This is a genomic window from Maribellus maritimus, from assembly GCF_022267315.1.
Taxonomy (GTDB): domain Bacteria; phylum Bacteroidota; class Bacteroidia; order Bacteroidales; family Prolixibacteraceae; genus Draconibacterium; species Draconibacterium maritimum.
The window spans coordinates 115343-173013 of record NZ_JAIKLE010000011.1; the positions used below are offsets into that span (position 1 = coordinate 115343).

General features: G+C 37.7%; 46 protein-coding genes and 1 pseudogene (2 of these 47 running past the window's edge). 32 read left to right on the forward strand and 15 right to left on the reverse strand.

Annotated features, from left to right (window positions below):
• The 5 genes in view from K5G00_RS11745 to K5G00_RS11765 are tightly spaced (at most 40 nt apart) and all read left to right on the forward strand, a layout consistent with a single transcriptional unit that may run on beyond the window.
• Window positions 1-1660 carry the 3' portion of a peptidylprolyl isomerase gene (locus K5G00_RS11745; RefSeq protein WP_238766355.1) on the forward strand. The gene continues 230 nt to the left of window position 1, outside the view, so only the last 1660 of its 1890 coding nucleotides appear in the window; its start codon lies off the left edge, out of view; it ends in the stop codon at window positions 1658-1660.
• Window positions 1653-2519 (forward strand): hypothetical protein, encoded by an 867-nt coding sequence (locus K5G00_RS11750; protein ID WP_238766356.1) that lies wholly within the window; start codon window positions 1653-1655, stop codon window positions 2517-2519. Before K5G00_RS11745 ends, K5G00_RS11750 begins: the two co-directional genes overlap by 8 nt.
• Before the next feature lie 11 nt (window positions 2520-2530).
• Window positions 2531-3874: a peptidylprolyl isomerase gene (locus K5G00_RS11755; protein ID WP_238766357.1), complete on the forward strand. Its 1344-nt coding sequence runs from the start codon at window positions 2531-2533 to the stop codon at window positions 3872-3874.
• A 40-nt stretch (window positions 3875-3914) separates the two neighbouring features.
• On the forward strand, window positions 3915-4877 hold the full coding sequence (locus K5G00_RS11760; RefSeq protein ID WP_238766358.1) for an AAA family ATPase: 963 nt from the start codon (window positions 3915-3917) through the stop codon (window positions 4875-4877).
• Window positions 4849-6474: an OstA-like protein gene (locus K5G00_RS11765; protein ID WP_238766359.1), complete on the forward strand. Its 1626-nt coding sequence runs from the start codon at window positions 4849-4851 to the stop codon at window positions 6472-6474. The genes K5G00_RS11760 and K5G00_RS11765 overlap by 29 nt, the downstream gene beginning before the upstream one ends.
• Here the strand turns inward: K5G00_RS11765 and K5G00_RS11770 are convergent.
• Both K5G00_RS11770 and K5G00_RS11775 read right to left on the reverse strand, forming a co-directional pair.
• Window positions 6459-8147: an FAD-binding oxidoreductase gene (locus K5G00_RS11770; protein WP_238766360.1), complete on the reverse strand. Its 1689-nt coding sequence runs from the start codon at window positions 8145-8147 to the stop codon at window positions 6459-6461. The genes K5G00_RS11765 and K5G00_RS11770 overlap by 16 nt on opposite strands.
• A 3-nt stretch (window positions 8148-8150) precedes the next feature.
• Window positions 8151-9794 (reverse strand): glycerol-3-phosphate dehydrogenase/oxidase, encoded by a 1644-nt coding sequence (locus K5G00_RS11775; RefSeq protein ID WP_238766361.1) that lies wholly within the window; start codon window positions 9792-9794, stop codon window positions 8151-8153.
• Between the two features lie 411 nt (window positions 9795-10205).
• On the opposite strand from K5G00_RS11775, the gene K5G00_RS11780 reads away from it, so the two are divergent.
• The 6 genes from K5G00_RS11780 (at window position 10206) to leuB (ending at window position 16933) form a co-directional block, all read left to right on the forward strand.
• Entirely contained in the window at window positions 10206-11723 is a 1518-nt protein-coding gene (locus K5G00_RS11780; RefSeq protein ID WP_238766362.1) for a 2-isopropylmalate synthase, read from the forward strand.
• A gap of 42 nt (window positions 11724-11765) precedes the next feature.
• Window positions 11766-13166: a 3-isopropylmalate dehydratase large subunit gene (gene leuC / locus K5G00_RS11785; RefSeq protein WP_238766363.1), complete on the forward strand. Its 1401-nt coding sequence runs from the start codon at window positions 11766-11768 to the stop codon at window positions 13164-13166.
• 26 nt (window positions 13167-13192) lie between these two features.
• Window positions 13193-13405: a four helix bundle protein gene (locus K5G00_RS30175; protein WP_394800861.1), complete on the forward strand. Its 213-nt coding sequence runs from the start codon at window positions 13193-13195 to the stop codon at window positions 13403-13405.
• A gap of 171 nt (window positions 13406-13576) precedes the next feature.
• Window positions 13577-14167 (forward strand): 3-isopropylmalate dehydratase small subunit, encoded by a 591-nt coding sequence (leuD, locus tag K5G00_RS11790; RefSeq protein WP_238766364.1) that lies wholly within the window; start codon window positions 13577-13579, stop codon window positions 14165-14167.
• Window positions 14168-14197: 30 nt separating this feature from the next.
• The gene (locus tag K5G00_RS11795; RefSeq protein ID WP_238766365.1) at window positions 14198-15781 is read left to right on the forward strand and encodes an alpha-isopropylmalate synthase regulatory domain-containing protein; all 1584 of its coding nucleotides are present in this window, start codon (window positions 14198-14200) and stop codon (window positions 15779-15781) included.
• An 87-nt stretch (window positions 15782-15868) separates the two neighbouring features.
• On the forward strand, window positions 15869-16933 hold the full coding sequence (leuB, locus tag K5G00_RS11800) for a 3-isopropylmalate dehydrogenase (RefSeq protein ID WP_238766366.1): 1065 nt from the start codon (window positions 15869-15871) through the stop codon (window positions 16931-16933).
• Between the two features lie 150 nt (window positions 16934-17083).
• Here the strand turns inward: leuB and K5G00_RS11805 are convergent, their stop codons facing one another.
• From K5G00_RS11805 to K5G00_RS11815, 3 genes are all read right to left on the reverse strand, one after another.
• Entirely contained in the window at window positions 17084-17590 is a 507-nt protein-coding gene (locus K5G00_RS11805) for a DUF4252 domain-containing protein (protein ID WP_238766367.1), read from the reverse strand.
• A 190-nt stretch (window positions 17591-17780) separates the two neighbouring features.
• A complete protein-coding gene (locus K5G00_RS11810) occupies window positions 17781-19103 on the reverse strand; it encodes a M20 metallopeptidase family protein (RefSeq protein WP_238766368.1) in 1323 nt (440 codons plus the stop codon).
• 147 nt (window positions 19104-19250) lie between these two features.
• Entirely contained in the window at window positions 19251-20258 is a 1008-nt protein-coding gene (locus tag K5G00_RS11815) for a 3-keto-disaccharide hydrolase (protein ID WP_238766369.1), read from the reverse strand.
• Window positions 20259-20557: 299 nt separating this feature from the next.
• Between K5G00_RS11815 and K5G00_RS11820 the strand changes: the two are divergent.
• From K5G00_RS11820 to K5G00_RS11830, 3 genes and pseudogenes are all read left to right on the forward strand, one after another.
• Window positions 20558-21181, forward strand: a pseudogene (locus tag K5G00_RS11820) (tyrosine-type recombinase/integrase).
• Window positions 21182-21477: 296 nt separating this feature from the next.
• Entirely contained in the window at window positions 21478-21951 is a 474-nt protein-coding gene (locus K5G00_RS11825; protein WP_238766371.1) for a hypothetical protein, read from the forward strand.
• 229 nt (window positions 21952-22180) lie between these two features.
• On the forward strand, window positions 22181-22372 hold the full coding sequence (locus tag K5G00_RS11830) for a hypothetical protein (RefSeq protein ID WP_238766372.1): 192 nt from the start codon (window positions 22181-22183) through the stop codon (window positions 22370-22372).
• A 622-nt stretch (window positions 22373-22994) separates the two neighbouring features.
• On the opposite strand, the gene K5G00_RS11835 is transcribed toward K5G00_RS11830, so the two are convergent.
• On the reverse strand, window positions 22995-23540 hold the full coding sequence (locus K5G00_RS11835) for an RNA polymerase sigma-70 factor (RefSeq protein ID WP_238766373.1): 546 nt from the start codon (window positions 23538-23540) through the stop codon (window positions 22995-22997).
• 142 nt (window positions 23541-23682) lie between these two features.
• Between K5G00_RS11835 and K5G00_RS11840 the strand changes: the two genes are divergently transcribed.
• The 6 genes from K5G00_RS11840 (at window position 23683) to K5G00_RS11865 (ending at window position 31890) form a co-directional block, all read left to right on the forward strand.
• Window positions 23683-24381 (forward strand): hypothetical protein, encoded by a 699-nt coding sequence (locus tag K5G00_RS11840; RefSeq protein WP_238766374.1) that lies wholly within the window; start codon window positions 23683-23685, stop codon window positions 24379-24381.
• An 11-nt stretch (window positions 24382-24392) separates the two neighbouring features.
• Window positions 24393-25382 carry a FecR family protein gene (locus K5G00_RS11845; protein ID WP_238766375.1) on the forward strand — a complete coding sequence of 330 codons (990 nt, stop codon included), beginning with the start codon at window positions 24393-24395 and terminating at the stop codon, window positions 25380-25382.
• A 132-nt stretch (window positions 25383-25514) separates the two neighbouring features.
• On the forward strand, window positions 25515-28115 hold the full coding sequence (locus tag K5G00_RS11850; RefSeq protein ID WP_238766376.1) for a secretin and TonB N-terminal domain-containing protein: 2601 nt from the start codon (window positions 25515-25517) through the stop codon (window positions 28113-28115).
• An 890-nt stretch (window positions 28116-29005) separates the two neighbouring features.
• Window positions 29006-29986 carry an aldo/keto reductase gene (locus tag K5G00_RS11855; RefSeq protein ID WP_238766377.1) on the forward strand — a complete coding sequence of 327 codons (981 nt, stop codon included), beginning with the start codon at window positions 29006-29008 and terminating at the stop codon, window positions 29984-29986.
• Between the two features lie 125 nt (window positions 29987-30111).
• Window positions 30112-30903 carry a LytTR family DNA-binding domain-containing protein gene (locus K5G00_RS11860; protein WP_238766378.1) on the forward strand — a complete coding sequence of 264 codons (792 nt, stop codon included), beginning with the start codon at window positions 30112-30114 and terminating at the stop codon, window positions 30901-30903.
• Window positions 30904-31107: 204 nt separating this feature from the next.
• Window positions 31108-31890 (forward strand): CPBP family intramembrane glutamic endopeptidase, encoded by a 783-nt coding sequence (locus K5G00_RS11865; protein WP_238766379.1) that lies wholly within the window; start codon window positions 31108-31110, stop codon window positions 31888-31890.
• Between the two features lie 12 nt (window positions 31891-31902).
• Here K5G00_RS11865 and dat read toward each other — a convergent pair whose 3' ends face one another.
• Together dat and nfo are read right to left on the reverse strand one after the other, a co-directional pair.
• Window positions 31903-32739: a D-amino-acid transaminase gene (gene dat / locus K5G00_RS11870; RefSeq protein ID WP_238766380.1), complete on the reverse strand. Its 837-nt coding sequence runs from the start codon at window positions 32737-32739 to the stop codon at window positions 31903-31905.
• The gene (gene nfo, locus K5G00_RS11875) at window positions 32736-33581 is read right to left on the reverse strand and encodes a deoxyribonuclease IV (RefSeq protein WP_238766381.1); all 846 of its coding nucleotides are present in this window, start codon (window positions 33579-33581) and stop codon (window positions 32736-32738) included. The genes dat and nfo overlap by 4 nt, the downstream gene beginning before the upstream one ends.
• 327 nt (window positions 33582-33908) lie before the next feature.
• On the opposite strand from nfo, the gene K5G00_RS11880 reads away from it, so the two are divergent.
• The gene (locus tag K5G00_RS11880) at window positions 33909-34280 is read left to right on the forward strand and encodes a hypothetical protein (RefSeq protein ID WP_238766382.1); all 372 of its coding nucleotides are present in this window, start codon (window positions 33909-33911) and stop codon (window positions 34278-34280) included.
• Window positions 34281-34632: 352 nt separating this feature from the next.
• Here K5G00_RS11880 and K5G00_RS11885 read toward each other — a convergent pair whose 3' ends face one another.
• Both K5G00_RS11885 and tsaD read right to left on the reverse strand, forming a co-directional pair.
• A complete protein-coding gene (locus K5G00_RS11885; protein ID WP_238766383.1) occupies window positions 34633-35862 on the reverse strand; it encodes a Gfo/Idh/MocA family protein in 1230 nt (409 codons plus the stop codon).
• A 379-nt stretch (window positions 35863-36241) separates the two neighbouring features.
• A complete protein-coding gene (gene tsaD / locus K5G00_RS11890) occupies window positions 36242-37315 on the reverse strand; it encodes a tRNA (adenosine(37)-N6)-threonylcarbamoyltransferase complex transferase subunit TsaD (RefSeq protein ID WP_238766384.1) in 1074 nt (357 codons plus the stop codon).
• Window positions 37316-37449: 134 nt separating this feature from the next.
• On the opposite strand from tsaD, the gene K5G00_RS11895 reads away from it, so the two are divergent.
• The 7 genes from K5G00_RS11895 (at window position 37450) to K5G00_RS11925 (ending at window position 49200) form a co-directional block, all read left to right on the forward strand.
• Entirely contained in the window at window positions 37450-41841 is a 4392-nt protein-coding gene (locus K5G00_RS11895; protein ID WP_449566825.1) for a translocation/assembly module TamB domain-containing protein, read from the forward strand.
• Between the two features lie 223 nt (window positions 41842-42064).
• Window positions 42065-43444 carry a sodium:proton antiporter NhaD gene (nhaD, locus tag K5G00_RS11900; RefSeq protein ID WP_238766386.1) on the forward strand — a complete coding sequence of 460 codons (1380 nt, stop codon included), beginning with the start codon at window positions 42065-42067 and terminating at the stop codon, window positions 43442-43444.
• Window positions 43445-43596: 152 nt separating this feature from the next.
• The gene (locus tag K5G00_RS11905) at window positions 43597-44289 is read left to right on the forward strand and encodes a MotA/TolQ/ExbB proton channel family protein (RefSeq protein WP_158872186.1); all 693 of its coding nucleotides are present in this window, start codon (window positions 43597-43599) and stop codon (window positions 44287-44289) included.
• 11 nt (window positions 44290-44300) lie between these two features.
• On the forward strand, window positions 44301-44711 hold the full coding sequence (locus K5G00_RS11910) for an ExbD/TolR family protein (RefSeq protein ID WP_158872188.1): 411 nt from the start codon (window positions 44301-44303) through the stop codon (window positions 44709-44711).
• Window position 44712: 1 nt separating this feature from the next.
• The gene (locus tag K5G00_RS11915; RefSeq protein WP_238766387.1) at window positions 44713-45735 is read left to right on the forward strand and encodes a cell envelope integrity protein TolA; all 1023 of its coding nucleotides are present in this window, start codon (window positions 44713-44715) and stop codon (window positions 45733-45735) included.
• A gap of 89 nt (window positions 45736-45824) precedes the next feature.
• Complete coding sequence (locus tag K5G00_RS11920) at window positions 45825-46748, forward strand: YitT family protein (RefSeq protein ID WP_238766388.1); 924 nt, start codon at window positions 45825-45827, stop codon at window positions 46746-46748.
• 157 nt (window positions 46749-46905) lie between these two features.
• The gene (locus tag K5G00_RS11925) at window positions 46906-49200 is read left to right on the forward strand and encodes a patatin-like phospholipase family protein (RefSeq protein ID WP_238766389.1); all 2295 of its coding nucleotides are present in this window, start codon (window positions 46906-46908) and stop codon (window positions 49198-49200) included.
• An 11-nt stretch (window positions 49201-49211) separates the two neighbouring features.
• Here the strand turns inward: K5G00_RS11925 and K5G00_RS11930 are convergent, their stop codons facing one another.
• Both K5G00_RS11930 and K5G00_RS11935 read right to left on the reverse strand, forming a co-directional pair.
• Entirely contained in the window at window positions 49212-49544 is a 333-nt protein-coding gene (locus tag K5G00_RS11930; protein WP_238766390.1) for a PAS domain S-box protein, read from the reverse strand.
• Between the two features lie 8 nt (window positions 49545-49552).
• Complete coding sequence (locus K5G00_RS11935) at window positions 49553-50977, reverse strand: LamG domain-containing protein (RefSeq protein WP_238766391.1); 1425 nt, start codon at window positions 50975-50977, stop codon at window positions 49553-49555.
• A gap of 243 nt (window positions 50978-51220) precedes the next feature.
• On the opposite strand from K5G00_RS11935, the gene K5G00_RS11940 reads away from it, so the two are divergent.
• Window positions 51221-52090, forward strand: a complete 870-nt coding sequence (locus K5G00_RS11940) for a nucleoside phosphorylase (protein ID WP_238766392.1) — start codon at window positions 51221-51223, stop codon at window positions 52088-52090.
• A 6-nt stretch (window positions 52091-52096) separates the two neighbouring features.
• Window positions 52097-52963 carry a transglutaminase-like domain-containing protein gene (locus K5G00_RS11945; protein ID WP_238766393.1) on the forward strand — a complete coding sequence of 289 codons (867 nt, stop codon included), beginning with the start codon at window positions 52097-52099 and terminating at the stop codon, window positions 52961-52963.
• Window positions 52964-53021: 58 nt separating this feature from the next.
• On the opposite strand, the gene rny is transcribed toward K5G00_RS11945, so the two are convergent.
• The 3 genes from rny to K5G00_RS11960 all read right to left on the reverse strand — a co-directional run bounded on the left by rny (window position 53022) and on the right by K5G00_RS11960 (window position 55283).
• On the reverse strand, window positions 53022-54584 hold the full coding sequence (gene rny / locus K5G00_RS11950) for a ribonuclease Y (RefSeq protein WP_238766394.1): 1563 nt from the start codon (window positions 54582-54584) through the stop codon (window positions 53022-53024).
• A gap of 96 nt (window positions 54585-54680) precedes the next feature.
• Window positions 54681-54983 carry a cell division protein ZapA gene (locus K5G00_RS11955; protein ID WP_158872206.1) on the reverse strand — a complete coding sequence of 101 codons (303 nt, stop codon included), beginning with the start codon at window positions 54981-54983 and terminating at the stop codon, window positions 54681-54683.
• A gap of 6 nt (window positions 54984-54989) precedes the next feature.
• The gene (locus tag K5G00_RS11960; RefSeq protein WP_238766395.1) at window positions 54990-55283 is read right to left on the reverse strand and encodes a hypothetical protein; all 294 of its coding nucleotides are present in this window, start codon (window positions 55281-55283) and stop codon (window positions 54990-54992) included.
• Window positions 55284-55545: 262 nt separating this feature from the next.
• Between K5G00_RS11960 and K5G00_RS11965 the strand changes: the two genes are divergently transcribed.
• Both K5G00_RS11965 and K5G00_RS11970 read left to right on the forward strand, forming a co-directional pair.
• Window positions 55546-57249, forward strand: coding sequence for a M23 family metallopeptidase (locus K5G00_RS11965; protein WP_238766396.1), 1704 nt, complete (start codon window positions 55546-55548; stop codon window positions 57247-57249).
• A gap of 144 nt (window positions 57250-57393) precedes the next feature.
• Window positions 57394-57671, forward strand: the start of a protein-coding gene (locus K5G00_RS11970) for an aminotransferase class I/II-fold pyridoxal phosphate-dependent enzyme (RefSeq protein WP_238766397.1). 904 nt of this gene lie beyond the right edge of the window; only the first 278 of its 1182 coding nucleotides appear in the window; it begins with the start codon at window positions 57394-57396; its stop codon lies off the right edge, out of view.

Sequence of the window (57671 nt, forward strand, 5' to 3'; positions counted from 1 at the left end):
AAGCCTGAAAATGGATACCAGTGCTTCCTTTATAAATGAGCTTTCCAGTTACAGGAAAGAACTTGCAGCACCCTATTTAACCGATATTAATTTTGAACAGGAATTGGACAGAAAAATGTATGACCGCATGTTGCAGGAAGTGAATGCGAGCCATATACTTTTTATGTTAGACAAAAATGCCTCTCCTGAAAAAGAAAAAGAAGTATTACAAAAGGCACTAAAAGTACGACAGGAAATTCTTGACGGAAAAGATTTTAATGAAGCTTCTGTTGAATATTCAGAAGATCCGTCGGCAAAAACAAATAAGGGAAATCTGGGGTATTTTTCTGCTTTTACAATGGTAGCACCTTTTGAAGATGCCGCATATACCACTCCGGTTGGCCAGGTATCAAAACCTGTTCGTAGTTCTTTTGGTTATCACCTAATAAAAGTTCACGAAAAGAGAAAAAACAGGGGGGAAATAAAGGTTGCCCATATTATGAAAATGTTCCCTCGGTCGGGACTAACTGAATCGGTAAAAAAACATTTAAAATCTGAAATAGATTCCATTTATAATCTTCTTGAAAACGGAGCTCAATTTTCAGAGCTTGCGAAAAAGCTTTCCGACGATAAACGCTCCGGTCAACAAGAAGGCGAAATGCCATGGTTTTCGGCTGGAAGAATGCTCCCGGCTTTTTCAGATCCCGCTTTTGCAATACAGAATATTGGCGACTATACCAAACCGGTTGAAACTCCTTACGGGTTTCATATCATAAAAAAACTGGATGAAAAGCCAATTGGTTCATTTGAAGAACTTCAACCTGAAATTGAGGCACGTATAAAAAAAGATCCTCTTCGGAGCACCTCCAGTAAAAAAGCCTTTATCGAAAAGCTAAAAAAAGATTACGGGTATCAGGAAAATTTTGGCCCAATTGGCTCATTAAAAACAGGAACCAAACCGGAAAATACATCCATGGTTTTGTTTACCATCGATGACCGCGAGTTTACTTTTAAATCATTCTTCGATTATCTGGAAGAGAGGAATATTAAAAACAGCAAATATGGTGATTATCTGGAAGAATGGACCGAGTATGAAATTACCAAACTGGAAGATTCAAGACTGGAAGAAAAATACCCTGAATTCAGGTATTTAATGAAAGAATATCACGATGGTATTTTACTTTTTAATATTTCGGAAAAAAAAATATGGAATTTTGCTGCAAAAGATACCACGGGACTAGAGAAATTTTACAGCGACAATCCCAAAAAATACTCTTGGGAGGAACGTTTTAAGGGCTATATTATCCAATGTAACGACCAGGCCACAAGGGAAGAAGCTGAAAAATATTTTGCTGCCGGAATGTCGGACGAAGAAATTTCCGATATGATAAGTGCAGAGGGGAAAAAAATTACAATAACCAAAGGTGCCTGGGAAAAAGGAAACAATCCGGTGGTAGATTATTACGTATGGAATGGCATTGAACCAGAAGACTTTAGTACAGAAACAACTTTCATACGTGGAGACAAAATTCCACCCGAGCCTAAAAAACTTGATGAAGCCAGAGGGTTATATATTTCAGATTATCAGCATTATCTGGAAGAAGAGTGGATAAAGAGTCTAAAAAGGAAGTATAAAATAAAAGTAAACAAAAAACTATTGAAAAAAATACAAGGTGTTTGATTTTATTAAAAAATATGGGCTTGTAATACTTGTCGGCTTATTCATTTTCAGTTGTAATGAGAAGGCTGACAAAGGGAAAAAAGTCATTGCCGAAGTAGGTGATAAAAAACTTTATCAAAGTGATATCGCGTCAGTTGTTCCCGGCGGGATTGAAAAAGAGGATAGTACTGTGATTGCTGACGATTATGTCCGAAAATGGGTAAAAAAAGAACTGTTGATTCAAAAAGCAGAAGAAAACCTGAGCCAGGAACAAAAGAATCTGAACCGCGAAATTGAAGATTACCGAAACTCACTGATAATATACAAATACAAAAATGAGTTGATAAAACAGCGGATGGACACCCTGGTTACTGATATGCAGATTGAGGAATACTACCAAAACCATCAGGAAAATTTCAATCTCAGCCAAAATATTGTAAAAGCTATTTTTATCAAAGTTCCTGCAGAGTTTGCAAATCCGGATCAAATAAAACTACTCTGCAGCAATACTGCGGTTGAAGGATTGAATGAACTTAGAGAATACTGTTTGCAGTATGCCAAGGGGTTTGATATTTTTACAGATAACTGGGTTGATTTTGAAGCAGTATTGAAGAATATCCCTCATGATATTGCTGAACCAGGAGAATTTCTAAAACGAAACACCTTATTTGAATTGACAGATGCGGATTATTATTATCTTGTCAGCATTCTGGATTATAAACTGAGAAATGAAATAGCACCTGTTGATTTTGTATATGAAAATATAAGAAACCTGATTTTGAACCGCAGAAAGATTGATTTTCTGAAACAAATGGAAGAAAACGTGTATACAGAAGGAATACGTAATAATAAATTTAAAATATATAAGGAAAACAGATGAAACTAAAGAATATGACAAAATTTTGGATTGTCCTGATGATCATGGGGGTAACAACCTCAGCATTAGCACAGGATAAAATAGTTGACCAAATAGTTGCAATCGTTGGTGGAAATATAATTTTGAAGTCAGACGTCGAATATATGACCATCCAGCAACAAGCTTCCGGTATAACATCAGAAGGAGACATGAAATGTGAAATTTTAGAAAATCTGCTCATCGATAAATTATTGGTTGCAGAGGCTGAACTCGATACTTTGATTGAAGTAACCCCCAGTCAGGTGAACCAGCAAATGGATGCGCAAATCCAGATGTATATCTCACGTATAGGTTCGGAAAAAGCAGTGGAGGAGCATTTTCAAAAACCCATTGCAATCATCAAGTCTGATATGCAGGAAGGAATCCGTAATCAGTTATTGAGTTCACAGATGCAAAACAAAATTGTTCAGGATGTAACTGTTACACCCTCCGAAGTAAGATATAATTACAGAAATTTGAAACAGGATGAAATTCCATCCATTCCAACAAAATATGAATATGCTCAAATTACCTTAAAACCTCAGATTTCAGTTGAAGAAGAGAACCGGGTAAAAGCACAGCTTAGGGATTATAAAAGAAGAATTGAGGAAGGAACCAGTTTCACGATGCTGGCAGCAATGTACTCTGAAGAACCCGGAGCCAGCAGAAGCGGTGGGGAAATCCCCTATTACGGACGTGGTGAACTTGATCCTTCATATGCAGCGGCTGCATTTAATTTAAAACAAGACAGGGTTTCAAACGTCGTGGAAAGTGAGTTTGGATACCACATTATCCAGCTTATCGATAAGCGTGGAGAAAAAGTAAAAACACGGCATATTCTAATGAAACCAAAACCGTCGGTTGAAGCTAAGGAACTAGCTTATGAAAGATTAGACAGTTTGGCAAATATTCTCAGAAGAGGAGAAATTCCTTTTGATGAAGCCGCAATGATGTTTTCCAACGATAAAAATACCCGCAACAGCGGAGGGGTAGCCATAAACCCAAATACAATGTCATCGAAATTTTCGGTTGAAGAATTAGATAGTGACGTAAGTAAGTTGTTAACAACCATGAATATTAATGAAATTTCAAAACCTTTTGAAACAATAGATCCGGACACTCAACAACCTATCTATAAAATAATCAAATTACTGGATAAAGTTGAAGAACACAAAGCAAATATTCAGGACGACTACAAACAACTGGCCGACATGTATTTAGCAAAAAAGAAAGAAGGGGTTCTTCAGGAATGGATCTCCGAACGTCAGTCGGAAACTTATATCCGGATTGACGATACTTATGCCAACTGTAATTTTAAATTCAATAACTGGATAAAATAATTTATAAAAAGCCGCAAAACAATCTGAAAAAAGAAAACGGATGGATTTTAAAAACGATGTTCAAGCATTGGATGCACTCCAGAAAAAATTTGAAGAACTTAAAACAGAAATATCACGTGTTATATATGGTCAGGATGAAGTAGTAACCCAGGTTTTAGTTACTCTTTTTAGCCGCGGGCATGTATTGCTGATTGGTGTTCCGGGACTGGCAAAAACACTGCTTGTGACCAGTATTGCAAAAATTCTTGGACTAAAATATAACCGCATCCAGTTTACTCCCGATTTAATGCCATCTGACATTATCGGAACTGAAATTCTTGACAAGGAACGCCAGTTTAAATTTATTCAGGGGCCGCTTTTTGCCAATATTATTTTGGCTGACGAAATAAACCGGACTCCTCCCAAAACACAGTCGGCTCTTTTGGAAGCTATGCAGGAAAGGGCAGTTACTGCCGCTGGGCAAAGATTTGAACTGGAAAAACCCTTCTTCGTTTTGGCTACTCAAAACCCGATTGAGCAGGAAGGAACATACCCACTTCCGGAAGCTCAACTCGACAGGTTTATGTTTTCTGTGTGGCTTGATTATCCCAAATTTGATGATGAAATTACAATCGTAAAAAATACTACTTCAAATTTGAATGTCGAATTAAAACCGGTGATCTCAGGTAACGAAATAATTTATTTCCAGGAATTGATACGTAAAGTTCCGATTAACGACAACGTCTTAAAATACGCTGTCAACCTGGCTGCCAAAACAAGACCAGGAAATGATTTGTCGGCCACTGTTTCAAACCAATATTTGAAATGGGGGGCTGGCCCCCGTGCTTCGCAATATTTGGTGCTTGGCGCAAAAACAAATGCGGCTTTACATGGAAAATATTCCCCCGATATTGAAGATGTAAAAGCTGTTGCACCTTCAATTTTGCGGCATAGGATTATTAAAAATTACAAAGCTGAAGCTGAAAACATTTCCGTTGAGGAAATCATTTCGAAATTGTTTTAATGTATCTGCAAACTTTAGCATTGAATTGAAATACACTATTTTAAAATATAAACTGATTGCTTTTTTTTTACTCTTGATTTTTACTGCAAATGCACAGGAAAAGAAAGAAATCCAGATTTTAAATACTGAATATGGAGAATCAGTTGAAAACAATAAGAATGCACAGCGTTTGGTCGGAAACGTAAAAATTCAACACAAAGATATTTTTATGTGGTGCGATACTGCCTATACTTATTCCGGGACAAACCGGGTTGATGCATTTGGCCATGTTCACATTAATCAGGGCGACACTTTACACCTCTATGCCAGGAAAATATTTTACGACGGCGACATCAGTTTTGCTCAAGCGGTTGATTCGGTAAAATTTGTGAACAAAACAACAACTTTATATTCCGATACGCTTGATTATGATTTGGAAACCAACATTGGCTATTACGACGATTACGGAAAAATTATTGACAGCACAAATGTTTTAACCAGTCTGATAGGAAAATATTTTGTTGACGAAGATATTGTTCATTTTTATAAGGATGTAGAAGGATACAGCGACGATTATACGCTGGCCGGCGATACCTTGTATTATAATACAGTTAACGGCCGAATTACCATAGTAGGGCCGACAACTATTCGTGATTCGGCAAATACCTTATATGCAGAAGGGGGCTGGTATGATACAAATACAGGCGAAGCAGAACTGCAGAAGAATCCGATAGTCTCGAATCAGAAACAGATGTTAAAAGCAGATTACATTGAATACAACGACGAAAATGGTGATGGGAAGGCAAAAGGAACTGTTCAAATTGAAGATTTTGAAAACCAAATTATTGTGACAGGTTTAAAAGCGGATTACAACGAAACAATTGAAATTGCAACCGTTACCGACTCGGCAGTTTTTATGATGTATTCCGACAATGATACTTTATTTATGCATGCCGATACATTAAGAACAATTCCGGATACAATTGAAGGAGAAAAAATTGTCAAGGCATTTTACGGTGTTCGTTTTTACAGAACAGATATACAGGGAATTTGTGACTCTCTTGTTTATTACAGCAGAGACTCACTGGTACAAATGCACAACAATCCGGTAATCTGGTCAGAAATTCATCAGTTAAGTGCAGACATGATTGAAATGCAACAAAAGCAGGATGCACCCGATGAATTGCATCTTACAAATAACAGTTTTATTATCTCAAAGCAGGATTCCAATCGGTTTGATCAGATCAAAGGTAAAAATATGACGGGTTTTGTTATTAACAAAGAACTGAATAACATTATTGTGGATGGGAATGGGCAAACCCTCTACTATGCAAGAGAAAAGGAAGAAGAAATAATTGGATTAAACCGGGCAGAAAGCAGTAATATTGCGATTAAGTTCAGAGAAGGGGAGATTTTTAAAATAATTTTCCTTAAACAACCAGAGGGCCAATTAAAACCTACGGATCAACTGAGTGAAGAAGAAAGACGTCTGAGCGGATTTGACTGGAAAATAAATTTGCGTCCACTTAACCGGTACGATATTTTCCAACGTGAGATTCCCAAAAATGAAGAGGAGACAAAAAACCTTGCTGAAGAAGAAAGTCAAAGCCCTAACTGACCTCCGGGATTCATAATATTATTCGGGTCAAAATGTTTTTTTAAAGCACGTAAAACATTCATTTGGTTTTTGCCAAGATGCTTTTCCATTAAAAATCCGGTCATCTTCCCCACACCATGATGATGTGACAAAGTTCCGCCACTTTTTACAATGGTTTTGATAATTCCTTTTTGAAAATCGTTATATGCCTTTAAATCATTTTCCTTCAAAATAAAAATAAAATACAGGTTGGTTCCCTGCGGATAAAAGTGTGATGCATGTGACAAACAGATTGTTTTTGGCCGCGCTTTGATAAATTGCCTCACTTTTTGGTGCACATCAAACAAGTTATCCCATTTCACACTGGTTTCCAGCGTATCAATCAGAATACCATAATCCATTAAATCTTCTTTCAAGTATGGATCTTTATAACGCCCGGGCTCCCATTTTTTTGCCGGAAATGAAGTCAGGTACATTCCACCGCTTTTGCGTGCGATTTTTTTAACCTGTCGTTTTACATTTTTTGTAAAACTTCGGGAGCCATCAGAAGTGGCAATAAACAGACATCTTTCTTTGGCTTTAAACCCTCGAAACGACATCAGTTTGTCGAAAACGGTTCCCTCAATTCCATACAATTTCAACCCGTGATGTGTCTCTTCAGCGTCGGAAATTCGAAAAACAGCCGGCATTCCAAATTCACCCTGACTAATTTCACGACTGGCCTCCACAGCCGATTTCCAATTTTTAAAAATAAAACCAAAATATTTTCGGTTTTCAGGCATGTATCTAAGAATTTTCCAGGTAACTTCAACCACTACTCCAAAAATTCCTTCGCTTCCTTTTATCAAATCTAAAATTTTAGGTCCGGTTGCAGTAGCCGGAAAATCAAGTGTTTTTATTGTTCCTGCAGGCGTAACCATTTCAATGGCTAAAACCAAATCAGCAGCATCTCCATAATACGATGATTGCTGACCGCTGCCCAGGGTGACGATCCAACCACCTACACTCGAATATTCAAAAGACTGAGGAAAGTGCCCACAGGTAAAATTATTTTTTGTTTGAAATTTCTCTTTTGAGTTGTTAAGTGCATTTTCAAGTTGTGGCCCCAAAATTCCGGCTTCAACCCGAACCGTTTGGTTGGTTTCATTCAGTTCAATAATTTTGTTCATGTGTGTAGACAAAACCAAAGTTACCCCTCCAATCGCGGGATACAAACCAAAATTTACGGACGAACCACCGCCATAAACAATTATCGGAATTTTCTCATTATTACAATATTTAATAATTTTCTCAACCTCACTTTTATCTCGCGGATGGACAACCAAATCACAAATCTTCTCCACTATTTTTCGGCGCAGTTTCATGTGCTCTACCAATGTTTGCCCGGTTGAATATTTTAATCTTTCATATTCATCTGCCGAAACATTCGCTTTTCCGGAAATATTTTGAAAAATACCGACCTGTTCAGCTGAAAGTTGTAATGGAATTTTAAAATCAACAATTTCATCTCCCGTGCTTTCCTTTTTTGTAAAATCAATATCTGATAACCCAAAGGTATTTTTCAACTCTTCAACCAGCCTTTTGTTGGGATGTTTAAATCCTTCCGGGTCGCCGTATTTAAAGATCGAACGAAACGAATTTGCCTTAGGAGCAGTATTTCTCCATTTGGGTTGAAATGTATTTTTATTTGTCATTTTTTAATTTTCAGGAATTTTAAAAATCTCTTCAACTTCCTTTAATTCGGTTTCTTTTCTTTTTTCATCCCAGTTCAACAACGTAGCAGCAATATTTAGAACTTTCGCCAGTGTTTCTTCTCCCGGATGACCAAGCGTTCCGATTCCGGTTCTTCTGAATAAAATATCACTCAATTTTATTGACATCTCATTTTGAATGGCGTAAACAACCTGAGCTTCAATTTCGCCATCAGCATTTAACCTTGCGGAAAGTCCTTTTTCTTTCGCCAAAAGCAAGAGGGAATCAATCTCGGTTCCATACATCTTGCAGAGAAAATCAATTTGTTCTCCTTCAAATTCAGGATTCTCTTCTGTTTTCTCATCAGCAAAACGTTGAAAATTTTCAATATCACTTCCTCTTAAAAATTTTGAAGTTGAAATTGACACAATAGGTTTCTTTCCTTCCTTTTTAAAAAGATAGTTAACTACATTTTCCGCCAGGCTGCGGCTCGTGGTATATTTTCCCCCTTCAACGGTAATAACACCGGGGATTCCGTCTTTTTCGTGATCAACAATTTCATATTTCCGCGATGATTCGTATACATCTTTTGTTTGATCTTCTACAAGCGGTCGTAACCCCCCGTATACAAACTGAACATCGGAATATTGTAATTTTTCTTTCTCTCCAAACACTTGATTTACCTCTTCAAGAAAATCGTTGACGGTACTTTTTGCTACTTTATATTCATCGGGTTTTCCAATAAATTCCTTGTCGGTTGTACCTATTAATGTGCGATTTCGCCAGGGAACAATAAAACAATGACGCCCGTTACGGGTAGTTGCAGTTACGATATAATTGTTCACCAGTTTTTTGGTTATAAAATGAATTCCCTCGGAACGACGCAACACTTTTATTGAGTCCTTTTGTAAAGCTTTATTTACAATAACATCTGCCCACGGCCCGGAACAGTTGATCACATACCTTCCTAAAACATTATATTCATTGTTTGCAACTTTGTCGAAAACTTTACATCCATAAACCTTTTTTTTATGTGACTTCTTTTCGAACAGGAAATCTTTCACTTCCGCATAATTTAGCACTTTTGCTCCTGCTTCAACCGCCGATTTAATAAATGCAAGTGTTAATCTTTCCGGGCTAAAGCTGATACAGTCGTAATATATTTGTGAGTATGATAATCCATCAGAGATTAAACCGGGTTCCAGATTCAAAGCATTGTTTCTCGATATTGTTTTGTGCTTTGGCATTCTTTTACTTTTATCGCGCAACCAATTTTTATCAAACGAAAGTAAATCGTACAGGATCATTGCTGCTTTCAGCATCCATCCCGGAGTTTTGCCATTTTTATACCCCGTTAAAAGATAGGGTGCAGGATGTACAAAATTTGGTGCAATATTGGTTAAAATCCTTCTCTCACGAAGTGATTCCCGAACCAGCTTCAATTCCATTTTTGCCAGATAACGTAGTCCGCCGTGGATCATTTTGGAAGTCGCCGCTGATGTTGCTCCACCAAAATCATCTTTCTCAAATAATGCCACCGAAAAACCCCTGGTTACAGCTTCATAGGCAATTGCGGCGCCCGTGATTCCGCCTCCAATAATCAAAACATCAAAATGATTGTCTTTTATAAAACTTGTTGTTCTTTTCACAGACTATTGTTTGCCTAAATTTAGTTTTTATTCAAATGATAAAAAACTATTCGCCATAATGATTGTTAAATAGACAAATGAAATTAAAAACGATAAAATAGCAGAGTATCTCATCTTATTTTTAAAGTTTCATAAATAAAATCGTTTATTTGTTTTCATTTTAAAAAAATATTTTCATATTTGCAGCAAATCGTAAGCAAAACGAATGAAAAACACGATTAACATATCAATTCTTAGCCTAATTCTAGGTATTATTCTTCTAATTAAGAAGAAATGAGAATGGTGTGTTATTAAAAGATATTTGGAAAAAGTGAAGCCATTCTCATCATAAGAGGGTGGCTTTTTTCATGTGAAGCATTTGACAGAGAAATTAAAGAAAAATAAATTTCAAATAATAAATTACAGATTACCATGAGTGACAGACTTTACATTTTCGACACAACTTTGAGGGACGGAGAACAGGTTCCGGGTTGCCAGTTGAACACAGTGGAAAAGATTGAAGTCGCCAAAGCATTGCAGGAGTTGGGAGTCGACATTATTGAAGCAGGATTCCCCATCTCAAGCCCTGGTGATTTCGAATCGGTAGTTGAGATTTCAAAAGCGGTTACATGGCCAACAATTTGTGCCCTGACCCGCGCAGTAAAAAAAGATATTGATGTTGCTGCTGAATCACTAAAATACGCAAAAAAAGGACGTATTCACACAGGGATTGGAACATCAGATTTTCACATCTACCACAAACTAAACTCGAATCCGGAACAAATAATTGAACGGGGAGTTGAAGCTGTAAAATATGCAAAAAAGTTCGTTGAAGATGTTGAGTTTTATGCTGAAGATGCAGGCCGAACAGAAAACGAATACCTGGCCCGTGTTATTGAAGCAGTAATTAATGCGGGTGCTACCGTAGTAAATATCCCTGACACAACAGGATATACACTTCCGCACGAATTTGGCGCTAAAATCAAATATTTAATGGAACATGTTTCCAATATCCATAAGGCAACCATTTCAACACACTGCCACAACGATTTGGGTATGGCAACAGCAAACACGGTTTCCGGTATTTTAAACGGGGCCCGACAGGCTGAGGTAACCATTAACGGAATTGGTGAGCGCGCCGGAAATACGTCTCTGGAAGAAGTTGTAATGACTTTAAAAACGCATTACAAAAGTTTGCAGATTGAAACCGGCGTAAATACGCAAAAAATATATGGAACCAGTCGTCTTGTTTCAACCTTAATGAACATGCCGGTTCAGCCCAACAAGGCGGTAGTCGGAAGAAATGCATTCGCACATTCATCAGGAATTCATCAGGATGGTGTTTTGAAAAATCGCGAAAACTATGAAATTATGGATCCTGCGGAAGTAGGAATCAACGAATCGTCGATTTTACTTACTGCACGAAGCGGACGCGCTGCATTAAAACACCGGCTTGAAATTCTTGGTTTTGAACTGACAAAAGAAAAACTGGATGAAGTTTACGAAGAATTTTTAAAACTGGCGGACAAGAAAAAAGACATCCGTGACGATGATATTGCATTACTGGTAGGTGATGCAACCCGTCAGGAGCGCAGAATAAAACTGGACTTTTTACAGGTTGTTACCGGCAAAAATATGATGCCGATGGCGACCGTTCGGTTGGACATTGCAGGTGAAAAATTTGATGCGACTTCGGCAGGAAACGGTCCCGTTGACGCTGCCATCAAAGCGGTAAAACAAATCATTCACCGGCAGGTGGTTATCGAAGAATTTTTGGTACAGGCAATTACACGGGGAAGTGACGATATTGGCAAGGTACACATGCAGGTAGAATACGAAGAAGGGATTTTCCACGGTTTTGGTGCCAATACCGACATAATTACAGCTGCAGTGGAAGCATTCCTCGACGCCATTAATAAAATTCCGGTGGGACAGCCCGCAACGGTTTAAATTGAAAGTAAAACATAATTAGATATTTCGCTAAAATAAAAAATGGAAGCAAAAACATTATTTGATAAAATCTGGGACGCCCACGCAGTAAAACAAATTAAAGACGGTCCCAGTGTTCTGTACATCGACCGTCATTTGATTCATGAAGTAACCAGTCCGGTAGCATTTCTGGGACTTAAAAAACGCGGATTAAAAGTTTTCCGTCCCGATAAAACGACAGCAACACCAGACCATAACGTTCCTACTGAAAATCAGCATCTTTCCATTATTGATGAACTTTCACGGCACCAGGTGGAAATGTTGAAGAAAAACTGTGCTGAACATGGAATTGTATATCACGATTTACAGTCAGAAGGGCATGGAATTGTCCATATTATAGGGCCTGAACTAGGTCTTACACAGCCAGGGATGACCATCGTTTGTGGCGACAGCCACACTTCAACTCACGGCGCTTTTGGTGCCATAGCATTTGGAATTGGAACAAGCGAAGTTGAAATGGTTTTGGCCAGCCAATGTATTATGCAGCCCAAACCGAAAAAAATGCGAATTACGGTAAACGGCGTTCTAAATGAAGGGGTAACAGCAAAAGATATAGCGCTTTACATCATATCACAAATCTCAACCAGCGGTGGAACAGGCCATTTTATTGAATATGCAGGTACAGCTATTGCCAGTTTGAGTATGGAAGGCAGGATGACGCTTTGTAACCTTAGTATAGAAAGTGGTGCCCGCGGGGGAATGATTGCTCCTGACGATATTACCATAAACTATGTAAAAGGTAGGAAATATGCGCCAGAAGGAGAAGACTGGAATAAAGCGGTAGAGGCCTGGAAAGAATTAAAATCTGACGAAGGTGCTGTTTTCGACACCGAATATACTTTTGATGCTGCGGAAATTGAACCCATGATTACATACGGAACCAACCCGGGAATGGGAATCGGGATTTCAAAAACAATTCCTACAACAGATGGTATGACCGGAAGTGACAAAGCCACTTTTGAAAAATCGTTGCAATACATGGGATATAAAGCAGGTGAGTCCATGAAAGGAAAAACAGTTGATTACGTTTTCCTGGGCAGTTGCACCAATGGAAGAATCGAAGATTTCAGGGCATTTACCGAATTTGTAAAAAACAGGAAAAAAGCACCAAATGTAATAGCCTGGCTGGTTCCGGGCTCTAAACATGTTGAATATCAGATTCGTGAAGAAGGCTTGGTTCAGATTCTGGAAGCAGCTGGTTTTGAATTGCGTCAGCCGGGATGTTCAGCATGTCTGGCAATGAACGACGACAAAATTCCGGAAGGCAAATATGCGGTTTCTTCTTCGAACCGAAATTTTGAAGGTCGCCAGGGACCGGGGGCCCGAACCCTGCTTGCAAGTCCGCTTACTGTTGCAGCTGCAGCATTAACCGGGAAAGTTACCGATCCCAGAGAATTAATGTAAGATTGAATATTGATTATTGATTAATTATGGATAGATATGAATTAAAGAATAGAACTAAAATTTTTGTACATCAATGTGTAAAAATTGCTTCTTCTCTCCCAAAAACAAAATTGGGATCTCATATTAAAGGTAAGTTAATCAGGTGCGCCACATCGGTTGCTGTAAACTACAGAGCAGTCCTTTTAGCGCAATCTGATGCTGCTTTTGCAGCAAAATTATCAATAGTCATTAAGAAGTAGACGAATGTGATTTTTGGATTGAATTTGCATCGGATGAAGAAATTGTATCATTAGAAGTAGTCGCTTCTTTTATAAAAGAAGCTAAAGAACTAACCGCAATTTTCATCGCCAGCAGAAAAAAAATTCAGTCTAAAAAAAATAGAAAATAATCAACAATAAATAATCAATAAAATGGCATACGACAAATTTTCAATTATAACATCACCTGCGGTTCCGCTTCCCATTGAAAATGTGGACACCGACCAGATTATTCCCGCACGATTCTTAAAAGCCGTAGAACGCAAAGGTTTTGGTGATAATCTTTTCCGCGACTGGCGTTACAATAAAGACGGAAGTCCGAAAGCTGATTTCCCTTTAAATGACCCAAATTTCTCCGGTAAAATTTTAGTTGGAGGAAAAAACTTTGGAAGTGGCTCAAGCCGCGAACATGCAGCATGGGCAATATACGATTATGGCTTCCGTGTTGTGGTTTCCAGCTTTTTTGCTGATATCTTTAAAGGAAATGCATTGAACAACGGCTTGTTACCAGTTGTTGTTTCTCCTGGGTTCCTTCAAAAAATATTCGACGCTACAGAAAATGATCCGAATACAACTTTTGAAGTGAATCTGGAAAAACAGACTTTTACGATTTCTGCTACAGGTGAATCAACAGATTTTGAAATCAATCCGTACAAAAAACATTGTTTACAAAACGGACTTGATGACATCGACTACCTTGTGGAAATGAAAGATGAAATAGAAGCATTTGAAGCAGAAAGGTAAGCTTTCTGCTCAGCTGCAAACAGATAAAAAATGACAGGCAGAACAGTTGAAATAACAGGTAAACACCTGACGATAATGGACACTACCCTTCGCGACGGCGAACAAACTTCAGGAGTTTCGTTTAGTGAAGGGGAAAAACTAAGTGTAGCAAAAGTTTTACTCGAAGATGTAAAAGTTGATCGCATTGAGATTGCTTCGGCACGAGTTTCAGAGGGTGAATTCAAAGGGACAAAACGGGTTATGCAGTGGGCTGCAGAGAAAGGACACCTGCATCAAATTGAAGTGCTGGGATTTGTTGACGACAAAACCTCACTTCAGTGGATTGCTGATGCCGGGGGTAAGGTAATCAACCTCCTTTGTAAGGGTTCATTAAAACACGTTTCCGAGCAATTGCGAAAGACACCGGAACAGCATTTGGCTGATATAAAAAAGGTAATTTCAAATGCTGCTGAAATGGGAATCCGGGTAAACATCTACCTCGAAGACTGGTCAAACGGGATGCGTAGTTCAAAAGAATATGTTCACCTTATGATCAAAAATCTTAAAGATGAAAAAGTTGATCGGATTATGTTACCTGACACACTTGGTATTTTGGACCCGGATGAAACCTATGATTTCTGTAGCGAAATGATAGAAGCTTTCCCTGAAGTAAACTTTGATTTTCATGCTCACAATGATTATGACTTAGCGATTGCCAACGTCTTTCACGCGATAAAAGCCGGGATTCGTTGTGTACACACTACGGTGAACGGCTTGGGAGAACGCGCTGGAAATGCGCCTCTATCAAGTGTAATAGCAACAGTCAAAGACCATCTGAAAATGAAAACCAATGTGAACGAAACGCATCTGAATAAAGTTTCGCGTTTGGTTGAATCATTTTCCGGAATCCGAATCCCTACCAACAAACCATTGATTGGCGAATTTGTATTTACACAATGCAGTGGTATTCATGCAGATGGCGACAATAAAAACAATCTTTATTTCAATGAACTTTTACCGGAACGTTTTGGAAGAATCCGCCAGTATGCGCTTGGGAAAACTTCAGGTAAGGCAAACATTAAAAAGAATCTGGAAGATCTGGGAATTGAGCTTGACGCCGAATCATTAAAAAAGGTTACACAGCGTATTATCGAACTGGGTGATAAAAAAGAAACGGTTACAAACGATGATTTGCCCTATATTGTTTCCGATGTTTTGAACAACGACATTATGGAACAAAAAATCAGGGTAATAAACTTCTCTGTAACACATACCATGGGATTGCGACCGGTAGCCAATGTATCGCTAGAAATTGAAGGAAGAAAATACGAAGAATTTTGCGACGGTGACGGGCAATATGATGCTTTTGTAAAAGCCCTTCGGAAAATTTATAAACGTTTAGGGAAGTCATTTCCAAAACTGATTGATTATGTGGTTACCATTCCCCCCGGAGGAAAAACGGATGCATTGGTTGAAACAGTTATTACCTGGAAAAACAGCCGTGAATTCAAAACAAAAGGATTAGATCCCGATCAAAATGCAGCTGCTATAAAAGCAACAATCAGAATGCTAAACATTATTGAAAATGATTTTAAGCCCGGAATTCTGGATAAAATTTTGAACAGTATTTCCTGAATCTCCGGTAAAAAAATTAAAATATCTCGGAATTCTATCTCATACCTGTTTTGGCATGTAGAAGGTATCCGATAAAAAAAACTATAAATGAAACTAAACATTGCAGTACTTCCCGGCGACGGAATCGGGCCGGAAATTGTTGAACAGGCCATGAAAGTTGTAAAGGCCGTCACCAAAAAATTTAACCACGAACTGTCATATGAATATGGTTTAACCGGCGCAATTGCCATCGACGAGGTAGGAGATCCCTACCCTGAAAATACGCACGAACTGTGTATGAAATCGGATGCAGTTTTATTTGGAGCCATCGGCGATCCCAAATTCGACAACAATCCCAAAGCTCCTGTTCGTCCGGAACAGGGATTGTTGGCTATGCGCAAAAAACTGGGGTTATATGCCAATATTCGTCCGGTTGAAACATTTGAATCGTTGTTGCATAAATCTCCTCTCCGCCGCGAATTGGTTGAGGGAGCTGATTTTGTTTGTATCCGCGAATTAACCGGTGGAATTTATTTTGGTGAAAAAGGGAGAAAAGATGGTGGTAACACTGCTTTTGATACCAACACTTATACCCGCGAAGAAATTGAACGTATTCTGAAACTGGGTTACGAATTTGCAGGAAAACGTAACAAAAAACTAACAGTGGTTGACAAAGCCAATGTTTTGGAAAGTTCACGTTTATGGCGCGAAGTAGCACAGGAAATGGCCCCAAATTATCCTGATATCAAAACAGAATACATGTTTGTGGATAATGCTGCAATGCAGATTATTCAGTGGCCTAAAAACTTCGATGTGATGGTTACCGAAAACATGTTTGGCGATATTCTTACCGATGAAGCCAGCGTTATTACAGGTTCACTTGGATTGCTTCCTTCTGCTTCCATGGGAATACACACTTCGGTTTTTGAACCCATCCACGGTTCTTACCCGCAAGCTGCAGGAAAAGACATTGCCAATCCAATTGCAACCATTCTTTCCGCTGCCATGATGTTTGAATATGCTTTTAACCTCATGGAAGAAGGAAAAATCATCCGCGATGCTGTTACCGCATCAATGACCGAAGGTTACGTAACAGTTGATATTGCCGAAGGTGAGTCATTCAAAACCTCGCAGGTTGGCGACTGGATTGCTAACTGGGTAGAAAGAAAATAAAATGACGATACGAATTCCCATTCACATTTCATCAATACTACAGTTCTGGAAATTACGAATAAGAAAGAGGCTGTCCAATTTTACCTTTGGAACAGCCTCTTTATGCCTACACCCGGAAAATACCGGGAAAAATTATGAGAATTGTATAATCTAAAAATCGAGTGAAAGAAATTTATCAGGATGTGACAAATCTATTTTATCATTCAGTAATTCAGGTTTTATTTCTCCCTTTAAATAGACCAGCACATTATCGTCGCCGCCAACCAGAATTACCATTTCCTTTATCACGTTGTCATTCATTTTTCCAAAAATAGTTACGTCTTCGTTGTTTTCATGAATAACAAGAAGCTCCTCATAATCGCGTTTGCGGTTAATACCGTTATAAAATTCTTCATGCAGATTTATTCGTGCATTTAAATCTTCATTTTCTACGGTAAGCACCCGAACTTTATCAATACTTTGCAAGATTTCGCGTTCCTCTTTATCGAGGTCGCCAAAACGTGAAGCCATACGAATTACCCAGCCGGGAACTGTAATAGTGGTAACTCCTTCCTTCAATCGGTATTTCATAAATGCTTCAGAAACTCCGGGGTCGTAGCCACTACATGAAGTTAAAATCAGCAGGGCTGCAAATATGAACAATACATTCCGTTTCATAACTTTGATTTTAGTAACTTAACCTTATGACGTTTAAGCTAAGATTTCGTTACCTCAAAGTTGAAGAAAAACGATTTTTTATGCGATTTTTTTCGATGAGTCAAGAGCAATTAACGACAAACGGGTTAAGAAGCTCCTCCGAAGTAGTTGACTGAAATTGTAAAACGCCTCGGTTCACCGAATCACTCATCTATTTTGTACTCAACAAGCCAATCATGTTGCCTGTCATAACTTTTATACCTGTTTCAATGGTTTTTTCGTAGTCAGGATGAAGGAGAGGCGAATGGAGCGGAGCCGGTTTTTCACCTTTGGTTTCAAGTTCCTGCATTAGTTCCGGGCTTGTACTTCCCAGCCATATCAAACAAATGGGTATATTTTTGGGCGTGCGGCCATATTTACCAAAATCTTCCCCCACCATAGCCGGAGAAACTTCGACAATATTCTTACCGGTAACAATTTCGGAAGCAAAACTGTGAATCTTTCTACTTAAATCAGGGTTATTCAGTACCGGAGGCGTATCGGCCGGAGAAACCTCAACCAATGGCAGTTTATCTTCCGGCATTCCAGCTGTTAATGCTGCTGATTTACTTATTCTGTTAATTGCTGCAATTACTTTTTCAATGGCTTCATCGGAATAATAACGCAGGGTAAGTTCCATTTTTACCTCATCGGGAATGATGTTGGGGCGTGTTCCCCCATGAATGGAACCAACGGTAACCACAACCGGTTCAAGCGGGCTGATTTCACGGCTTACAATGGTTTGTAAATCAAGAACAATCCGGGAAGCAATTACAATCGGGTCAATGCATTTTTCAGGGTACGCCCCATGGCCACCTTTTCCGTGAACGGTAATTTCAACGGTTTTTACACCGGCAAACACCGGTCCGCCCACAAGCCCGATAGTTCCCGATTCCAATTCGGGATTGATATGATAGGCCATTGCGTAGTCGGGGGTCGGAAATTTCTGAAATAAGCCGGTTTCAATGGCCAGTCCTGCTCCACCGCTAAATTCCTCAGCCTGCTGGGCAATTACAAGTAGGGTTCCTTTCCACTGTTTTTTTAATGCTGCCAGGGTATGTATGGTTCCGGCCCATACTGACATGTGAATATCGTGGCCACAGGCATGCATCACCGGAACTTCTTCACCGTTGGTATTTTTTGAAGTCTGTGTGCTGGCAAATTCAAAACCGGTTTTCTCCTCCACTGGCAGTGCATCCATATCGGTGCGCAGCATCACAACAGGACCATCTCCGTTTTTTAGGACACCCACCACATTGTTACCCCCAAAATTACGGGTAACTTCAAAGCCTGCTTTTTCCAATTCGGCAGCCATCTTTTTTGCAGTTTCAAATTCCTGAAACGACAATTCCGGATTCCGGTGCAAATCGTAACAAAGCTCCAGCATCGATGCGGTTTGTTTTCCCGCTTCCTTATTTATTTTTTCAACTACCTGAGCAAATACGTCCGAATGGACAAGTATCAATATAAAAAAAGTAAATAGTTTTGAATTCATTATCTTTTTATTTTAACACACCGAATGTAAAGAAAGTTTTCAAAACGAAAAGCCGTTAACAGTGTAAATCCTGCTAACGGCTTCTTTTTGTTAAAACATAGTTTCACTTTAAAGTTAAACTATGTCAGCATAAAAAATAATTTTTAGTTATTTTACAATTGGTGTTAAAACAATATTCCGATAAGATACTTTTCCGTGGTCGCCCTGCAAATAGATAGGTCCGGGTTTAAACACATCGGCAATAATTGCCCCTCCGGTTGGACCGTAAGCCGGTTGATTATCGATTATAGTTGTACCGTTCAAAACAACGGTAACATGGCGGTCGCACAAAGTTATATCTAAAGTTTGCCATTGCCCCGCTGGTTTTTCTGCATTTACCGAGGGGGTCACCCTGCTGTAAAGTGCTCCCATATTATGCGAATCCAGGGGTTTTCCATAGGAATCAAACACCTGAATTTCATACATTCCACGCAAATAAACGCCACTGTTATTGTGTTCCGGGATATTTACTTCGAGTTTCAGATTAAAATCTTCAAACTCATCTTTGGTACGTAAGTTTCCGTAAGAAATATGTTCACCTTCATTTTGAACAGGATCGTTTACCAAAGCTCCATCGATTACTTTAAAACCATTGGCCTGTTTTGGATTAATCAAACGCCATCCGTCAAGATTTTTCCCGTTAAACAATTCTATCGGCTCGCCATATTTTACTTTTGACAAATCGGGTGTTGGGGGAACAGGCGGTAACTTCCAGGCTTCGAATTTGGTTTTATTTATGCTCATCCTGTCGCGCGATGGAAAAACAGCAACACCTGTGGCTTTATCGCCATTACGTATAAACCGGTAGGTTTGTGTCACTACAAATTTTCTCCCGTCTTCATCGTTGCGATTAACCGGGCGTTCCTGGCTGCGTGTAACAACCAGCGTATTCTCGTCTTCGAAATAGACATTGGCTACCGGGAGCACACTCCCACCCTGCCAAAGCAATTCAGCATCGAGATATCCTTTATCTTCGTTTACATTAAGCCATCCCACCGAACCATTTTCAATGGCCATGGTCCACATTCCGAAAAAACCGTTTTTTGAATTTTGCCCCCACCCTGTTAGTACGGCAAAACAAAGTATGGCTGTAACAAATAGTTTTGATGATTTCATCTGAAAAATTTTATTGGTTTAAGTATTCTTTTCAAAAATACAAAAAGAAGTTGGTTTGTTAAACTCAAGGGTGCATTTGAAGACAAAATTACTTATGTTTTTTAATTCAGAATTTAGCATCTATTCGCTTTTCAGAACAAAACGGCACAATAGACAAGGTTAGACAGAATCATTTGCCTGTGCCCGGCTATTATGCTTACCGAAAACTTATACAACTTCCCAGAGGATACTTGAACTTTTGAAACAAAAAAGATATAGTGGTAGCACCATTAAAACTTACAGCGCCTACTTCAAAGACTATGCATCATTTTACCGACCACGACCTGAAAGACATAAAAACCGAAGAAATAAATGATTATATTTTATTACTCATCCGGTTGAAAACCATATCAGTAAGTGAACAGAACCAAAGGATAGACGCTATAAAATTCTATTATAAAAAAGTTCTGGATAGGGAAAAACAATTTCCAAAAATTGAACGGCCCCGCAAAGAAAAAAATCTACCCGATACGCTCAGTAAAACAGAAATTCAAAACATTTTAAGAAGCATATCAAACATTAAACACAAATGTTTACTGGAATTGATTTACTCAGCCGGTTTAAGAAGAAACGAGGTTTTAAACCTGAAAATTAACGATATTGATTCGGAAAGAATGCTCATTAAAATAAGAAGTGGTAAAGGGAAAAAGGACAGGTATTCTCTTTTATCAGAAAATGTATTGATTCATCTTCAGGAATATTTTATCCGGTGATTGGTTAGTTGAGGGGCTAAATGGCCAGCAGTATTCCAGTGCGAGTATAACAAGAGTGTTGAAAAAATCGGCAAAAAAGCAGAAATAAAAAAGAGAGTGTATTTGCATATGTTGCTTCATTCATTTGCCACTCATTTGCTGGAACAAGAAACAAATTTAACGGTTATTTAGAGTCTATTAGGTCATGAGAATATTCAAACGACAGAAATTTCCACGCATGTTTCAAACCTGGAAATCGGCAAAGTTATTAATCCTATTGAAGAAATAATAAGCAGCAAATAAAATGTTTAACTTACAGACCTGTTTTATTGGAAACTAAACATTTTGTAACACATATAGAAAAAATAACGTGCACAAATGTATCGTTCCTCATACATTAACCAAAATTAAACTGAAACACGAACATTAAAGGTTTTGATATTAGAAAAGAATAAAAAAGTACTGGCTACAACCAATCATATTAAATAATGGACAAAAAAGAATTCCATAGTAATCTTATAAAAGCAATAAATGAAGTTTACCCGTTTACAAAGGAAACGGTTATTAATAAATTGCCGGAACAGTTTAGGTTTATTGTTAAAATAAATTCCACCTTTAGAGAAGGCTTGGAAGACGGAGAAGTCACATTTCCTGAAGATAAAAAATTGAATCAAATATCAAAACCAATAGAAGCAGAGGATGTAGTTAATTTGTTATGGATGGATTATGCAATCCCTGAATGGATAAATATTCAAGTAAAAAATGCAGATAAGAATTTCACTTATTTTTCGTTGGAATGTTGCGGGAAATTTTCAAAACTTAAAGAGTTTTTATATCATAAGAGTGAAGGGTATCCTCCGTTTCATGCATTAAGTCCACCATTACCACCTGATTCTTTAAATGAAGAAAATAAAGTCGTTAAAAGGTTTGACCTTAATTGGAATAAGAATGAAAAATTGTGAGATAAATAAAAAAAACTGGCTATAAAGCATTGTATATGCCAGGCGGAAATTATAGTGGTCTGACAAGTCAGACCGGTGTTTCCTCCTTCTGCATGGGCAATTGAACAATTTTTTGACAAAAAAAAAATTTACAAACTATATAAAAGCCCTTATTTCATATTTGTTGCAAATGATTATTTTCACCAGGCATAGTAATTTTGATTAACTTGATGAAAAAAAAATATATAATATGGAAAATAAAAAGGGACTTTCAATTGTATTATTGATTCCAACAATCATTATAGGTGTTGCCATATTTCAGGAATTTGATTTTGAAAATTTAAAATTTGAGAATCCGGCACTTGCATTTGTTTACTTTATTGGCTTTGCCCTCTCAATTATCTTTCAATTTAAAAATTTCAAAAAACGACACGAGAAATAAAAACAACTACCAGCATTTTGTATAATCAATGGTAAGTAAAATACCAAATATTAGCCTACGCAAACTGCTTAACTATAGTACAATATTTCAAAGCTTTATTGTCAATAAAAAGACCAATAAAGAAACTATTTACTACAATAGTTCTGACCTCAATTCTGTTTGAAAATTATAGACAAACACAAAACAGCTTGGAAGATTCTGTAATTGTTGATTTGATTAACAGTACATTTAAACAGCAACAAACAGAAATGGTTTATAACAGAAAAGGAAAAATTAAAAGCAAGTCAAATCCCCAAAATAGTATTATTAAATAAAACAGAAACATTTTTATTCGACCCGAAAGTTTCTACAAAAAATGTTTAATCATAATGGACTATCACTTCTCGACCACAGAAGCTGAGAAAATTATCATCGAAAATATGGGTACAATTCAATAGTTAAAATCTCAAGACCTGGAATAAATACAAAAGAAATTTAGCATTCTATAGTACTACCTCTGGTGGATCGGACGGAGCAGTATTTTATATCGTTAAAAAAGAGAAAACGGAAAATGAATAGAAAAGGAATATTATCAGTATGGATATCCTAAAAGATTGATAAATGAAAAGATAGAAAAAGTATCTTAAACAAAAACAATCAGATAACTACTGAAAGCACTGCGAACTTCCTTTAAAGCCAAACTAACCTGGCTTTCCACATTTCGTTTGGTGGTGTCTAATTCCTGAGCAATTTCTTCGTTCGTCATGCCTTGTTGCCGAAGCTGATAGACTTTCTTTCGCTGGGCAGGCATCTTTTCAACAATCATTTCAATTAAAAGTTCTTTTTCCAAAGCAATATATTCCTCTTCCGGGCTGTGGGAAAATGTTGAAGGAGCCTGCATTTCAATGATGGTTTTGGTTGCATATTTCCTTTTCAGAAAATTGAGGGCTTTGTTTTTGGCAATGGTGTATAAATACGAATCGAATGATTTTTCGGGGTCGATACTTTTGTGATTTTGCCATAAGCCGACAAAAACTTCTTCTGCCAGTTCTTCTGCATCGGCCATGGTTTTAACATAGCCCAAAATAAAAATCCTGACCTTTATGTAGTAAAAAATGAAGACTTTTTCAAAAGCCGGATGACTACCTTTTTGCAATGCGGATAATATTGACTGGTCGATTTTTGTCATAAAGGGAACGAAGGTAGATTTTCATGTTCAGAGTGCAAAACCGGATTTACTTCCCTCAACCAGAATAAACTTTTTTTAGTAAAATTTAGATTTTTTATTGAGTTTCTGCCAACTTAATTGTATTCCTAATAAAATGACAAATATGCAGCATAAGCATTTATGGATAATTTTTCTGATAATACAGTGTTTCTCTGTATTTCAGGTAAAGGGGCAGGAACTTCAAAAAGATACAATTCCGGTTCCCCGTTCAGTGCAGGATAAAGGGGATTTGCGGCTACAGCCGGTTCAACCTACTCCGCAACTAGCAATGCCGGAATTATGGAACAATGACGAGAGCCTCCACAGAATTTCTATTGACCGGAAAATAGCAAGCTTCAATTTTAATCGGGAATTTAAATATTTAAATTCTCTGAATAGAGACTCGTCTTCCATACTTTTACCAATGTACCCCGGACTGGGCGATTATCAAAATTTTGGCGGGACATTGGGAAGTTTCAACATAACAAACAGGATGGCTTTAGATTATGGCGCTTTTATTAGTGCACAATACGGTTATCTTTTTTCAAGCAAACAAATTGTTTTAGGCAGTAACTTCCTGTTACGTTACCCTATTACAAACAAGCTACAATTTCAAACATGGGGGCAATACGTTACGCCCGGAAACAGTTCTGACCCCACTTTTAACATGCGAACCTTTTTCCCAACAACTAATTTCGGGGCAGGACTGCAATATGATTCCAACGAGAAAACAAAAATAAAAGTGGGTATTGAATATCAATACGACCAAAGTGATAAGACCTGGAAACCGGAATCGGGTGGAAAAGTTCTATTAAAATTTTAAGAATCAACAATATGAAATCGGACAAAAACACAGATGCTACAGAAATGTTACGGCTCTACTTACGTGACCGCTATGCTTTGGAAACGGAAGAAAAGGTACAGCAGTGGCTGGCAAAAAATCCGGTAACAGAAGAGATGGAGCAGGCCTCAAAAGAATATTGGGATTCACTAAGTATAGGAAAAGATGCGACCACGTTTGAGGCTTTAAAACGGGTGAATACAAAAATCGGTATTCAGTTACCAAAGACGAAGACTGTACGCTTAAAATTTTTCTCAAGAGTAGCAGCCATTTTCATTCTACTTGTTGGAATAAGCGGAGTTTGGCTTTACCTGCAACATTATAACCGGGCAACAATGATTGAGATTTCGGCAGCGTACGGAGAAACGAAACAAATAGCATTGCCCGACCAAACAGAAGTCTGGCTCAATGCAGGGAGTTCTTTAAAATACCCGTCAGAATTCAGTCAGAAAGTGCGTTCGGTTCGTTTAACAGGGGAAGCATTTTTTTCGGTAACAAAAAATCAATCAAAGCCTTTTGTGGTTGAAACAAAGAACCTGGCAGTAAAAGTTTTGGGGACAAAATTCAATTTGAAAGCCTACCCAGATGAGCACCAAACGGTAGCTACTTTACAGGAAGGGAAAATAGAAGTTCAAACGGCAAAACTCCAAAAACAACAATTAGTACCGAATGAGCAACTGGTTTACAACAACGAAACTTCAACCTTGAAGATGGCTAAAATCAATCCCGAAGACATCCCGGACTGGAAAAGCGGAAACCTAATATTTTCGGAATCTACATTGGGCGAAATCCTGCAAACACTTGAAAGGTGTTTTAATATTTCTTTCGATACAGATAAATCCATTGACTTATCGTCCGAACATTATACCATAAAATTTGAACGGGAAGAAACCCCGACGCAAATACTTCAGGTTTTAGCAGATATGGCCGGGGACTTTTCTTATTCTGTGAAAAACGAACAAATTATATTGAAAAATAAATAGTTAAACTTCAAATAAAATGCCTATGAAAAAACAGAACCGGTAAAAAGATAGCGCTTTCTACCGGTTCAAAACGAAGATACAAAATCAACTCAGCGAAAAGTAACTTAGTATCAACAATACAAATGTAATAGAATGAACTTAAAAAAATTAACGATAGTATTTCTTACCCTTTCAGTTTTCCTGTCTGCTTTCTCAATGCAGTCGATGGCACAGGAAAAACGCATAACAATTCAAAAAAAGAACATTTCACTAAAAGAGGCCTTTAACGAAGTTGAAAGGCAAACCAACTATAGCATCGCTTACAAAAAATCGGAAACAAACGAGAAGCAAAAAATCAACCTTACATTAAAAGATGTGAGTTTGGAAAAAGCATTGGGCGAAATTCTGAAAGAAACCGGGCTCACTTACAAAATTAGTGGCTACCATATTATTCTGACTCCAAAAAAGGAAAAGCCGGAAACAAAAGACACCGGCCTTACCCAAACCATACGCGGAATGGTTTACGATGCAGAAACAGGACAGCCTGTGGAATTTGCCAATATTTCTTTATTAGAAAATCCTTCGATAGGAACCATCTCAGATAGCCTGGGGCATTTTACCATTCGTGGAGTTCCAGTTGGGTATACCGACATTAAAGTCTCTTTTGTTGGATATCAATCCTACATTTACCGCGAGATATTGCTGACTTCGGCTAGGGAAGCATTGGTTGAAATTCCGTTAAAAGAGAGTTCTCAATCGGTGGGAGAAATAACTGTCCGTCCGCAAATAAATAAGGAACGTGCCGCAAATCCAATGGCTTTGGCGGAGGGGCGCATGTTAAGCGTGGAAGAAGCCAACCGTTTTGCAGGTGCATTCAACGACCCGGCACGTTTGGTAACTTCTTTCGCCGGGGTATCGGGGACAGGTGGAATTTCAAGCAATGCGCTTTCCATAAGGGGCAATGCGCCGCAATACACCCAATGGCGTTTGGAAGGTGTTGAAATTCCGAATCCGACACATTTTGCTGATATGATTTCATTGGGAGGCGGGGTTTACTCAGCTTTAAGCAGCCAGGTGATGGGAAATTCCGACTTTTTTAACGGGCCATTTCCGGCAGAATACAGCAACGCGCTTTCGGGGGCGTTTGATATGCAAATGCGTAATGGAAACAACCAAACGCATCAAAATACGTTTCAGGTAAGTTTGATAGGAATTGATTTTGCTTCGGAAGGGCCATTGAGCAAAAAACACAACAGCTCGTATATTTTTAATTACCGGTATTCTGCAACTGGTCTGGTTGCAGATGCTAACCTGAAATACCAGGACCTTTCATTCAAATTAAACTTGCCAACAAAAAAAACAGGTACATTTTCAATTTGGGGACTTGGTCTGACTGATAATAACAATGTTGGCCCGCTCGATAAAGAAGACTGGGAATCTTATGCTGACCGGCAGGATGTAAAAACAACACTGGAAAAAGCCAGTGGCGGGATTACGCATAAATATAACTTGAACAATGACACCTACATTAAAACAGTACTGGCAGGTACTTACAGCGGAATACTTCAGGATGTTGGACAAGTTGATTCGCTGGATTCACATGTGCAGGTAGTTGATATTAGCAACAAAAACTGGAATATTGTACTGAATTCATTCATTAATAAGAAATTTAGCTCACGCCACGTTAACCGGACGGGGATTACGGCTACCGAAATGATTTATGATTTGAACTATAATGTTACGCCCAACTACGGGCTAAATAGGCCAATGGAAAATGTGGCCAACGGTTCCGGGAACAATTTGCAGGTTTCGGCCTGGTCCCAATCGGTTTTTGAGTTATCTCCGAAATTTTCGTTGAGTGTGGGGCTAAACGCACAGTATTTTAATCTGAACGAAAATTTCAATTTAGAACCTCGGTTAAGTATGAAATGGAATTTCAGAACAGACCAATCCTTCTCTGTGTCTTATGGTTTAAACAGCAGGCGCGAACGACTTGATTTTTATTATGTGGTTGATTCAACAACAAACCAGCCCGGCAATAAAGGGTTGAATTTGGCAAAAGCACATCATTTTAACCTGGCTTACGACTGGCATATTTCCGATGTTCTTCACCTGAAAGTGGAGCCTTACTACCAGTATTTGTTTGATGTTCCGGTGGAGGCCAATACTTCTTTTTCGGTGTTGAATCTTAATGATTATTACCTCGATAAAATTTTGGTCAATGCAGGAAAAGGGAAAAATTACGGGATTGATGTTACTTTGGAACGCTACCTTAAAAAAGGCTCTTATTATTTGCTCACAGGGTCTGTTTTTAAATCGGAGTACATGGGAGGGGATGATATTTGGCGCAGTACCCGTTATGACCGTGGATTTAGTTTTAACGGCGTGTGGGGGAAAGAATGGCTTGCCGGGAAGAGTAAAAATAACCGCTTTGGCCTGAATTTAAGATTATCCTGCCAGGGTGGAGAACGTTACACCCCCATTGATGAAGCACTTTCAGAAACAAGCCACGAAATAAAGCTGGATGATTCAAGAGCCTTTAGTAAACAATACGACCCTTTTATAAGTGGAGACCTCACGGTAAGCTACCGGATAAACCGCAGAAAAGTTTCTCACGAAATTGCATTAAAAGGATTGAACATAGGCCTTTATACTGGTGAATCAGGGTATTTCTACAACGAATCAACCAGTGCCATAGAAAAAGGAAATGTAATGGGAGCTTTATGGGATATTTGTTACAAAATCAATTTTTAACGATAAAAGCAATAAACAACTGAGTTAATATGCAAATCAAAATCATAATCTTTCTTTTTAAAACTATCTGTTTTTAAAGGACTGTTCCAAAAAGAAAATGATTGACAAATAGCAGAATTTTTATAAGGTGGATCATATGGTATTCCAAATTGGACAATTGCAGATACTTGCTTTATTAGTTTATCAAACCTTACAATCAGTGTCAATTTTTCGATTTTCGTTTTTTCCCCGGCGTTGATAAAGCAACTGATACTATTGATTGTAATATTTAGCCCGAAAAATATGCTTAAATTATTGATTAAATAAAAGGCTTCTTATTTACAGAATCGTGAATGACCTTTTATGCTTGTAATGTACGCTTTCTTTAAGGCCGACTTTTTGAAACTAGAGTTTTACAAGCCTGCCAGGACGCATATGGACGAAACAATTTATCATTAAATATTATCTGCTGGTATATTGCATAAAAAGGACTGGTGGAGATTTCTGAAAATAATTGATAGAATGAAAACGATGTGTAAAATAAGGAATGAATGACATAAGGACTTTCTCAAACGAAAAAAGCACTTTATGCACAAAGACTGGAAGTTACAGTTGTTGAAATTGTTTCAGACGACTTATCAATTCGTTTCCGCCAAAGAGGAATCAAAAAGGATAGGAAAATACGTTCTCTATTGGCAAGAACCAAATATAAGACTATTCCAAAATTACAATAAACGTCATGTGGCAGGCAAATGTTTCCGGGTTAAAGAAAGGCCCGGTTCCGTTGCCTCCTGCGGACTTGAAAATCCCTGGTACACTGAAATTTTCCGGGACATCCAAAAACTCCTGAAAATTTGTTATTCAACAAAAAGTACGTAAATTGAGGGAATACTATCAGTAAAATACTTGCTATGAAAAAGAATGATTTAACACGACGTACCTTTATAAAAACCACCGGAGCAGTGTCAGCCGGTGTTATTTTATCGCCAATATCAGCTTGTTCAAGCTCGCCTTTCGATTCCAAGGGGCTACCAACAACTCTTCTGGGGAAAACAGGAGTTCGGATTCCAATTATGATTTTGGGTCTGGGGAGCCGTTTTATGGCAGTTAGCGAAACAAAAGGTTTGGAAATACTGGAAACTGCTTTGGAGAAAGGTTTGTATTACTGGGACACTGCTGCTATCTACAAAAACGACGAACAATACAGCGAAGAGAGAATCGGGAAAATTCTAGCACCCATTCGTGATAAAATTTTTCTGTCAACCAAAGTAAGTGAACGAAATGCCGACGACGCCAAACGAACCGTAGAAACCAGTTTAAAAAAATTAAACACCGACTACATCGATTTATACCAAATTCACAGCATTTTAAATGAAGAGGAAGTGCGCAAGTTTGGTGACAAAGATGGTGTTCTGCCTGTTCTAAAGAAATTTCAGGAAGAAGGAGTAATTCGTCATATTGGATTTACGGGACACACCTCAGCCAGCGCGATGAAACTGGCAGCTGAACTGTATGATTTCGACACGATGCTGATTGCCATGAACCACCAGCAAAACGGAAACCAGCCTTTTGAAGAACAACCGGTTCCGTACGCCGCAGATAAAGGGATGGGCGTACTGGCAATGAAAGTTATTCGCCCACGCGAAACTGTAAACGGGCTTTCACCTGACGATCTGGTAAAATATGCACTGAGTTTAAAAGGTGTTACTGCCGCAGTTATTGGTACCGACAGCGTTGATGTACTCACCAAAAACATTGATACTATCAAAAATTTTGAGCCATTGAGCGAGGAACGAATGAAAGAGTTACACGTGGCTCTCGACCCATTTTATAAAAGCAATAAATTACCATGGATGCAAGCCGGGTATTTTGACGGTATGCACATTGCGTAGTCAAAGCGATCCAGATTTTTCACTCTTCCAGGCTACGGGAAACAGATACATTTTTGTAAAGATGTTATCTTTGCCTTCTTATGGCGATAAAGGAACTTCTTACAAAAAAAATTCCGCTAACTCCGTTGAAAAAACAGCTGAAAGCCGGAGTTATCATAGGGCTTTTTGTATTTCTGATTTTATGGATTTTTCAGCCTTTTGGAACCTACGAATACACCATTGCATTTAAAGCATTATTTCTTTTGGGGTATGGACTAATTAGTGCGTTTTCATACATTTTGTTTTTTTCGGCTGGCTTCTTTTTTTTCAAAAAATGGTTTTCAGAAGACAAATGGAACATTTCCAAAGAAATCATAACGTTTGTCACTGTCTTTTGCTTTTTAGGATTCCTCTCGCTCCTTTATCACCACCAGTTTACAGGAAGCCGCAAAATTAGCTTTTCAGAATACATTTACTTTATGAAATTTGTTTTTCTGGTCGGCATTTTTCCTTTTGCTGTTTTGTACTACCAAAAATGGCTGACGCTAAAACTTGCATTATCAAAAGACGACCGGACTCCGACAGAGGAGAATGTGGAATACATTACGTTTTACAGTAATAACAAAAAGGAAAGCCCGGTTACCTTGCCCGAACAAGCTGTCCTTTTTTTAAAAGCGGAAGGAAATTATGTTGAAATTGTAAGCATCTTAAACAAGCATCAACAAAAATATCTTATTCGAAATACCTTGAATCAAATAAGCGAAGATCTGCCTGATAATTTTTCAAAAGTTCATCGTTCCTATGTTGTCAATAAACAGCGGGCAAAAAATCTCCTTATTGAAGGCTCAAGCTACAAACTTCAATTCGATTTGGATGACATCAAAATTCCGGTATCACGAGCGGCAGTAAAAAAAATAAAAATATGGTTGCAATTGTGAAAAAGAAATAGTTTTCCTCAAAAAATGCACTTGTATTTTATCCCTAAAAATTGTTCATCACCCCTAAAACATGCAAATCAGCACAATTTTCTGCAAGCGGTCACTTTAATTTTTTTGCCCGGAAAAACCGGGGTTCATTTGTATAGAATCCTTTGTTAAATACAGCGATTTTAACAGGAAATAAAAAAATTAAATACCAATACGATGAAAAAAAACAATCTTTTCTCTACATTTCTCCTCATCGCGGGATTTCTGCTCTCCTATTTTATCGATAAAATATTCTATTCCATCACCCCTAACTGGGCAACATGGTTTCCTGAAAACTATTTTATCAGGTATTTGTGTATACTCTTTTTGCGACTGGTTCCCATTGCAGGTGTTTCATTCATTTTGTTACAAAAGAATGTCTTAAAAGGACTCGGATTAACCGCTAATTTTTCAAAAGCCTTCTTTTTTGCCTTTCTGTTTACACTTCCGCTTTTTGTTGGATTTGCATTTTTTGCCAAATTCGATCCGGAAGTCAAACTTTCAAGAATTTTCACCCACTGCATTTCTCCGGGGTTTTATGAAGAATTGCTTATCAGAAGCTTTTTAATTGGCTTATTGTTCCGCTATTTCAAATGGGGATTTATTCCCGCATCTTTACTGGGCGCCCTGTTTTTTGGATCGTGGCATTTGTATCAGGGGCACGATTTAATGAGTTCATTTTTTGCTTTTCTGGTTACAGCAATGGGATCCGTTTGGTTTGCCTGGCTTTATTTCGAATGGCGTTTTAATGCTTGGATTAACATCAGCTTACATGCTTTGATGAATTTCTCGTGGATGCTTTTTAGTATCGATGGAGGCGCAACAGGAAATGCATTATCCAATATCTTTAGGGGAATTACCATTGCACTTTCAATTGTTGTTACAGTTAAAATAATTTCTTTGAAAAGAGGATTTATAATCAATAGAAAAACGTTATGGATTAACCAAACGGAAACATAGCTGCAAAAAACGCTACACCAGCTCAAAAAACTTTTTCTGCATAAACCGGGTAAGCTCGCCCGGTTTACTATTGCCAATAACAACATCGTTTACCTGTATTACAGGGGTAATCTCACTTCCTGTTCCGGCAATAATTATTTCATCCAGTTCAAAAAGCTCACTTTCCAAAATCGCCGTTTCTTGCACCGGGATATTGTTTTTAGTGCATATCTCCAAAACTACTTTTCGCGTTATTCCGGGCAGAACCAAGTTTGAAAGGGGATGTGTAATCACTTTTCCATTTTTTACCCCCAAAACACTGGAATGGGTAGCTTCTGTTACTTTTCCGTCGCGGATTAATATGCTCTCTCCTGCCCCTTTGTTTACAGCCTGGTTAAAAAGCATGCTATTGGGAAGAAGTGAAACCGATTTTATATCGCAACGTAACCAACGAATATCTTCCTGGGTAATTACTTTGATTCCATTTTCAAGGTTTTGGGTAAATGATGGCAATTCAAAAGCAAAAGCATACGCTGTTGGAATAATATCGGTTGGAAAAAAGTGAACACGTTTGTTGACACCGCGGGTAATTTGTAAATAAATGCCTGCATGTTTGTCTTCCAAATTATTTGATATCAATAGCTCTTGAAAGATTTTTTCCAACTCCTCCAGTTTTGTATAATCGATTAAAATCTCAGAAAGACTCCTTTCCAGGCGTTTTAGATGATCAGCATAACGAAACGGTTTTCCGTTGTAGTATTTTATTACTTCGTAAACACCGTCGGCAAATATAAAACCTCTGTCGTTTGGAGAAATTTTAGCTTTATCTTTTGAAATAAACTCACCGTTTAAAAAAACTGTTTCACTCATTTTTGCATGTTTTTTAAAAGCTGAATCTCATCAGCCCAAATCTGATCGTTCGGAGTCTCCAAAATTAATGGAATTCCGTTAAAACGGTCATCATTCATGATATATTCAAAAACTTTTAATCCTATGGTGCCTTTACCCAAACTTTCGTGGCGATCAACTTCAGAGCCTCTTTCTTTTTTAGAATCATTCAGGTGAATTCCTTTTAGATACTCAAAACCAACTACTTCTGAAAATTCATCAAATACTTTTTCGCATCCATCTGTGGTATCAATTTCATAACCCGCCGAAAATGCGTGACAGGTATCAATACAAACACCTACCCGACTTTTATCATCTACCAAATCGATTATTTTTTTCAAATGATAAAATGAATACCCAACATTACTTCCCTGCCCCGCGGTGTTTTCAATAACCGCCGTCACGCCTTTTGTTTTTTCGAGCGTTATATTTATTGATTCAGCAATAATTTTCAGGCACTGTTCTTCTGATATTTTTTTCAAATGACTCCCCGGATGAAAATTCAAACGGTCAAGTCCCAACTGCCCACAGCGCTGCATTTCATCAAAAAAAGCATCGCGTGATTTTTGTAAAGCTGCTTTTTCCGGATGCCCCAAATTGATTAAATAACTGTCATGGGGCAAAATCAACTGAGGAGCAAAATTGTATTTTTTGCAGTTCTTCCTGAAAGCCAGAATACTTTCTTCTGTTAAAGGTTTTGCCCCCCACTGCCGCTGATTCTTTGTAAACAAGGCGAAAGCAGTTGCGCCTATTTCAAACGCATTTTCAGGAGCGTTCTCTACGCCGCCGGAAGCACTTACATGGGCCCCAACTTTTTTCTCCATAAACCGTTAAAGATTAATAACGTAAAATGATTCCGAATAAAATTTGCAGTAATTTTATTTACTGTTAGTTAAAACTAAAAATAGAATTTATTCACCATAAAAAATTGAATACCATGAAAAAATTATTTATCATACTTGTGTTATTGATACCATTTGCATTGGTGAATGCTCAGGAAAATAAAAGCAGGAAGGAAAGAAGAACTAAAACATGCAAAAATTTGCCAAGCGAAGACAAATCCGTATTGATGTAAAAGATGCAGTTATCCTTAGTAATATAAAACACTGACAGAAATTTAATTGGCCAGCTAAATGTAATAACCATGAACAATGTACAATCTGAAACGAATCTTGTTTCTTATAGCGGATTTTACTTGGGCGCCTGTAAAAAGTATACCGCCGGTGAATCCTCTGGATAAAAAGGCGACACTCTCAGGTGTGTTGTGGATTACAAAGTCTGCAAGGTTCGCTCCTTTAATCATGAAAACGACTATTCCACCTGTGGCGACTGCAAAAAAATACGAAACAGTGAAAGAGTATAACATTTTTACCCCGTATATGATTCGCTTTGGACAATTTATTATCAGCACCAGCCACCTAAAAGGCATTGAATCTATAAAAGGAAAAAGCGAAGCAGTCTTTATACAATTTATGCACGACAAAAAACAGGTAACGGTAGAAAAAGGCAAATTGGCCGATTGAATTTCTTGTAAAATGCTTTTGCTTTTTATTGGAAAGGATTCTTCCTTTTAACTGTTTATTAAGAACTAAAAAAGATATTACTCTGGAAAAACATTTTATTCAATTTTACCAGAGATACAGGTATAGATTGGGAACACTAATCCGAATTAGAACTGATGTCTCAATGGAGATACGCAGAGGATATTAATTTCGGGCAGCCTGTTTTTCTTTTTTCCATTTGGAAAGATCTGTAAACAAATTACAGTCGGATTCTTCGCCTCTCTCCATTCTCCAAAAAAAAAATCCCATCTAGCTCACAATTACAAAAAGAATTGTACGCTAGGTGAGAAAAAGAGAATAATTTACAACAAGCCTAAAACGAATACTGCGGGATTTTGAGCCACTCACCATTTTTCATTGCCGACTCATGTGCTACAATACCGCCCACTGTAAGGTTTAATGCAGTGGCTATATCAACAAGCGGTTTACGGTCTTGAAGAATTGCAGACACAAATTCATCTGTCAACCGACCATGTGAACCACCGTGACCTCCCGGTTCCACACCCGGAGGAAGTGGCGGGCGGGTCAGGTCAGGAAGATTTTTTTCCAACCCTTCGTATTTATCGTAATAGGTACCTCTTGTTCCTTTAACCCTTCCTGTTTCCGCACCATAGCCATGTCCCGGAGTGTCAGCGCTCCTGCCCATTCGAGCCATTCCTCCTTCGCTAGTGCGGTAAAGTGAAATTTCAGTTGCAAAAGGATTGTCGTAAGCGTTGTTTCCTTTATGGTACCGTTCCATCTCGCTGGGCATTCCCAGGCAGGAAACCTCGGTAAATGTTCCCCCTGTAACACCTATATAATAAGCATCGGAATGGGTTGGGTACCATTGCGGTGGCATACCGTGACGCCAGTTTTTATATGAGGCAATTCCGTTTTTTGAATAATGCCAATACTCCCCTTCCGTGTAAACAAGTTTGCCAAATCCGCCGGCATTATAAATCTGACGCATGGCGTAAAGGTTCTTCCGGAACATGGAAGTTTCGTACATCATATATTTCAATCCCGACTGTTTTACTGCTTCATATAACTTATCGGCATCCTCAAGCGATCCAAAAACTGCTGGGACGGCCGAGGCAACATGTTTTCCGTGTTTTAACACTTCAATGGCGTGGCGTGCATGATTTGGGGCATCTGTTGCCACAAATACTGCTTCAATGTTATCGTCTTTAACCAGTTTTTCAAGCGAAGGATATGTCTTTTTACACCCTGTTACTTTTGCCAATTCCGCACATCGTTCAGGGATGAGATCACTCACAGCCACAACCTCCACATTAGGATGATCCTGAAAACCAAATGCTGCACTAAATTTACAAACTCCATAGCCAACCAGGCCTACGCGAATTTTTCTGTCAGAGACAGGAATCCATACTTTTGTTGTTTCTTCTTCAGGAGTATCTTCAAATCCGGCTATAGCAGGCCTTTTTTGCTTGCTGTTAGTACATCCGAAATGGTTTAGTGCAAGCATTCCAGCGCCTGCTCCCAACCCGGTCAGTTTTATAAAATTCCGTCGATTAAAAAATGATTCTTTGGATATCCTTTTCATTATTATCGGTATTAGTTGATAAGATTAATTTTCAATCAGGCTAAAATAATGATATTTTGAAAATGTACAACTAATTCTAATAAACAATATTTTATTTATGTTTTACTATACAATAAAGAATGGCCTCTGCAGAGAGCTGCGAGGTGACTGTTCACAGTCGGGATTATTTTGTTGAAACAGCAGTGATGCGTTTTCTGAATCGTACTCAAGTACCAGCAAATACCTCAGCACAATTTTCCAGACAACTTTTCATGGTTCCGGAGTTCGTTCAATGTGCCACCACTTCGGTTCCTTCATCCAATATTACGTCGGTGAGGAATCGTTTGTATCTTTTTATCAGCGTTCCGTGAACCAGCCTTTCATCAAACTTCATAATAAATCAGAGTTGTGTTCGTGCAAACGGCACCACATTCTGTCCTACAAATTCTTTATTCAAAAATTTGAAATAACCCGTAATTGCAATCATTGCAGCATTGTCCATGGTGTATTCAAACTTCGGAATTTGCAAATTCCAATGGTATTTTTCTGCACTCTCCTGAAGTGCATTTCGCAAGCCCGAATTTGCAGAAACGCCGCCAGCCACTGTAATTTCCTTTATTCCGGTTTGTTTGGCAGCCTTTTTTAGTTTTGCCAGCAAAATATCGATGATTGTTTTTTGCAGCGAGGCACACAAATCTTCCTGATTCTTTTCAATAAAATCAGGCTCTTCTTTGAGGTTATCACGCAAAAAATAAAGAAAATTGGTTTTTAAGCCGCTAAAACTGTAATCAAGATTTGGAATACGGGGTTTTGAAAACTCAAAACGATCCGGATTACCCAATTTCGCCAGGCGGTCAACATGTGGCCCCCCGGGGTAAGGCAATCCCATTACTTTTGCACATTTATCAAAAGCTTCACCGGCAGCATCGTCGATGGTCTGTCCAATTACTTCCATATCCAGATAATCGCGCACCAAAATAATTTGCGAATTTCCACCAGAAACCAGCAAACACAAAAACGGAAATTGTGGCGGATTGTATTCTTTATCTTTTTCTTTAATAAACAAGGCCAAAACATGCCCCTGCAAATGATTTACTTCAATAAGCGGAATTCCTGACGCCAGCGAAAAACCTTTGGCAAACGACGTTCCTACCAATAAAGATCCCAACAAACCCGGACCACGTGTAAATGCCACTGCCGAAATGTCTTTTTTTAAAATACCGGCTCTCTTTATGGCCAAATCAACCACCGGAATAATATTTTGCTGATGCGCTCTCGAAGCCAGCTCGGGAACCACTCCGCCATATTCTTCATGTACCTTCTGACTGGCTACAACATTGGACAAAATAGTCCTGTTTTTAATTATCGCTGCTGAAGTATCATCACATGACGACTCGATTCCCAAAATAATTATCTCTTTATTTTTTTCCGTTTTTATACTACTCATTTCTTTTCTGACGTTCTTTTTTTTCAAGGCGTTCAACTTCAGTTAAAAATATCTGCAAATGTTAATTTTTTTTATTAAACTATAACAGTTGAAAAATCGCGTAAAACATTACACAATTATTAACTGAAAAAGTTTAAGTTCGCTCAAAAAAGTACAAAATTATCAAAAAAGGCTGGAAAATAGTATTGATGGTGTTGGCAGTAATTTTTTTATTGCTTTCCGGTGGTTATTTTTCTATTCAGAATAGTCGCGTTCAAACCTATTTAACCCAGTTGTTCGCGAATCAGCTTTCAAAGCAGGTTCATTCAAAAATAACCGTTGGGAAAGTAAAAATTGCATTTTTCAATAAAGTAATTTTAAACGATGTTTTGGTTGAAGATTTAAAAAGCGACACCCTTTTTTTTACTCAAAAACTTTCGGCAAAAATCGACACCTTGAGAATCAAAAAAAAACATGTTACTTTTGATGAACTTTCTTTAATAAACAACAAAATAAATATTGAAAGAGACTCACTCACTCACTTCAACTTTAGCCATATAATTTCTGCTTTCCGAACGCAAAAGGATACCGTAAATTTTTGGGAAATTAATTGCAATAACTTTTCATTCCACCAGTCGGAGATAACTTTTAACGATTTGTATGCCGAGGAAAAAGAAAAGCTATTTTTAAATAATATCAATTTCGACATTTCTGATTTCGAATTACAACCTGACTCTATCTTATTTAGAATAAATGAATTAAATTTAAATGACGGAAAAAATTTGTTTGTAAATAGCCTGTCGGCCAACTTTGCTTTCTTTGGGGATAGTATTCGCGCAGATAGTTTATATATAAAGTCAAACAAATCCGAAATTCAAAACACTTCAGTAAGTATAAATTTCGATAAAAGCCGGGAGCGTTCTATTTCATCGGCCAAACTTGATGTTCGTTTTTCCAATTCAAATATTAGTTTTTTAGAAGTTGCTGAACTTGTTCCTTCACTGAGAGGAATGGATATGAACGTCAATTTATCGGGACAGATATACGGAACATTAAACGATTTAAAAGGAAAGAATCTGGTGATAAGGACTGGTGAAAATACCTCTGCCTTTTTTGATTTTTATATGAACGACGTTACTGATGTGGAAAATATGTATCTGTTTGTCGATTTAAAACTTTCAAAAACCAATTTTGCTGATTTAAGCAAAATAAAATTACCGTCGGCTTCAAAAATCAGGACGCTGAGTTTCCCTGAGCCTTTTTATGAAGCTGGCACCATTACTTACAGGGGAAATTTCTCTGGCTTTTTAAACGATTTTGTAACATTCGGCACCTTCTCAAGTACGATGGGAACCCTGACGACAGATGTCTCCGTGATGCCACAATCGGAAGGCACAATTAAATACAGGGGAAAAATTGATTCAAGAAATTTTGAATTAGGCGAATTATTCAAAATTAAAAATATTGGAAAAGTAACTTTTGACGGAAATGTAGACGGAACATTTAACAAAACCCAAAAAACTTTAAACGGAAAATTTAATGGGTTTATTTCCGAACTGGAAGCCTATGATTATACCTACCAAAATATTGCTCTTGACGGAACACTGGACAAACACATGTTTGACGGACTGCTTGTGGTTAATGATCCCAACCTGGTATTCGATTTTACAGGTCAGGTTAATTTAAATCCGGAAATTCCGGAATTTGACTTTAACCTGCATATGGACAAAGCTCTTCCCGGGAAATTAAATTTAAGTTCTAACTTTCCGGCATCGGAAATTGCTTTTAATATGGCGGCAAATTTCAAAGGCGACAAACTGGACAATCTGGAAGGTTTTATAATGGTTGAAGACGGATTTTATAAAAACCGGAATGGGCAGTTTACCTTAAATGGAATGGAATTAAACTCAGTGCAGACTGACACAACAAATCTTCTGACTTTTAATTCTGATTTTTTTAATATCAAAGTATCTGGCAAATACCACTTTCAGAGCATTCTGGATGCTTTCAAAAAAAATGCAAACCGCTATCTTCCGGCTACCAATTATGAAAAACTGTCTCATGCCAGTGAGAATATTTTTGATTTCCAGATTGAAGCAAATGATTTAGATACATTAACCACCATTTTTACTCCGAAATATAAAGTTGAAACTCCATTCCTGCTTTATGGAAAACTCGATTCAGAAAATACAGCATTTGAATTGGAAGGTAGTATTCCAGGTATTGCAACTAAAAATCTTCTGATAAAAAATATTTTTATCGGAAATAAACCAACAGGCGATGAGTATGCTTCTAAATTCAGATTTGGCGAAGTAGTACTTAGAAACGGCATGGCCTTGTATAATCTGACTTTTGATTCAAAAATTTCCGATGATATAATTGATAATCAAATCACATGGGCAAATTCAGAAGACTCGACGTACAGTGGAACCATTAAAACAAAAACAACTTTTTTGGAAAACGACTCAACAGACCATCCTCTGGTTACCATTGAAGGGGCTCCTACAAAAATATTCATAGGAGATTCAGTTTGGCAAATATCACCGTTCTCTGCAATGGTTGATTCAACAACAATCGAAATCAACAATTTTCGATTTTTTAAACAAGACCAACAGATCACAATCGACGGCAAAATCTCAGAAGATAAATCCAATATTCTTTCAGCAAAATTTGAAAATATTAATCTTGGCTCTTTTGACGAATACTTAAAAAGAGAGTTTGATATTTCAGGAATTTTAGATGGTTCAGCCGGAATTTTTGATTTTTACAATCAGAGAATGATTTTATCTGATGTAGGTATCACCGATTTCAGGTTTAAAAAACAGAAAATTGGTAATATTGTTTTTACAAATTACTGGAATAGCGCGGAATCTGTTTTAAACTCAGAACTTGAAGTCGAAAACAATGGAAAGCAAAGATTATACGCACGAGGGAATTATACTCCGGCTGGGAAAAAGCTGAATTATGATATTACTACAGACAGTTTATCGGTTGTTTTACTGGAGACATTAATCAGAAAAAATCTTTCCGATATTCATGGTTATGCAACCGGTCATTTAAAGTTACACGGCGGGCCGGAAAAATTGCTCATTGATGGTGCTTTACTGGGCTCAAATGCGGGTTTGACAATCGATTATACACAAGTAGAATACACGTTTAACGATTCAGTTTATTTTCGTCAGGACACGATTCTTTTTGACAATATTACAATACTGGATGAAGCAAACAACACCGGAATTTTTGACGGAACTTTAGTTCACACAAATTTTCAGGATATGATTTATAACCTGTCTTTGGGCTCACAAAAAATTCTGGCATTAAATACTCTGTCGAACAATAATGAACAATTTTACGGGAAAGTTTTTGCCAACGGAAGAGTTCAGATAACAGGTTTTCGAAAAGATGTTACCTTAAGCGGATCTGGCACAACACTACCCGGCACCAGTGTAAATATTATGCTGGAAAATGAAAGTGAAATTGAACAATATGACTTTATACAGTTTGTTGCTGATGATAAACCGGAAGAGCCTAAATTCTATTTCACAAACAACAAAGAAGACGAAGGTGATTTTCAAATGAATTTAACAATCAGAGCGACAGCAGATGCACGCGCTCAATTGATTTATAATTCACAAATTGGTGATGTTATAAAAGCACAGGGAGAAGGTATTCTTCTTTTTGGTATGAACAGCGAGGGAGACATCACCCTTTCCGGAGATTACACGGTAGCAAAAGGCGATTATTTGTTTACCCTTCAAAATGTGATAAACAAACGTTTTTCTATCGAACAAGGAGGAACACTGACTTGGTCGGGAGATCCGTACAATGCAGACATTGATCTAAATGCAATATATAAACTAAAGGCCTCGTTGTATGATTTACTAGTTAAGAGTTACAACAATATATACCAAAGTCAGCGGGTGCCGGTTGAATGCAAAATTAAACTTACAGAAGAATTGTCGAATCCGAATATCGATTTCGAAATTGATTTCCCGAGTACCGAAGAGAGAATTATTGCTGAATTGCAACAGTATTTCAGCACCGACGAAGAAATGAACAAACAAATACTATCGCTGTTGGTTTTGGGTAAATTCTACACACCCGAATATTTGAGAGGAACTTTTGCAGCTCAAAATCCTAACGTAATTGGAACAACTGCCAGCGAGCTATTTTCAAACCAGCTCAGTAACTGGCTTTCCCAAATTAGTAGTAATTGGGACATTGGTTTGAATTATCGCCCGGGAGATCAGATTACCAACGATGAAATAGAACTTGGACTGAGTACACAAATGTTTAATGACAGAGTAACAATCAACGGGAATATAGGAAATAATGCCAATCCGAATTCAACGAACAACAGCCAATTGGTTGGTGACTTTGATATTAACGTAAAACTTATCCCAAGTGGTAAAATACAGCTAAAGGCATACAACCGGTCAAACAACAATATATATTATGAAACTGCTCCCTATACGCAGGGGGTAGGCTTTTCCGTCCAGGAGGATTATAATACATTTGAAGATTTACTTCAAAAATTACGTTCATTATTCCGCAAAAAGAAAAGCAATGAATAGCTTAACAGCTAAGCCAAAATAATTGAATCCCTAAAATTGCTTTTGTAAACTTTTCTCCGCACAAAATATACCAGATAAAAATAGATGCAAGATGTTTACAAATTATTAAATTCGTCGAATCATGATTTAACAACATGAAAAATCGTTCAAATTCTTATTATAATTGACATTTATCAACAGAGATAAAGGCTATAATCAAAAACTAATATCAAAAACTAATACTATGTTTATCTTAATGGTTGTTATATTTGTTCTGGGCTATACAGCAATTGCTCTGGAGCATCCCCTTAAAGTCGACAAAGCCGCATCAGCTTTAATCATCGGTTCATTATGTTGGGTTTTATATATTTTAGGAGCAGAGGACATTCTGCACCTGGGATTTAGTCCAGCATGGGAAACATTTCTCGCCTCTCATCCTGATGCTCATGGGTTGCACGCCATGCACGAATTTATTGTTGAATATGAAATAATTCACCATCTTGGTGAAATTGGAGAGATTTTATTTTTCCTGATGGGAGCAATGACCATTGTTGAAGTTGTTGATCAACACGAAGGGTTTAAAATCATTACCGACAAAATAAAAACCACAAACAAAGTAAAACTCCTTTGGATACTAAGCATCCTTACGTTCTTTATGTCGGCACTGCTGGATAACCTGACAACTACAATTGTTTTGGTGGCTCTGCTTCGAAAATTAATAGACGACAAACAAACCCGTTGGTTTTTTGCAAGTATGGTGGTATTGGCAGCAAATGCAGGTGGAGCATGGTCGCCAATTGGAGATGTAACGACCATCATGCTTTGGATTGGAGGGCAGGTTACCACACTTAAAATTATTGAGGGAGTAATTCTCCCCAGTTTGGTTTGTATGATAGTTCCTTTGGCTATTTTATCTTTCACAATGAAGGGAAATGTGACGCGGCCGGAATTGGTTGATGACGACATAGAATATACTACACCCAAAGAAAGAATCTTATTTCTAATTTTAGGAGTAGGCGGTTTACTGTTTGTTCCTGTATTTAAAACCGTAACGCATTTACCTCCTTATATGGGAATGCTACTCTCTTTGGGTATTCTCTGGGTTGTTGGGGAAATAATCCACAAGGATAAACCGGCAGAGATTAAAGATAAGCTAAAAGTGACAGCAGTTCTTCGAAAAATTGATGTTCCGACTGTACTTTTCTTTTTAGGTATTTTATCTGCTGTCGCATCACTTCAATCTGCTGGTCATTTAAATATCCTGGCTAAATTTCTTGACGAAAAATTAGGAAATATTTTCTTAATTGATTTGGCTATTGGTGTATTATCTTCAATTGTAGACAATGTACCGCTTGTTGCCGGAGCCATGGGAATGTATCCGGTGCATGAAGTCGGAGTAACCGGTTACCAGGCATTCTTTGTTCAGGACGGAGCATTTTGGGAATTTCTGGCTTATACAGCCGGTACCGGAGGTAGCATTTTAATAATTGGTTCAGCAGCCGGTGTAGCAGCAATGGGACTCGAAAAAATTGATTTTATCTGGTACCTGAAAAAGATATCCTGGCTGGCAATTATTGGATATCTTGCAGGGGCTGCCGTTTACTATATCGAATTTGGTTTATAACCTATTAAAATCAAATTGTTCATAACTTAAACGACGACGGCATAAATCCACCCGTTGGATTTTAAAATATTGCTTAATTTCGCGAGGTATAATAATATTTAATGTTATACCTCGTTTTGTTTTTAGTTTTAAAAGAATAACTGTAAATACCCATGTTTCAACTTTTAATGATTCAAGCTGACATGGCTACTGAGATGGATTCAATAGCCGCAGGACAAGAAGGAATAACCACCAAATTTATCGACCTCGCTTTTAAAGGCGGGTGGATTATGATACCTATTATATTGCTTTCTTTTATAGCAGTATATATCTTTTTCGACCGATATTTTGCGATAAAAAGGGCCGGAAAATTTGATTCGGGATTACTCGAAAAAATCAAGGTATATATCACAAATGGGAAAATTGATGCTGCCGTGGCACTCTGCAGAAGTAATTCAAATCCGGCATCCAGAATGATTGAAAAAGGTATCTCCAGAATTGGAAGACCACTAAATGATGTAAATGCCGCCATTGAAAATATTGGTAATCTTGAAATTTCGAAGCTGGAAAAAGGGTTACCGGTTTTGGCTTCAGTTGCAGGAGGAGCCCCGATGATAGGATTCCTGGGAACGGTAATGGGAATGATTCAGGCCTTTTATGATATGTCTAATGCCGGCAACAACATTGATGTTACCTTACTTTCAACGGGTATTTATCAGGCAATGGTAACAACAGTTGCGGGATTGATTGTTGGAATTATCGCATATTTTGCGTATAATATCTTGGTTTCGAATGTTGAAAAGGTAGTTTTTAAAATGGAAGCTACCACTTCGGAATTTATGGATTTGTTGAACGAACCTGCCTAAAAATTTTTACAATGGCACTAAAAAAAAGAAATAAAGTAAATGCAGCATTCAGCATGTCATCGATGACAGATATTGTATTTCTGTTGCTCATATTCTTTATGGTTACGTCTACATTGATAGCTCCCAATGCATTAAAACTATTACTGCCGCAAAGCAACAACCAAACAGCGGCGAAACCAATTACTGCAATTTCTATTACTAAAGATATAAAATACTACATCAACGACGATGGAAAACAAACAAGGGTAACCTTTAATGAAATTGAACCTTTTTTAGTAAATAAGTTTGGCACGGGAAATGATGATATCTATATATCTCTTCACACCGACAAATCAGTTCCGGTTGAAGAAGTAGTAAAAATTATGAATATAGCGAGGAGGAACAGTTACAAAATGATATTGGCAACTGCTCCGGAGGGGTAAAATGAGCTTTTACAAAGAACATAAAAAAGGAATAATAGGTACAGTAATTTATCATGTTATAATTCTCCTGTTGTTGATTCTTCTGGGTTTTTTCACTCCACTGCCACTACCTGGGGAAGAAGGTATCCTTGTAAATTTCGGTAATAGTGAAAACGGATTGGGAAATCGAGAACCCAGTCCGCAAAGGAGAAACCCGGAACCATTGCAATCACAACCTGTCCAACAGGAAGAGAGGCAACAACAGACTCCCCCACCCGTTACAACGCCGCCATCAACTCCCGAACCGGAACCTGCAGAGGAAGTAGCTATGACCCAGGACTACGAAAAGACAGCTGCGATTGAAGCTGCAGAAAAGAAGAAAAAAGAAGAAGAGGCTGAAAAACGAAAAAAGCGACTGGAGGAAGAGCGTAAACGTCAGGAACAGCTGGAAAGAGAACGCCAGCGACAGGCTGAACTGGAAAAAGTAAAACAGGAAGAAATAGAACGTCAACGACAGGCTGAGCTTGAGAGAAAAAGACAGGAAGAAGCAGAACGGAAAAGAAAAGAAGAAGAGCGACAAAAAATAAGTGAAATAAACTCGCGGGCGCAAGGTGCTTTTGGTGAAAGCGGTTCCGGATCAGGCGGACAGGGAAACAGTGACGGAAAAAGTCAGGGAGCAACATTCCCGGGAGGAAACCAGGGAGTTCCAACAGGTGACCCCAATGCCGGAGCATATGGACCGGGAGGTAGTGGATCAGGAAACCAAGGGTCCGGACCATCATTCAGTTTGGAAGGTCGATCGGCAAGTTCTCTGCCTCGTCCGCGATATCCGGGAAATGACGAAGGAACTGTAGTCGTAAAAATAACAGTTGATAAGTTTGGGAAAGTTACCGCAGCAGAACCAGGAGTCAGAGGTACCACTATAATGAATCAACAATTTTGGAACGAAGCAAAACAAGCTGCTCTAAAAGCAAAATTCAACGTCGACAACAGCGCCCCCGCTTTTCAGCAAGGAACAATTACCTACAGATTTGTTTTGGATTAATAAACCAATACGTTTGTTCTTCTGTTGAAGGATGATAAAAATCAAAGATTATGTCTGTTATTTTTTTGTGATTTGCACAAAAAAACAACATGGCATTTCTCTCAAAAGATAGAATATTTAGTAGAAAATGGATAATTGATTACCTGCTTATCATAAGTGGTTCACTTATTCTGGCTACCGGATTTGTATATTTTGTAACTCCGCACAGGATAGTTCCCGGTGGCGTTTACGGCATTGCAATTGTTGTTCACTATATGAGCCAGGGAATCTTCTCTTTCTGGCCCGACGGAATTCCAATCGGATTATTCGGGCTTATTCTAAATATTCCCTTAACCATTGCAGGTATAAGAATTCTCGGGCCACGCTTCGGAATTAAAACCATCGTAGGATTTGTCTTAACATCTGTTTTTATTGATGGCATAACATACTTACGCCCGGATGGAAATACTCCTTTGGTTGATGATATTTTACTCTCCTGTGTTTTTGGAGGAGTTTTAATCGGCTTTGGTCTTGGCTTAATTTTTAAATCAAGAGCAACATCAGGAGGCTCAGATATCATAGCCATGATAATTGCAAAATATACGCGTCTTCAATTGGGAAAACTCATGATTTATGTTGATTCAACTATCGTTTTGCTTGGGTTGCTGGCTTTTCGCGATTGGCATATCCCTCTTTATTCCTGGGTAGTAATTTATATTACCGGGCGTGCTATTGACATGACTCTTGAAGGTGCAGACTACAACAAAGCACTTTTGATTATTTCAAAGAAACACATTCAAATTAAAAATAAACTCCTCGTCGACCTTGAACGCGGCGGGACATATTTAAGAGGAGAAGGTATGTTTACAGGTGAAGAAAAACAAATCATTTATACCGTAGTCAGCAGACGCGAAGTCGCTATTTTGGAAGAATATATCAGTAAAATTGATCCTGATGCTTTTATTACTGTAATGGACACAAAAGAAATTTTAGGTGAAGGGTTTCAAAGCTTGAACTCGAAAATGGACAGCTGAACTTCAACCGTTCTGAAGTGCTCTAAACCAAAGTATCTCCGTTTACTCCTGTTTTTCTCCTTTTTACCGAGAAAAATAGAATCTTTCTACTAAATTAAATAAATGCAAGCAGTCTATTTTGTAATTTTGGGCTATTCAGAAGCATCAAATTTACACCATGACCGGAAAATTCATACTTACTTTTTTCCTTATTTTTCTTTTAACTGTCGAATCAAACGCGCAGTCGGTAGGACTGGTTTTGAGTGGAGGTGGAGCAAAAGGTATGGCGCATATTGGTGTTATCAGAGTACTCGAAGAAAACAATATTCCGATTGATTATATTGCCGGTACCTCTATTGGTGCAATCGTAGGAGGGCTTTATGCAGCAGGTTATACACCCGACGAAATGGAAGAACTCTTTAAATCTGATGATTTTTATTTTTGGTCGACCGGAAAAATTCAGGAAGAATACAGATACTATTTCAAACAACCGGAAGAAAATCCATCATGGTTTGAACTAAGAATTACCAAAAGAGATGACAAAGTAAAATTACTTCCTCCCACCAGTTTAATTCCGGAAGAACAAATGGACTTTGCTTTTATGGAGTTACTTGCCGCTACAAATTCGGCATGTGAAAATGATTTTGACAGTTTAATGATTCCTTTTTTTTGTGTAGCAACCGATGTGTACAACCACGAACCGGTTGTTTTGCGGGAAGGAGACATGGGAGAAGCCGTTCGTGCTTCAATGACCGTTCCTGTTTACTTTAAACCCATTGAAATTAACGGAACTTTACTTTTTGACGGAGGTATTGTAAATAATTTTCCACATGATATTATGACCGATTTGTACAAACCGGATATCATTATCGGCCATAAAGTTGCAAGCGACCCAAAAGCAGCGGCGCCAGACGATGTCATGGAACAAATTTCAAACATGGTAATGCGCCCAACTAATTTTAAAATAAAACCGGAGGAAGGAATTTTACTGGAGACCAACTTTACGAATGTTAATTTACTCGATTTTAACAAAATTGAAACTGCAATAGAAGCTGGAAGAAATACAGCGACAGTGCTCATCGACAGTATAAAAACAAGAGTTCACAGGAGAGTTCCCCAGGAAGTTGTTCAACAAAAAAGACAAGAATTTAATGCAAAAAAACCACAACTCTTTTTCCAGAATATACAGGTTGAAGGAATTGAGGATCCCGAGCAGCGGCGATTTATAATTCAATCCATAAAACACCACTTTAACGTCGTTTCGCTCTCTTTGTTAAAAAAAGAATACTTTAAACTGGTAGCCGACGAGAACGTAAAGTCCATTCGCCCGATTGCCAGATACAACAAAGAAACCGGTTATTTTGATCTTCACCTAAAAGTGGAGCCGGAGAAAAAGTTCAAGGTGAATATAGGCGGAAATATTTCAACAAAGCCTATTAATCAGGGATTTGCCAGCATCGATTATCGCGCATTTAACGGAAGAGCGTATAATATCAATTCAAATATATATTTTGGAAGATTTTACAGTTCGTTTAAACTGGGCGGTCGTATTGACTTTCCATGGCGGGTGCCTTTCTATATCGCCGGATATTCAACATTAAACCGCTGGGATTTCTTTGCTTCGAGCTCGGAACTGTTTTTTGAAGATGTCCGTCCACCCTACATTATCCAGGATGAGTATAATTTTAGGTTGGAAGCCGGTTTTCCGCTTGGGCTACACAGTAAATTTTATGCAGGAGTCGCTTATTCAAACGCTACTGATGAATATTACCAGACAAATATTTTTAAAAAGGAAGACGACCCGGACCAAACAACTTTTAATGGATTGGTTACACAGGCCCAAATTGAGAGCAATTCGCTAAATTATAAACAATATGCAACCGAGGGAGAGTTTGGTTACCTTTCAGCAAAGTATATTACTGGAAAAGAAACCAATCTTCCGGGAACAACATCCAATAATGCTTTTAAAACAATTAAAAATCACAATTTTTACATTTTAAAAGCACACACAACAAAGTATTTTAGGTTTGGCAGGGCTTTTTCGCTGGGAACTCATGCTGAAGCGGTTTTTAGTAATAAATTATTGATGCAAAATTATCGTTCTACTTTGCTTGCAGCACCTGGATTCTACCCCACTCCACACAGCAAGTCTCTTTTTATCGAGAATTTTCACTCAAATAATTATCTGGCAGGCGGATTAAGCACAATAATTAACTTTAATCCATCGGTGCATTTAAGATTTGAAGGCTATGGATTTGTTCCAATGAAAGAAGAACTAAGCAATGCTGATTTAACGGCATATCAAAATACAAACACTTTTGAAAACTACTATTTACAGGGTATGGCTGCCTTGGTTTATCAAACGGGAATTGGTCCGGTAAGTGTTGCCTTGAATTATTACGAAAAAGAAAATACAAACTTCTATTTGACGTTGAACTTTGGTTATGTTCTGTTTAACAAACGAGGGTTCTGAGATAATCTATATCATCTTCCAAAATTCGGCATTTGAGGTCCAAGCTGAAATGAAATTTCTACAATTCCTTTTACCCTGTCATTTTCCTTCCAGGGAGTTTGATAAATAATTTTTCTGACACCATTTTTTTCTGTAGTATACATATTATCCGCAGGATTTTTCAGCATTTCTTTTAATTTCGATTTTGCCGGCTCAGGATGACAATCCAACAAATTGGAACCAAGCAATTGCTCTCCGCCATATTTATGAAATTGTTTTACAGAATATTCATTCATATACACAATTACTCCCTCGAGGTCGCAAACTGTTATTGCACCATTAAATCCTTCCGCCCAATCGATCATACAACACTTTATTTTTTACGATAACATTTTACCCATCCTATTTCAAAAGCATTTGGGAGAAGGTGCCCCGGAATCTCATCAACGACAATTGTTGAGGCATTTAAATTCAAGGGATATTGAATATCATTTTTGTTTATGCTTAAAACCTCTGTATCGTTTATTTTCCATGTAAAAGCAGAGCCCGATTTTTCGACAGAAAAAATATACCACTTCCCTGCTTTCAGATTTGATATATCCAGGCCTTCCATTTGTATCTTATTGTTGCTGTCGAGTTTAGAGATTCCCAACCTGTTTTTTGTTCCCATTTCAAGTAAATTTACCATTGGCGAACCATTGTCTCCGCTTAACGAGAGAGTGCTGACAAGTTGTTTTACAGGATGAAACTTAATCTTTGCTTCAAAAATCTCGTCTCCTTTTCCAAAACCGTTGGAAGTTGAAAGTAAGCCGGATGTATAATCAAAATCAACAGGAACAAAACCGGCTGGCATTTTCCAAACCTTCCCTTTCACCTTTTCCTTCTTAACTTCAATGGTAAGCTTTCCGTTGGTTTTTATATTTTCCCCGGAGGTAAAAAAATGCAAATCGCCCGGTAAAGAAAAATTTTCACCAACATGCTCTGCCCATTTGTTTACAGTAGACCACTTTCCGGAATCCAACGCACCTGAAAAATTGTCTTCAAAAGTTAATTTCCAGCCTTTAATGAAATCAAAATCACTGCTGCCTTTATATTTAAAATAGTTTTGAATATGAGGCCGCCCCTTTATTTCTTCAAATTTCTTAAGCTTTGTAAACTCTTCTGTCTTTTCCCATTTCTTTTTGTCTTCCAAATAGGCCTTTCGCTCCAAAAAGCTGTTCGAAGCCGTGCGTTCTTTTAACTCTTCGTACCTTCTTAAATCTTTTGAAGACTTTACATCCAGGTAATTTCTGTAAAGAGAAGACTTCTTAAACCGCGTATAAAAACGAACATCCGGATCGCTTTTTAGCAATTTGTATCTGTTCTTTTTATCTAAAGCTTCCTCTTTTTTTTCCTTTTTATCTTGTGTAAATTTTCCACCTCCAACATATTCTTTTAATGTTTTAAATTCTGCGGGCTTCTCCGAATTTGCTATTTTTTCAAATCGTACAAGCTCCTGCGAATCAACAACTTTAAAATAATGCTTTATTTTTTTTGTCTTCTTTAATTTTTCAAACTCTGCCAGTTCATTGTATTCTTTGCTTCCTTTAAACTGCAAAGACTCAATTTCAGCTTTCTTTTTCTTAAAATCAGACGAGTTGATATACGATTCCAATTCGATATACTCTTTTAATTCATCTGATTTTTCAACCGTCAAAAATTCCTGGTAATTTTTATAAAGCGCCTCGCGTTGATTTTCAATTTTTTCAACTGGTTTAATCTTCCCCGTTAGCTGTAATGAAAAAATTTTAAACGACATCTGTATTTTTTAATAGGTTTTATTCCATTCAAAAATAGAAATTATACGAATACATTCTAATCAAGACAATTATTAAATTAGAAATTTCTAAAAAGAAATATGTCTGTTAAACATAAAAACAAAGATTTCAACAATTTTAACATGAAGAACAATTTATAAAACACTAGCTGTTTATATGTTTTTACATTTACAATTGTCTATTCTTCTTATTTTGAATATTTTAGTCGGGAACAACTTAAAACTATGATTGGACAATCAGAACTTATCTTAAATAACGATGGAACAATTTTCCATTTACATTTGAAACCGGAAAACATTTCTGAACAAATAATACTGGTGGGCGACCCTGCCCGGGTTGATACCATTTCTTCCCTTTTTGAAAACATTGAATTTGAGACTCAAAATCGTGAATTTAAAACGGTTACGGGAATTTTCAACAAAAAAAGACTGACGCTCATTTCTACCGGAATCGGCACGGATAATATTGATATCGTGTTAAATGAATTGGATGCTTTGGTGAACATTGATTTAAAAAAACGTGAGATAAAAGACAAAAAAACATCTTTAAACATTGTGCGAATTGGAACTTCTGGCGGATTACAAACCGACTTACCCGTAAATTCATTTGTTATTTCGCAAAAAGCAATTGGTTTTGACGGGATGTTAAATTTCTACGCCAACCGAAAAAACGTTTGTGATCTTTCTTTTGAAACCGCATTTAAACAATATACAAAATGGGACAACTCACTCCCAACACCCTATGTGGTTGATGCTTCGGAAAATTTACTCGAAAAGTTTGAAGGTCCGGAGTTTAGGAAAGGAGTTACCATTTCGGCACCAGGATTTTATGGGCCGCAGGGAAGAGAACTCCGATTACCACTGGCTGTGCCTGAGTTAAACAGAAAAATAGAGGAGTTTTCATTTAACGATTTGAAAATTACCAATTTTGAAATGGAATGCTCGGCTATTTACGGTTTATCTAAAATGCTTGGACACAAGGCCCTGACTATTTGTTTGATTATTGCAAACAGGGTTTCGCTTACAGCAAACGAAAACTACAGGGAAGAGATGAAAAAACTAATCAAAAAAGTATTGAATGCCTTAACCAATTGATTTGAAATGAATAAACGTAAACTACAAGCTTTAATCGATTTACTCGACGATCCGGATGAACTGGTTTACGAACTGGTTGAAAAAGAACTTTTAAAAGAAAACTACAAAATTATTCCTGCATTGGAGGAAAAATGGGAATTAAGTTTTGATGAAAGCAGTCAGGAAAGGATTGAAAATCTTATTCAGAGCCTTCAGTTCAAACAAACCCAAAAGTTACTGGAAAAATGGATAGGATCCGCTGACCACGACTTGCTTTCCGGCTTTTTGCTTGTTGACCGTTTCCAATACCCCGATTTAAACCTTTTAAAAATCGACCAGAAGATTGATAACCTGCGCAAATCAGTTTGGCTTGAATTAAGCGATTCGCTAACAATTCTTGAGAAAACCACTATATTAAACCATTTTCTTTTTAATATTAACGGATTTTCAATTAATCATAATAATATTCATTCCCCGCAAAACTGCTTTTTAAATCAGGTTTTGGATACCAAGCGGGGCAATCCCATTTCGATAAGTGTTTTATATGTAATTATTGCGCGTATGCTGGAATTGCCGACCCATCTTATCGATTTTCCAAGAAATCCTTTAATTGCAATCGTTGATCCAAATCTGGCCGAAAAAGTACACGGGAATATCCGAAACTCAGATGTGCTATTTTATATCAATCCCTCAAATAAAGGTTCGATTACCAGCAGAAAGGAAATTGAATATCACCTACGGAAAAATAAATACGAACCGCTAAAATTATTTACTGAACCTAAAACCGATTTGTTTTTTATTCAACGGTTACTGGAATCGTTGGAGGAATCATATCAATCTGTCGGTTTTCAGGAAAAAGAAGAAAAAATAAAAACACTTCTGCGGTTATTTTAAAAACAAAAAGGCCATCCTTTCAGATGACCTTCTCTTCTCATATACTTATTTTTATTTTCTACTTCGCGTAACTTACCGCTCTTGTTTCGCGAATAACAGTAATTTTTATCTGCCCCGGATAAGTCATTTCATCCTGAATTCGTTTGGAAATATCAAACGAAAGCTGTTCTGTTTCCTGATCGCTCATTTTATCCGCACCAACAATAACACGTAATTCACGTCCTGCCTGGATAGCATAGGTTTTCATTACGCCCGGGTAAGAAAGAGCCAAATCCTCCAGGTCTTTCAAACGTTTGATATACGATTCCACAACCTCTCTTCTTGCACCAGGACGGGCACCGGAAATAGCATCACAAACCTGAACGATTGGTGCTAGTAACGATTGCATCTCTACTTCATCGTGGTGAGCTCCGATAGCATTGGCAATATCGGGTTTTTCCTTGTACTTTTCAGCCAGTTTCATACCCAAAACTGCGTGTGGCAATTCCGGTTCGTCATCCGGCACTTTACCAATATCGTGTAATAAACCGGCACGTTTTGCCTTTTTGGGATTTAATCCCAGTTCTGAGGCCATAATTGCACTTAAATTTGCAACCTCACGCGAGTGTTGCAGCAAATTCTGACCATACGAAGAACGGTATTTCATTTTACCAATCAGTCGAATCAATTCCGGATGCAAACCATGTATTCCCAGGTCGATTGCTGTACGTTTCCCCGTTTCTACTACTTCTTCTTCAACCTGCTTTTTTACTTTCTGAACCACCTCTTCAATTCGGGCAGGGTGAATTCTTCCATCGGTTACCAGTTGGTGTAAAGCAAGACGCGCTATCTCTCGACGTACGGGATCAAATGCAGAAAGAACGATGGCTTCAGGAGTATCGTCGACAACGATTTCGACCCCTGTGGCTGCTTCCAACGCACGAATATTACGACCTTCTCTTCCAATAATCCGACCTTTAATTTCGTCACTTTCAATATGAAAAATGGTAACGGCGTTTTCTATAGCTGTCTCAGTAGCAACACGTTGAATAGATTTTACCACAATTTTTTTCGCTTCCTTGTTGGCAGTTTGTTTTGCCTCCTCCATTATTTCGTTGATATAAGAAACCGCTTCCGATTTTGCTTCTTCCTGCAACGATTCTACCAATTGTGATTTTGCCTCTTCGGCCGAAAGACCGGAAATCTGTTCAAGCTTTTCAACATGCTGACGATACAGTTTATCCAGTTCTTCACTTTTGTGTTCCACTCTTTGTAATTGCGCATTTAAATTTTCGCGAATAGCTTCAACTTCTTTACGGGTTGTTTCAAATTCCTTTGTTTTTCGGTTGAGTTCGTCTCGCCTCTGGTTTAATCCGTTTTCCCTTTGTTTCTGTTTGTTCTCCAGATTGTTAATGTGAGAATTTTTATCATGAATGTATTTTTCATGTTCCGATTTTAACTGCAAAAACTTTTCCTTTGCCTGAAGAATTTTATCTTTTTTTATCACATCACCTTCCGATTTTGCCTCAGCAACAATCGAATCCTTTTTCTTTTTTAAGGCCTTATCCCAAATAAGATATGCCAAGGCACCTCCACCAACAAACCCTGCAGCCGCGCCTATTAATATTTCTATCCAGTTCATTCTTTGTAAAATTAATTAATATAAAACCCGTAATAAATCACTCCAATTCATGAGCAATTTAATACGGGTCCTGATAAATATTAGTAAACTTTATTACTATTTCTTCTTTTTTTCCTTCAAAAAATCTGAAATATCGTCATTTAAATTTTTAAGTTCCTCGATGAAAAGATCCTTATCCTCACTTTTTTTTGTTTCGGCAACGTTTAGTGCTATTTGGAAAGCACTCATCGCCAAAATATCCTGTGAATCATTGTCACGAAACAACCCTCTGAATCTTCGAACTGTATCGTTGACTATTTTTGCAGCTAATCTATATTTCTCTTCATCTTCACGATTGATGTCCAACGGATAAGTCCGGCTATCAATCTTAATATGTATTCTAAAGTTATCTTTCTCCACCTTCCATTACTTATTTAGTAATGCGATACATTTATCAATTTCCCGTATTAATCTGTTTATTTTCTGTTTTGCATCCCTGTTTTCATCATTGCCTGATAAAATTTGGTTTGCAATTTCCAATTGTTCATTGTTTCTGCTTAAATCTGTTCTCGCCTGTTCCAACAATTCTATTTCATTTTTTAAAGCTTCCACTTTATTTTCCAGCAATTTTTTTTCAGTAGTTAATCGTTCATATTCACTGAATAACTGCTGTACATTTGCCTTTAAATCATTCAGAAGCAAGCGATCATCATCAGTCATTTTAGCTGCATTTCAGCGACAAAGTTAATATTTTTCACATATTGTAAAAGAGATTAACCATAAATGAAACAAACAAGAAGCGATTTGTTCTTCACTTTTACCAAAAGTAAAGTTTTTAAAAAATAGAATTGTGTTATTTTTCAAACACTTTAAACATTATTTCAAAATAATTTTGTCTTCATGAAAATAATAACCGGAGTTCAGAAGTTCTATTACTTTGAAAACGTAAATTTGCGGCTTACACAAAATAAAGATCATTCAAATGAGGATTTCTTTTCTGCTTATTATTCTTTTTTTTTCCTATACTTTAAACGGTCAAAATACAACCTATACTCCACCGGTAAAGATTCCTATGCTTTTAAGCGGAAGTTTTGCGGAGTTACGCAGCAATCATTTTCATTCGGGGATTGATATAAAAACACAGGGGGTTACAGGGCTTCCTGTTTTTTCTGTAGCCGACGGCTATATTTCAAGAATTGTAGTTTCTCCTACCGGGTTTGGCCGTGCACTTTATATCGATCACCCAAACGGCACGACAAGTGTTTACGGGCACTTAAAATCTTTCAGAAAAGACATTGAAGATTATATACAAAAAATTCAGTACGCAGAGCAATCTTTTCGTGTTGACGTTTCGGTTCCTCAAAATACATTTCCTTTAAAACAGGGAAATGAGATAGCTCAAAGTGGAAACACCGGAAGTTCAGGCGGGCCTCATTTACACTTTGAAATAAGAAATACGGAAACAGAGGAACCTTTAAATCCACTAAAATACAATTTCCCGATAACTGATAATACGGCTCCCAAAATATTTTCGCTGTTGGCTGCACCGCTTGATGAATTGTCGCATGTAAATTATCAGAATAAGAAAAGCACCTTTCCAATCGTTTTTTATGATGGCAAATATCATTTAAAAGGTAATCCAACCATCCCTGTATACGGAAATGTTGGGTTTGCAGTGCAAGCCAACGATTATTTTGACAACTCGTGGAATAAATGCGGAGTTTATTCGGTTGAACTGATAGTTGACGATGAAGTTTGGTTTGCCTGGCAATTCGACAAATTCTCGTTTGACGAAACCAGATATATCAACAGTTTTATCGACTACGAAGAATACGTGAACATAAGAAAAAGATATCAGAAAACCTGGAAAGATCCGGGAAACAGATTACCGGTTTACTCCTTTGAAAAGAACAATGGAATTTTCGATTTTAGAGATAATGCCGGACACTCTGTAAAGATGATTTTAAAAGATATATATGGGAACACCTCTGTTCTTGAATTTAAAGTAAATAGTATTTTCAGAGAGATTCCTGTTTCAGAAAAGCCATTCGCAAAAATATTTGCTTATGATAAAAAAAATGTCTGGGAAACACAAAATCTAAAAATAAATATTCCCGAAGGTGCCTTGTATACCGACCTTAATTTTCGTTATAATACTTCTACCGCCGGTGCCGATTTTTTTTCTGAATTACACATTCTACACAAAAATACTGTACCGCTGCAAAAAAATGCCGAATTGAATATCAAAACATTTGGAATAACGGTTCCGCTAGAGTCAAAAGCACTATTCGTAAGTGTTGACACATTAACCGGAAAATATTACGCTGCCGGCGGTGAATATAAAAATGGTTGGGTAACCGGCGAAATTCGCAACTTTGGTAATTATGCTGTGGCGGTAGATACTGTTGCTCCTAAAATTGTTCCGTTAAGTATAAAAAGCAAAAATGCCTTAACTGAAGAGAACCGTATCCGTTTTAAGATTTCCGATGATTTAGCAGGAATGGAGAAATATGAAGGTTTTATAGACGGGAAATGGGCTTTGTTTGAATATGATCCAAGGATTGACCAGATAGTACATTATTTTGATGCAGAACGGGTTGAACTGGGTAAGCGCCATGATTTTTTATTAAAGGTAACCGATTATAAAAACAACACTGCTACCTACAAAGCAACTTTCTGGAAATGAGAGTAAGAAAATAACAAGATTGTAAAACGAAATCCTGTCTTTAAAAAACCGCAACTCACAAGCCTCAACTTTAAAAAGACGATTTTAGTCATTCTTCATCCCCCTAAATTCATGTATTTTGGGAAAAACTAAAATCTCAGGACCATGAAATTTAATCCGGCTAAAGCAATACAGAACTTAAAACAATTTGGTGAATTTGGTGGAGTAAACCCGTCAATTACCGATTCTTCGACCTATACATTTTTACACGGTGATACAATGGAAGAAACATTCCTCGGACATATGGAAGGGTGTTTTTTATACTCGCGTCACTGGAATCCGAGTAACAAATATCTGGCTGATGCAATAGCAGCAATGGAAAATACGGAGTCGGCGTGGATAACCTCTTCCGGGATGGCTGCCATCACCTGTGCTTTGCTTCA

Bases quoted from the DNA above. Each gene is read 5' to 3' on its own strand.
- K5G00_RS11960 (WP_238766395.1), bottom strand. From the start codon at position 55,283: ATGACTGATGATGATCGCTTGCTTCTGAATGATTTAAAGGCAAATGTA.
- K5G00_RS11945 (WP_238766393.1), top strand. From the start codon at position 52,097: ATGAATAAACGTAAACTACAAGCTTTAATCGATTTACTCGACGATCCG.
- K5G00_RS11940 (WP_238766392.1), top strand. From the start codon at position 51,221: ATGATTGGACAATCAGAACTTATCTTAAATAACGATGGAACAATTTTC.
- K5G00_RS11845 (WP_238766375.1), top strand. From the start codon at position 24,393: ATGAAATCGGACAAAAACACAGATGCTACAGAAATGTTACGGCTCTAC.
- K5G00_RS11905 (WP_158872186.1), top strand. From the start codon at position 43,597: ATGTTTCAACTTTTAATGATTCAAGCTGACATGGCTACTGAGATGGAT.
- K5G00_RS11780 (WP_238766362.1), top strand. From the start codon at position 10,206: ATGAGTGACAGACTTTACATTTTCGACACAACTTTGAGGGACGGAGAA.
- K5G00_RS11815 (WP_238766369.1), bottom strand. From the start codon at position 20,258: ATGAAATCATCAAAACTATTTGTTACAGCCATACTTTGTTTTGCCGTA.
- K5G00_RS11850 (WP_238766376.1), top strand. From the start codon at position 25,515: ATGAACTTAAAAAAATTAACGATAGTATTTCTTACCCTTTCAGTTTTC.
- K5G00_RS11925 (WP_238766389.1), top strand. From the start codon at position 46,906: ATGACCGGAAAATTCATACTTACTTTTTTCCTTATTTTTCTTTTAACT.
- K5G00_RS11910 (WP_158872188.1), top strand. From the start codon at position 44,301: ATGGCACTAAAAAAAAGAAATAAAGTAAATGCAGCATTCAGCATGTCA.
- K5G00_RS11880 (WP_238766382.1), top strand. From the start codon at position 33,909: ATGTACAATCTGAAACGAATCTTGTTTCTTATAGCGGATTTTACTTGG.
- K5G00_RS11935 (WP_238766391.1), bottom strand. From the start codon at position 50,977: ATGTCGTTTAAAATTTTTTCATTACAGCTAACGGGGAAGATTAAACCA.
- K5G00_RS11930 (WP_238766390.1), bottom strand. From the start codon at position 49,544: ATGATCGATTGGGCGGAAGGATTTAATGGTGCAATAACAGTTTGCGAC.
- dat (WP_238766380.1), bottom strand. From the start codon at position 32,739: ATGAGTGAAACAGTTTTTTTAAACGGTGAGTTTATTTCAAAAGATAAA.
- nhaD (WP_238766386.1), top strand. From the start codon at position 42,065: ATGTTTATCTTAATGGTTGTTATATTTGTTCTGGGCTATACAGCAATT.
- rny (WP_238766394.1), bottom strand. From the start codon at position 54,584: ATGAACTGGATAGAAATATTAATAGGCGCGGCTGCAGGGTTTGTTGGT.
- K5G00_RS11965 (WP_238766396.1), top strand. From the start codon at position 55,546: ATGAGGATTTCTTTTCTGCTTATTATTCTTTTTTTTTCCTATACTTTA.
- leuC (WP_238766363.1), top strand. From the start codon at position 11,766: ATGGAAGCAAAAACATTATTTGATAAAATCTGGGACGCCCACGCAGTA.
- K5G00_RS11805 (WP_238766367.1), bottom strand. From the start codon at position 17,590: ATGAAACGGAATGTATTGTTCATATTTGCAGCCCTGCTGATTTTAACT.
- leuB (WP_238766366.1), top strand. From the start codon at position 15,869: ATGAAACTAAACATTGCAGTACTTCCCGGCGACGGAATCGGGCCGGAA.
- nfo (WP_238766381.1), bottom strand. From the start codon at position 33,581: ATGGAGAAAAAAGTTGGGGCCCATGTAAGTGCTTCCGGCGGCGTAGAG.
- K5G00_RS11760 (WP_238766358.1), top strand. From the start codon at position 3,915: ATGGATTTTAAAAACGATGTTCAAGCATTGGATGCACTCCAGAAAAAA.
- K5G00_RS11915 (WP_238766387.1), top strand. From the start codon at position 44,713: ATGAGCTTTTACAAAGAACATAAAAAAGGAATAATAGGTACAGTAATT.
- K5G00_RS11835 (WP_238766373.1), bottom strand. From the start codon at position 23,540: ATGACAAAAATCGACCAGTCAATATTATCCGCATTGCAAAAAGGTAGT.
- K5G00_RS11795 (WP_238766365.1), top strand. From the start codon at position 14,198: ATGACAGGCAGAACAGTTGAAATAACAGGTAAACACCTGACGATAATG.
- K5G00_RS11840 (WP_238766374.1), top strand. From the start codon at position 23,683: ATGCAGCATAAGCATTTATGGATAATTTTTCTGATAATACAGTGTTTC.
- K5G00_RS11855 (WP_238766377.1), top strand. From the start codon at position 29,006: ATGAAAAAGAATGATTTAACACGACGTACCTTTATAAAAACCACCGGA.
- K5G00_RS11865 (WP_238766379.1), top strand. From the start codon at position 31,108: ATGAAAAAAAACAATCTTTTCTCTACATTTCTCCTCATCGCGGGATTT.
- K5G00_RS11885 (WP_238766383.1), bottom strand. From the start codon at position 35,862: ATGAAAAGGATATCCAAAGAATCATTTTTTAATCGACGGAATTTTATA.
- K5G00_RS11830 (WP_238766372.1), top strand. From the start codon at position 22,181: ATGGAAAATAAAAAGGGACTTTCAATTGTATTATTGATTCCAACAATC.
- leuD (WP_238766364.1), top strand. From the start codon at position 13,577: ATGGCATACGACAAATTTTCAATTATAACATCACCTGCGGTTCCGCTT.
- K5G00_RS11920 (WP_238766388.1), top strand. From the start codon at position 45,825: ATGGCATTTCTCTCAAAAGATAGAATATTTAGTAGAAAATGGATAATT.
- K5G00_RS11770 (WP_238766360.1), bottom strand. From the start codon at position 8,147: ATGACAAATAAAAATACATTTCAACCCAAATGGAGAAATACTGCTCCT.
- K5G00_RS30175 (WP_394800861.1), top strand. From the start codon at position 13,193: ATGGATAGATATGAATTAAAGAATAGAACTAAAATTTTTGTACATCAA.
- K5G00_RS11810 (WP_238766368.1), bottom strand. From the start codon at position 19,103: ATGAATTCAAAACTATTTACTTTTTTTATATTGATACTTGTCCATTCG.
- K5G00_RS11755 (WP_238766357.1), top strand. From the start codon at position 2,531: ATGACAAAATTTTGGATTGTCCTGATGATCATGGGGGTAACAACCTCA.
- K5G00_RS11825 (WP_238766371.1), top strand. From the start codon at position 21,478: ATGGACAAAAAAGAATTCCATAGTAATCTTATAAAAGCAATAAATGAA.